Annotated in this window: 47 protein-coding genes and 1 pseudogene (1 of these 48 cut by a window edge); 22 read left to right on the top strand and 26 right to left on the bottom strand. The window is 68.8% G+C overall.

What is annotated here, in order from left to right; all coding sequences use genetic code 11:
* Positions 1–117 precede the first annotated feature (117 nt).
* Positions 118–525 (bottom strand): four-helix bundle copper-binding protein, encoded by a 408-nt coding sequence (locus GA0070560_RS18535; protein ID WP_091299113.1) that lies wholly within the window; start codon positions 523–525, stop codon positions 118–120.
* A gap of 699 nt (positions 526–1,224) precedes the next feature.
* On the opposite strand from GA0070560_RS18535, the gene GA0070560_RS18525 reads away from it, so the two are divergent.
* The gene (locus GA0070560_RS18525; protein ID WP_091299111.1) at positions 1,225–2,415 is read left to right on the top strand and encodes an IS110 family RNA-guided transposase; all 1,191 of its coding nucleotides are present in this window, start codon (positions 1,225–1,227) and stop codon (positions 2,413–2,415) included.
* 869 nt (positions 2,416–3,284) lie between these two features.
* On the opposite strand, the gene GA0070560_RS18520 is transcribed toward GA0070560_RS18525, so the two are convergent.
* Complete coding sequence (locus GA0070560_RS18520; protein ID WP_091299108.1) at positions 3,285–4,403, bottom strand: HigA family addiction module antitoxin; 1,119 nt, start codon at positions 4,401–4,403, stop codon at positions 3,285–3,287.
* Positions 4,400–4,747, bottom strand: coding sequence for a hypothetical protein (locus GA0070560_RS18515; RefSeq protein ID WP_091299105.1), 348 nt, complete (start codon positions 4,745–4,747; stop codon positions 4,400–4,402). Before GA0070560_RS18515 ends, GA0070560_RS18520 begins: the two co-directional genes overlap by 4 nt.
* 166 nt (positions 4,748–4,913) lie before the next feature.
* Here GA0070560_RS18515 and GA0070560_RS18510 point away from each other — a divergent pair, with 166 nt between their 5' ends.
* The 4 genes from GA0070560_RS18510 to GA0070560_RS18495 are packed head-to-tail and all read left to right on the top strand — an operon-like array spanning position 4,914 to position 7,826.
* Positions 4,914–5,372 (top strand): hypothetical protein, encoded by a 459-nt coding sequence (locus tag GA0070560_RS18510; RefSeq protein WP_139131531.1) that lies wholly within the window; start codon positions 4,914–4,916, stop codon positions 5,370–5,372.
* On the top strand, positions 5,369–5,860 hold the full coding sequence (locus GA0070560_RS18505) for a DUF7665 family protein (protein WP_091299099.1): 492 nt from the start codon (positions 5,369–5,371) through the stop codon (positions 5,858–5,860). The genes GA0070560_RS18510 and GA0070560_RS18505 overlap by 4 nt, the downstream gene beginning before the upstream one ends.
* The gene (locus GA0070560_RS18500; RefSeq protein WP_091299095.1) at positions 5,857–6,420 is read left to right on the top strand and encodes a hypothetical protein; all 564 of its coding nucleotides are present in this window, start codon (positions 5,857–5,859) and stop codon (positions 6,418–6,420) included. Before GA0070560_RS18505 ends, GA0070560_RS18500 begins: the two co-directional genes overlap by 4 nt.
* Positions 6,417–7,826, top strand: coding sequence for a hypothetical protein (locus GA0070560_RS18495; protein WP_091299093.1), 1,410 nt, complete (start codon positions 6,417–6,419; stop codon positions 7,824–7,826). The genes GA0070560_RS18500 and GA0070560_RS18495 overlap by 4 nt, the downstream gene beginning before the upstream one ends.
* Here the strand turns inward: GA0070560_RS18495 and GA0070560_RS18490 are convergent.
* A pseudogene (locus GA0070560_RS18490) lies at positions 7,805–8,338 on the bottom strand (FAD-dependent oxidoreductase); the annotation flags it as partial. The gene GA0070560_RS18495 and the pseudogene GA0070560_RS18490 sit on opposite strands and share 22 nt — an antisense overlap.
* Positions 8,339–9,242: 904 nt before the next feature.
* Here GA0070560_RS18490 and GA0070560_RS18485 point away from each other — a divergent pair.
* Both GA0070560_RS18485 and GA0070560_RS18480 read left to right on the top strand, forming a co-directional pair.
* Positions 9,243–10,778, top strand: a complete 1,536-nt coding sequence (locus tag GA0070560_RS18485; protein WP_091299089.1) for a hypothetical protein — start codon at positions 9,243–9,245, stop codon at positions 10,776–10,778.
* A gap of 140 nt (positions 10,779–10,918) precedes the next feature.
* Positions 10,919–11,851: a hypothetical protein gene (locus GA0070560_RS18480; RefSeq protein WP_091299087.1), complete on the top strand. Its 933-nt coding sequence runs from the start codon at positions 10,919–10,921 to the stop codon at positions 11,849–11,851.
* Positions 11,852–12,020: 169 nt separating this feature from the next.
* Here the strand turns inward: GA0070560_RS18480 and GA0070560_RS18475 are convergent, their stop codons facing one another.
* A complete protein-coding gene (locus GA0070560_RS18475; protein ID WP_091299084.1) occupies positions 12,021–12,509 on the bottom strand; it encodes a GNAT family N-acetyltransferase in 489 nt (162 codons plus the stop codon).
* Between the two features lie 255 nt (positions 12,510–12,764).
* Here GA0070560_RS18475 and GA0070560_RS18470 point away from each other — a divergent pair, with 255 nt between their 5' ends.
* The 3 genes from GA0070560_RS18470 to GA0070560_RS18465 are packed head-to-tail and all read left to right on the top strand — an operon-like array spanning position 12,765 to position 19,980.
* Entirely contained in the window at positions 12,765–13,964 is a 1,200-nt protein-coding gene (locus GA0070560_RS18470; RefSeq protein ID WP_139131530.1) for a restriction endonuclease-related protein, read from the top strand.
* The gene (locus GA0070560_RS28265; RefSeq protein WP_139131529.1) at positions 13,961–17,296 is read left to right on the top strand and encodes a pPIWI_RE_Z domain-containing protein; all 3,336 of its coding nucleotides are present in this window, start codon (positions 13,961–13,963) and stop codon (positions 17,294–17,296) included. The genes GA0070560_RS18470 and GA0070560_RS28265 overlap by 4 nt, the downstream gene beginning before the upstream one ends.
* Positions 17,293–19,980, top strand: a complete 2,688-nt coding sequence (locus GA0070560_RS18465; protein WP_139131528.1) for an RNaseH domain-containing protein — start codon at positions 17,293–17,295, stop codon at positions 19,978–19,980. The genes GA0070560_RS28265 and GA0070560_RS18465 overlap by 4 nt, the downstream gene beginning before the upstream one ends.
* Before the next feature lie 243 nt (positions 19,981–20,223).
* Here GA0070560_RS18465 and GA0070560_RS18460 read toward each other — a convergent pair whose 3' ends face one another.
* The 21 genes from GA0070560_RS18460 to GA0070560_RS28255 form a co-directional block, all read right to left on the bottom strand.
* Positions 20,224–21,630 (bottom strand): hypothetical protein, encoded by a 1,407-nt coding sequence (locus GA0070560_RS18460; protein WP_091299080.1) that lies wholly within the window; start codon positions 21,628–21,630, stop codon positions 20,224–20,226.
* A gap of 812 nt (positions 21,631–22,442) precedes the next feature.
* Positions 22,443–24,023 carry a serine/threonine-protein kinase gene (locus GA0070560_RS18455; RefSeq protein ID WP_091299078.1) on the bottom strand — a complete coding sequence of 527 codons (1,581 nt, stop codon included), beginning with the start codon at positions 24,021–24,023 and terminating at the stop codon, positions 22,443–22,445.
* Between the two features lie 2 nt (positions 24,024–24,025).
* Positions 24,026–24,640 carry a hypothetical protein gene (locus GA0070560_RS18450; RefSeq protein ID WP_139131527.1) on the bottom strand — a complete coding sequence of 205 codons (615 nt, stop codon included), beginning with the start codon at positions 24,638–24,640 and terminating at the stop codon, positions 24,026–24,028.
* Entirely contained in the window at positions 24,637–26,331 is a 1,695-nt protein-coding gene (locus GA0070560_RS18445; protein WP_091299072.1) for a helicase HerA-like domain-containing protein, read from the bottom strand. The genes GA0070560_RS18450 and GA0070560_RS18445 overlap by 4 nt, the downstream gene beginning before the upstream one ends.
* A 2-nt stretch (positions 26,332–26,333) precedes the next feature.
* Positions 26,334–27,473, bottom strand: a complete 1,140-nt coding sequence (locus tag GA0070560_RS18440; protein ID WP_091299069.1) for a hypothetical protein — start codon at positions 27,471–27,473, stop codon at positions 26,334–26,336.
* The gene (locus tag GA0070560_RS18435) at positions 27,470–28,378 is read right to left on the bottom strand and encodes a hypothetical protein (protein WP_091299067.1); all 909 of its coding nucleotides are present in this window, start codon (positions 28,376–28,378) and stop codon (positions 27,470–27,472) included. Before GA0070560_RS18435 ends, GA0070560_RS18440 begins: the two co-directional genes overlap by 4 nt.
* Positions 28,375–32,454, bottom strand: coding sequence for a hypothetical protein (locus GA0070560_RS18430; protein ID WP_091299064.1), 4,080 nt, complete (start codon positions 32,452–32,454; stop codon positions 28,375–28,377). The genes GA0070560_RS18435 and GA0070560_RS18430 overlap by 4 nt, the downstream gene beginning before the upstream one ends.
* Positions 32,451–33,626, bottom strand: a complete 1,176-nt coding sequence (locus tag GA0070560_RS18425) for a hypothetical protein (protein WP_091299061.1) — start codon at positions 33,624–33,626, stop codon at positions 32,451–32,453. The genes GA0070560_RS18430 and GA0070560_RS18425 overlap by 4 nt, the downstream gene beginning before the upstream one ends.
* A complete protein-coding gene (locus tag GA0070560_RS18420) occupies positions 33,623–35,893 on the bottom strand; it encodes an EVE domain-containing protein (RefSeq protein WP_091299056.1) in 2,271 nt (756 codons plus the stop codon). Before GA0070560_RS18420 ends, GA0070560_RS18425 begins: the two co-directional genes overlap by 4 nt.
* Complete coding sequence (locus GA0070560_RS18415) at positions 35,890–37,116, bottom strand: hypothetical protein (protein WP_091299054.1); 1,227 nt, start codon at positions 37,114–37,116, stop codon at positions 35,890–35,892. Before GA0070560_RS18415 ends, GA0070560_RS18420 begins: the two co-directional genes overlap by 4 nt.
* Positions 37,113–38,249 (bottom strand): serine/threonine-protein kinase, encoded by a 1,137-nt coding sequence (locus tag GA0070560_RS18410; RefSeq protein ID WP_091299051.1) that lies wholly within the window; start codon positions 38,247–38,249, stop codon positions 37,113–37,115. Before GA0070560_RS18410 ends, GA0070560_RS18415 begins: the two co-directional genes overlap by 4 nt.
* Positions 38,246–38,704 carry a hypothetical protein gene (locus GA0070560_RS18405; protein WP_091299048.1) on the bottom strand — a complete coding sequence of 153 codons (459 nt, stop codon included), beginning with the start codon at positions 38,702–38,704 and terminating at the stop codon, positions 38,246–38,248. Before GA0070560_RS18405 ends, GA0070560_RS18410 begins: the two co-directional genes overlap by 4 nt.
* Complete coding sequence (locus GA0070560_RS18400; protein ID WP_139131526.1) at positions 38,701–40,167, bottom strand: restriction endonuclease subunit S domain-containing protein; 1,467 nt, start codon at positions 40,165–40,167, stop codon at positions 38,701–38,703. The genes GA0070560_RS18405 and GA0070560_RS18400 overlap by 4 nt, the downstream gene beginning before the upstream one ends.
* Positions 40,164–42,155, bottom strand: coding sequence for an HsdM family class I SAM-dependent methyltransferase (locus GA0070560_RS18395; RefSeq protein ID WP_139131525.1), 1,992 nt, complete (start codon positions 42,153–42,155; stop codon positions 40,164–40,166). Before GA0070560_RS18395 ends, GA0070560_RS18400 begins: the two co-directional genes overlap by 4 nt.
* Positions 42,156–42,168: 13 nt before the next feature.
* On the bottom strand, positions 42,169–42,546 hold the full coding sequence (locus tag GA0070560_RS28260; protein WP_139131524.1) for a hypothetical protein: 378 nt from the start codon (positions 42,544–42,546) through the stop codon (positions 42,169–42,171).
* Positions 42,543–43,292, bottom strand: a complete 750-nt coding sequence (locus GA0070560_RS18390; protein WP_091299040.1) for a hypothetical protein — start codon at positions 43,290–43,292, stop codon at positions 42,543–42,545. The genes GA0070560_RS28260 and GA0070560_RS18390 overlap by 4 nt, the downstream gene beginning before the upstream one ends.
* Entirely contained in the window at positions 43,289–44,635 is a 1,347-nt protein-coding gene (locus tag GA0070560_RS18385) for a restriction endonuclease subunit S (RefSeq protein ID WP_091299037.1), read from the bottom strand. The genes GA0070560_RS18390 and GA0070560_RS18385 overlap by 4 nt, the downstream gene beginning before the upstream one ends.
* Positions 44,626–45,906 (bottom strand): N-6 DNA methylase, encoded by a 1,281-nt coding sequence (locus tag GA0070560_RS18380; RefSeq protein WP_170839469.1) that lies wholly within the window; start codon positions 45,904–45,906, stop codon positions 44,626–44,628. Before GA0070560_RS18380 ends, GA0070560_RS18385 begins: the two co-directional genes overlap by 10 nt.
* 282 nt (positions 45,907–46,188) lie before the next feature.
* A complete protein-coding gene (locus GA0070560_RS18375) occupies positions 46,189–46,905 on the bottom strand; it encodes a prepilin peptidase (RefSeq protein WP_091299032.1) in 717 nt (238 codons plus the stop codon).
* Between the two features lie 30 nt (positions 46,906–46,935).
* Positions 46,936–47,286, bottom strand: a complete 351-nt coding sequence (locus tag GA0070560_RS18370; RefSeq protein WP_091299029.1) for a winged helix-turn-helix transcriptional regulator — start codon at positions 47,284–47,286, stop codon at positions 46,936–46,938.
* 94 nt (positions 47,287–47,380) lie between these two features.
* On the bottom strand, positions 47,381–47,740 hold the full coding sequence (locus tag GA0070560_RS28255) for a hypothetical protein (protein ID WP_139131523.1): 360 nt from the start codon (positions 47,738–47,740) through the stop codon (positions 47,381–47,383).
* A 495-nt stretch (positions 47,741–48,235) separates the two neighbouring features.
* Between GA0070560_RS28255 and GA0070560_RS18360 the strand changes: the two genes are divergently transcribed.
* The 12 genes from GA0070560_RS18360 to GA0070560_RS18305 form a co-directional block, all read left to right on the top strand.
* Positions 48,236–48,619 carry a hypothetical protein gene (locus GA0070560_RS18360; protein ID WP_245675583.1) on the top strand — a complete coding sequence of 128 codons (384 nt, stop codon included), beginning with the start codon at positions 48,236–48,238 and terminating at the stop codon, positions 48,617–48,619.
* Positions 48,619–49,479 (top strand): hypothetical protein, encoded by an 861-nt coding sequence (locus GA0070560_RS18355; protein WP_245675586.1) that lies wholly within the window; start codon positions 48,619–48,621, stop codon positions 49,477–49,479. Before GA0070560_RS18360 ends, GA0070560_RS18355 begins: the two co-directional genes overlap by 1 nt.
* 101 nt (positions 49,480–49,580) lie before the next feature.
* Positions 49,581–50,156: an SAF domain-containing protein gene (locus tag GA0070560_RS18350; protein WP_170839475.1), complete on the top strand. Its 576-nt coding sequence runs from the start codon at positions 49,581–49,583 to the stop codon at positions 50,154–50,156.
* A gap of 20 nt (positions 50,157–50,176) precedes the next feature.
* Complete coding sequence (locus GA0070560_RS18345; RefSeq protein ID WP_091299263.1) at positions 50,177–50,911, top strand: MinD/ParA family ATP-binding protein; 735 nt, start codon at positions 50,177–50,179, stop codon at positions 50,909–50,911.
* On the top strand, positions 50,908–52,218 hold the full coding sequence (locus tag GA0070560_RS18340) for a TadA family conjugal transfer-associated ATPase (protein ID WP_091299012.1): 1,311 nt from the start codon (positions 50,908–50,910) through the stop codon (positions 52,216–52,218). The genes GA0070560_RS18345 and GA0070560_RS18340 overlap by 4 nt, the downstream gene beginning before the upstream one ends.
* A gap of 2 nt (positions 52,219–52,220) precedes the next feature.
* A complete protein-coding gene (locus GA0070560_RS18335; RefSeq protein ID WP_091299006.1) occupies positions 52,221–53,069 on the top strand; it encodes a type II secretion system F family protein in 849 nt (282 codons plus the stop codon).
* A complete protein-coding gene (locus GA0070560_RS18330; protein WP_091299003.1) occupies positions 53,069–53,941 on the top strand; it encodes a type II secretion system F family protein in 873 nt (290 codons plus the stop codon). Before GA0070560_RS18335 ends, GA0070560_RS18330 begins: the two co-directional genes overlap by 1 nt.
* 45 nt (positions 53,942–53,986) lie before the next feature.
* Positions 53,987–54,175 carry a hypothetical protein gene (locus GA0070560_RS18325; protein ID WP_091299259.1) on the top strand — a complete coding sequence of 63 codons (189 nt, stop codon included), beginning with the start codon at positions 53,987–53,989 and terminating at the stop codon, positions 54,173–54,175.
* A 2-nt stretch (positions 54,176–54,177) separates the two neighbouring features.
* Positions 54,178–54,630, top strand: a complete 453-nt coding sequence (locus GA0070560_RS18320) for a TadE/TadG family type IV pilus assembly protein (RefSeq protein ID WP_091298999.1) — start codon at positions 54,178–54,180, stop codon at positions 54,628–54,630.
* Between the two features lie 80 nt (positions 54,631–54,710).
* A complete protein-coding gene (locus tag GA0070560_RS18315) occupies positions 54,711–55,094 on the top strand; it encodes a TadE family protein (protein ID WP_082171467.1) in 384 nt (127 codons plus the stop codon).
* Positions 55,091–55,537: a pilus assembly protein TadG-related protein gene (locus tag GA0070560_RS18310; protein ID WP_091298995.1), complete on the top strand. Its 447-nt coding sequence runs from the start codon at positions 55,091–55,093 to the stop codon at positions 55,535–55,537. The genes GA0070560_RS18315 and GA0070560_RS18310 overlap by 4 nt, the downstream gene beginning before the upstream one ends.
* A 29-nt stretch (positions 55,538–55,566) precedes the next feature.
* Positions 55,567–57,671 carry the 5' portion of a BTAD domain-containing putative transcriptional regulator gene (locus GA0070560_RS18305; RefSeq protein WP_091298992.1) on the top strand. It continues 1,255 nt past the right edge of the window, so only the first 2,105 of its 3,360 coding nucleotides appear in the window; the start codon lies at positions 55,567–55,569; its stop codon lies beyond the right edge, outside the window.

Here is a 57,671-nt window from a genome sequence, read left to right as displayed (position 1 = left end):
CAGCTCCGTGACGCGCTGCGCAGGGTCGGCAAGGGGGAATAGCCCCGGATGGCCAAGCACGGGGCCGAGCGGTGATGCGGTGCCGGCACCCGGGAGGGTGCCGGCACCGGCCGCCGGTCAGCTGATCATGGCCAGCAGGTCCCGGCAGGCCCGCTCGCAGGCGCGGCAGGCTTCGGCGCAGATCCGGCAGTGCTCGTGCTTGTCGGCGTGACCGGCGCACTCGTCACCACAGGACCTGCACGCCGTCGCACACGCCTCCAGCATGGCGCGGCTGATGTTCGCGTCGTAGCCGGTGTGCCGGGACAGCACCCGAGCCGTGGTGGCGCAGATGTCGGCGCAGTCCAGGTTCGTCCGTACGCACTTGACCAACTCGGCGACCATGTCCTCACTCAGGCAGGCGTCCGCGCACGCGGTACACGCCTGGGCGCAGTCGTTCAGGGCGTCGATCGCCGCCGCCAGCTTCGCCCGGTCCAGGTTGATCGACTTCGGGTACGTCTCCAGCATCGGCATCGTGGTGCTCGGCATCAGGAGCTCCTCTCTCGCGGTTCTCTCCGCCGTACCCGAGGAGGCCCGACCCACACCGCGTGACACTAGAGGGCGAGCGAGTACCGGTTGCCCATGCCGAGCCGACTCGAAGCGTCCGAGCTGGCGTGAGCCGCCGGATCGGACGACGACGACCACATCCGTCGGGACTGCGAAGACCAGCCAGGCCCTTGGCCAGATAAAGGGTTCTCACCGCACTGCTTCTCACCACACCGGAGACCGCAGAAGCAACAGGCCGTCGACCGAGACGCAGCTCTTCGACCCGGTCACCTGGTTCTCGCACATCGTGTCCGGGGCTCCGGCCGGCGACGGCGGGAGGCTAGGTGTTGCCGTGCCCGCGGGGCCGGGGGTGGGGATGGCTGTGTGTGTTCCGCCGTGATCGTGGCTGAGCGTCGAGGTGCCGCCTGTTCTCGCCTCGCGGGTGGGGTTGGTTGAACGGGCGCGGCTCTGGTGGCCGTAGACCCTGATGTCCGGGAGCGGTGGGTATGGCTGCGTGTGTTTCGCTGAGATCGTTTGGCTCACGGTAGGAGATGCCACCCGCCGCTTCGTCGTCTGCGAGATTCGGTAGACCGCTGATGGAGATCCGCGACCTGCGTTCGCCTCTTGAGAAGGTGCCGGCAAACCCGAACCCACAGACGAGGGCCCGACCGAGAAAACCGATCAAGTGGAAGGAGCGCGAGGGTGGCGAAGCTGTGGATCGGCGTGGACATCGGCAAGACTCACCACCACGTCGCCGCCGTTGACGGCGACGGCCGGCTGGTCTACTCCCGCCGGGTCGCCAACGACGAGACCTCACTGCTCACGGTCATGGCCGAGGTGTCGACGTATGGCCGGCCGGTCTGCTGGGCGGTCGACGTCACCACCGGCCTGTCCGCCCTCCTGTTGACCCTGCTGTGGCGGCGCCAGGTTCAGGTCCGCTACGTCTCCGGCACCGTCGCGTTCCACATGGCCGCCGCGTTCGCCGGGGAGAACAAGACCGACGCCCGCGACGCGGTCGTCATCGCCCAGACCATCCGCATGCGCCCCGACATCCCAGTCCTGGAACCCTCCGACCGGCTCCTCGCCGAGTTGACCGTCCTGACCAGCTACCGCGCCGACCTCGTCGGGCAGCGCGTCGCGACCCTGTTCCGGTTGCAGGAGCTGCTCACCGGGATCAGTCCCGCTCTGGAGCGGGCGGTGGACCTGAACCGCAAGGCCCCGATGATGGTCCTGGCGTGCTGGCAGACACCGGCCGCGATCCGGCACGCCGGCGTCGACCGGATCACCGCCCTGCTCCGTCGTGGGCACGTGAAGAACGCCGTTCAGGTCGCCGAGGCGATGGTGGCCGCCGCCCGGCAGCAGACCGTGAACCTGCCCGGGCAACGCGCCGCCGCCGTGGTCGTCGGGCAGATGGCCACCGAGATCCTCGCCCTCGAACAACGCATCGCCGCCGTCGACGACCTCATCGCCGACCAGCTCGACCAGCACCCGCTGGCGCCGATCATCGAGAGCCTGCCCGGCATGGGACCCCTGCTCACCGCCGAACTGCTCGTCCACACCGCCGGCATGACCGAGTACGACAGCCCCGCGAAACTCGCCGCCCACGCCGGCCTGGCACCCGTCTCCCACGACTCCGGAACGGTGTGCGGGAACCATCGGCAGCCCCGCCGCTACCACCGGAGACTGCGGCACATTCTGTGGATGGCCGCCTTCACCGCCGCCAGAGAATGCCCCACCTCCCGTGCCTACTACGAGAAGAAACGCGCCGAAGGAAAGAACCACCGTCAAGCCATACTCGCCCTCGCCCGACGACGCGTCGACGTCCTCTGGGCACTCATCCGCGACCGCAAAGCCTTCGCCCGACCGGCACCCACGGTCCGCGCCGCAGCCTGAACCAGACGGCTCCCCGCCGGCGCGAGCCCATCGCGCCGGCCGATCTACCCTGCCCGTCAAGATCAACGGGAGTCACATGGAGACTCCTAAGACGACGCTCTATCTGTACCCGGAGGCTGACTACCTGCGGGTTCCTATTCTTTTTTCAGAATAGTGGGTCGCACGCGCCCGTCGCTGTGCTCGCTTGCCGAAGATCAGCAGAACAGGCGTAAGTCCTGCTCAGGCCCTACCTCGGTCGGTTCGACGCGTCCTTGTCAAGACCTCGCGAGGTTGCCGCGCCGCGTCAGTGTACGGTGCCGCAAGTGCTTGGGCCAGCAGCGTGGCGAGCTTGGCTGCGCGTGCTGGCTAGTGATGACCGACCCAGGCAACTCGTCCGATGAGGTATTGAGCGAAGTCGGGGTGGCCGGTCCGGTTCTGCGCGGCGAGGCCGGTGCGGGCGGCGTTGTTCAGGATGGCGCGGAGCCGGTCGTACTCGTCGCGTGGTGTGGCGGAGTGTCGGTTGACGACGAGTCCGGCGAGGAGTTGCCGGTCGGCGCGGCCGCGGACGCGGGTCTTGGCGGGGTGGACTCGGAAGCACTCGTCGCGGACGACGCTGGTGACAGCGGCGATCAGGTCGTGTATCCGGCGGGTGGCGAGGTCGCCGGAGAAGGCGAGGTTGTCGGCGTACCGGGTGTAGGTGATTTCGAACGCGTCGCCGAGGCCGGTGAGGCGGCGGTCGAGCTGGGTGGGCGCACAGGTTGGCCAGCGCGGGTGAGGTGGGCGCGCCCTAGGGAAGGTTGCCGCCGCGCAGCCGCCTCGGGTGGGGTACCGGTCGACCGCCCAGCCCGTCCGCGAACACGGGAGCCGACTCTGGCGGGTTGCACCTACGTCTACGGCCGATCCGGATGCTTCGCTGCAGTTTCGAGGGCTCGTATCTCGTCTTCGCTCATGGTCGGGCGCAGCCTGCCGTAGGTCTTCCAGTCTCCGGTGAGGTTGCCGTATCGCCCGGCAACGCTGGGTACGCCGACACCGAGTTCGGCAGCGATGAGGATGAGGTCTTGCTGGCTACGAGCTCGAGCGATTCGCTCACTCGCATCACCGGGAAAGAGTAGGCCCGAGGCGAAGTCGTTGGCTTCGCTCTCTGCCGGGTCGTCGGGGTCGATAGGTTCCAGGTCGAGGTAGCTTTCCCGGCGCGGATGCAGGACGACGTGTCCGACCTCGTGCATGAGGTTGAACCAGAAGTTGTCGGGGCGTTTGTGTCGTGCGGTGATGCCGATGGCTGGCCGGTCTCCGGTTATCCACCATGTGGCCGCGCAGACGCGGGTGCCCTGAATCTCGCGGACGAAGGTAAGCGCGACGCCGGCTTCTGCGAGCGCCGCCCGCGCGGCGATGAAGCCGTTCGGCACGGTCATCGTGGTGAGTTTTGGTAGCCCCATGGCGGCCTTGCGAAGGAGTCGCGGGTTGAACGGCGCAACGGGCACGGCGTCGGCGGAGAGCTCCACGAGCCTCAACCACACGGCGGTGTTCGGTTCGTCGATGGTGAACGCCTGACTGCGCCGGAACGAGACGGACGGGCGCACCCAGGTCCGTTCGTATGCGGCGGGTGTGGCGACCTGGAAGAACTTGAGGAGCTTGTCCACCACCGTGGTGTCCGAGTCGGCCAGCTTGAGGATGCCGTGCCGTTCGAGGGTCGGTCGATCGAATTTGGCCGCCCAGTCGCGGTAGGAGTCGAGCGCGGCAGCGGCCTTGTGGCGGCTCTCGTGCTCCTGGTACTTGGCTTCCGCCCGGATCCAGAAGTCGGCGGGCGTACCGAGCGCTCGCTCGAGGAGGATAGCGACGTCCGGACTGATCCCGACGGACTTCTTGATGATCTGATTGATGTGCTTGGCGGACAAGCCGGTGCGTCCAGCAAGCTCGGACTGGCGCAGGCCCCGCTCTTCGAGCACCTCGGCCAACAGCTCACCCGGGTGCATGCACCAGTCGGGCTTGAACTCGGCGATGTCGCTCATCGAGCGGCCTCCGCGAGCACGGCCACGTGAATCTGCTGGACTTCCAGGCGGACGACCTCCTGCGGGTGATCGTGCGCAGAGGGCACCTCGCTACCGTCCTCACGCAGACCTCGCGCGACGAGGCTCACCCGGCGGTACTTGAGGACCAGCGCCGACCGGGTCGCCGGAGAGGTCGCCAACGCGATCAGGCCGAGCGCAAGGACGTCGGCCAGCGTCGGCGCCGCCGTGTGCAGGACCTGCAGCAAGGTCATGACCTCGCGGGCTGCGTCACGCCAGGTCTCCACGAGCAGAGCGTGGACGCAGAGGGCCTGCGAGAGGTCAGGGTCGGCCACCGTCACGAGCACCGCCCGAATATATCCCGCAGCCGGTGACTGGCAAGCGGCGGAGGCACCCCCCGATCCTGCCAGGGATCTTTACCTTGTGCGCGACTTTTATCTCCAGTATCCTCGCCTCCAGACGAGTCGGGCTTTACCGACTCGACCATATCCGCACAGTCAGTAGGGAGTTGCGATGCGTGTTCACGTGTATGCCGCCGGTGCCGGAGCTGCCCAGACACAGGAGGTCGAGCCGGACCTCCGTCTCAGCGACCTTCTCGCTCTGGAGGAGGACGAGAAGGTCTTCCTGGTCGATGACGAGTCCGAGCTGGACGTGACGGCGACCGTCGAAGGGGCCCTGGTGGGCCGGCCGGGGCATCTGGCCAAGACGACCTGCCGCGAGATCGCGGTGACCGTCGGCTATGCCGGTGTCGACAAGGTGGTGAAGGTCCACCCCTCCACCCGGCTGCGGCGCCTCCGCAAGCGGGCCATCGAGGTGTTCGAGATCAGCGCGGCCGACGCCGCGGACCTCGTGCTGCGGGTCCCGGGCGGCACCGAGGACCTCGACCTGAACGCCCCGGTCACCACGATCGTCCCGAAGCGCACCTGCAGCGCCATGGTCGACCTGGTCCACACGGTCCGGCCGCAGGGATGACCGCAGCGCTCGAGCCCGGCGTCGACCCGGACCAGCGACGTCTGCGCCGGCACTTGCAGGCCGCCGACGTCGAGGCCGGTGTCGACGCCGGGTCCTGGCGCGTCATCGACCTCACCTGGCCGTTCCTGACGGTGGCCATCGCCGTCGGCGACGACGCGGAGCTGGGCATGCGACTCGACGTCCAGGACTACCCGCTCCAGGCGCCTGCAGGGCAGCCCTGGAACATCAACACGGACACGCCGCTGCCCGTGGCTGAGTGGCCGGTCTCCGGCCGCAACCCGGAGATCTTCCGCCCGGACTGGTCACCGGATAACAACAACGGGCCGTACCTGGCCTGCGACCGAGCCGGGATCACGAGTCATTCGAACTGGGCCAGCGAGCGCCCGGAGCGGTGCTGGAACGTGAACCGCACGATCGGCTTCTACCTGCGCGAGCTGCACCGGGAGCTGTCCTGTGCGACGATGCCCCAGAACGGAGTTGCCCGGTGACCGCCCGTCTGACGATCGCACCGGACCTGTTCGACGTCCTGCTCGCCGGTCTCGCCGAGCGGGGGCAGGGAAACCGCGAGAGCGGCGCGTTTCTGCTCACCGACCGGACCCACCCGGAGGAGGAGCTGCCCCAGCCGGTCACCGCGATCGCGTTCTACGACGACCTCGATCCGGACTGCCTGACCGGCCGGATCGACTTCCACGCCGCCGGTTACACCGCGTTGCAGGACCTCTGCCGCCGTGACGGGCTGCGCGTGGTCGGCGACATTCACACCCACCCGGCTCACCGTGTTCAGCAGAGCCGGGTCGACGCCACGCACCCCATGGTCGCCCGGGACGGCCACGTCGCGCTGATCGCCCCGCACTTCGCGGCCGGCGTCACCGACGTGTCCCAGCTCGGGGTCCACCTGCGGGTGAAAGGCACCTGGGCGTCCTTCTACCGAGAACAAGCCGCCGAGCTCCTGCTCGTGCCCGCAGGGCGCTTGGCCGCTCAACGCACACCGTGGTGGCGCCGGATGCTGTCCCGCTTCCGCCGCCGGCAGCGTCAGGAGAGACGATGACCACCTCGATCACCGACATCTTCAACCGCACCGCCCTGCTGGCGGTGCACGAGGGAACGCAGGCGACCGTCGACGCGGCGCTCGACGCGCACGTCGCGACTGGAATGGCCATCGTCGCGGACAGCGTCGCCTCGGACGTGCGCGGTCAGGCAGCGCTGTGCACGGCCGTCGCGACGGCGGTCCGCGCGTTCGGCCAGGTCATCGTGATCACCGACGGCAGCCTGCCACTGACCGCCGGACCGCACCGCGGGCACACCATCGCGCAGATGGTCGAGCAGGAAGGCGCCCGGCACGCCGATGACCTGACCGAGGTCCCGGCGGACTGGCCTGTGCTGTACCTCGGCGACGCTACGCTCCCGGCACCCGACGGCGGCGTCCGGCTTCGAGCCGGATGGAGCGGCTGGACCGCCCACGTCCACCCGGCCGACACCCGGGCCGGCCACCCCGCCGAGGGCAACGTCCTGGCCGCGATCGCCGCCGGGGCCCTCGGTGTGCACGAGGCCTTCGGCGCGATCCGCAACCGCCCAGGCAGCGACGCCGGCTGGCGCACCCTCACCGTGAACCTTTGGCACCCGGGGACCAGCGCCGAGGGGCCCGAGCTGACTCACGCACCGGCAGCCTGGTGGATCGTCGGCCTCGGTCACCTCGGCCAGGCCTACGCCTGGGTGATGTCCTGGCTCACCTACACCGACCCGCCCCGGGTCGAGATCGTCCTGCAAGACACCCAGCGCGTCGTGGACGCCAACCACAGCACCGGGCTCCTCACCCCGGTGAAGCCGGACCCGGTCCGCAAGACCCGCCTCGCCGCAGCGGTCCTCGAGCGGGCCGGTTACGACGTCGTCATCCTCGACCGGCGACTCGATCACACCAGCCGCGTCCTGACCGAAGACCACCATGTCGCGCTGCTCGGCGTGGACAGCCTCGACCCCCGCAGGCTCATCTCCGAAGTCGGCTGGAAGCTCGCCATCGACGCCGGACTCGGCGTCGGACCGGCCGACTTCAACGCCCTGCTCCTGCGCCGATTCCCCGCTCAGGTCACCAGCGACCAGGTCCCCGGTTGGAAGAGTGACGTCCCCCAGCAACGGCGTGCTCCCACAGCCGCCCTCGCCGACCTGGAGCAACGCGATCCCTGCGGATCCGTCCAACTCGCCGGAACCGCCGTCGGCGCCGCCTTCGTCGGCGTCGTCACCGCATGCCTCGCAGTCGCCCAAGGCGCCCGTGCCACCTTGTCCGGCGACGGCTTCGACGTGATCAACCTGCACCTGCAAACCAACGACGTCGATATCGCACCGGCAACCCGCGAAGTCGATGTGATCGGCGGCCGCCTCTTGCCCGAAGGTGACCAACGCCCGGCCATCTCAGAGACGGCGGCGGGAGAAGGGAGTCAGGACAGGGTGACGAGGTAGCGCTCGGCGTCCAGGGCGGCAGCGCAGCCGGTATCGGCTGCGGTGATGGCCTGGCGGTAGGTGTGGTCGACGAGGTCACCGGCGGCGAATACGCCGGGCAGTTTGGTGCGGGTGCCGGGGAGTCGACGGTGACGTAGCGGTCGTCCTCGAGGGTGACCAGGCCACGGAACAGGCCGCTGCGGGGTCGTGGCCGATGGCGACGAACACGCCTGTGACGTCCAGGACCCGGGTCCGGCCGGTGTTAGACGTCCCGTAGCCGGGCTCCGGCGACGGCACCGTCGTGGCCGAGGATCTCCTCGACGACGCTGTTCCATACCACCCGGAGGTGCTCGTTGCTCAGCGCCCGTTCGGCCACGCTGCGGCTGGCCCAGAAGGTGTCGCGGCGGTGGCTGATTGTGATGCTGCGGGCGAAGCGGGTCAGGAAGGTGGCTTCCTCCATAGCGGTGGTTGCCGCCGCCGACGACGGCGGTGCCCTGGGCGCGGAAGAAAAACCCGTCGCAGGTGGCGTAGGACCGTCATGCCGGCTGCAGCGTCAGAGAGGTCCCGCATGTCGGACAGGAAACACCGACCAGCGTGCAGTCGTTCGCGCACGGGCTCCAGTCCCGACAGCGGCGGCATTCCCTGTCTGGATCGTGCTGCATCATCGCCGAGCGCCTGCAGTTGTTGCAGATCCACCAACTGTCCGCGGGAGCCATGGGCTGCGGAACCGTCAGCAGGTGAAACGGTCCTCGGACCGTGTAGTGGCGTCCGCCCGTCAGCTCGACCGACCCTTCGTGCAGGGTACCGGTTTCGTAGTCGGCGGTCCGTTGGGCGATCTCGCTCCTCTCGCGACGAACGGCTTCGACAGCCTGCGCAACGCCTGTACTGGAGATCATCCATCGGCCGGAGACCTTGACTACCGGTACTCGCTGACCGCCCATGAACACAGTTCCGTCTCGATGCGCCTGGGCGCGGTACCAGGAGTACGCGTTTCCGCCACCGAAAATCGCTACGCCCTCGGTCAGCGGGATTAGATCAGGTAGCGCACTCATGATCCGCCCACTTCCCTTCCATGTTCCTCGAGGCCCGGCTGAGGCCACCAGCAAGGCCACGGTACGCCGGGCCACCGACAGGAGGCCGGGTCGGGACGAGAGCCTTTAGGGGCTCCCCGTCCGGGACGTCGGCTGTCGTTCGACGGCCGCGGGCAGCTCCCCGTATGACAGCGGCGCTCCGCCTTCACACGGAGATGAGCCAGGGGCCGAGGTCGACGGCAATCAGCTCGCAGCCGCCCTGAATGAGCGGTCTTGTGCTGCCCGCAGGTGTGGTGCTGCCCTCGCAGGAAGGGGTGCAGCAGGCCGGTTCGGCCGCTCGCCGGACCGGGCTGCCACGTACAGCCGTGTTCAGCTCCTTCCAGTACGTCGTGCCCCTTACTGTCGGGTGGTGCAGCGATGGGATTCGCTCAATGAGCGGCAGCTCGACCTGCTTCGCCGGATCCACGGCGGCAATGACCTCAGCGGCCCGGACGGCGTCGAGTACCGCCGGTCGGCGCGTGCGCTCCAGGACCGGAACCTGGTGACGGTGACACGCAAGGCAGGGGTGTGGAAGGCGTGCTCGACCGACGCCGGTCGCTTCTACCTTGAGCATGGCCACCATCCCGATCACCCGGACCACCGTGCTTCCCTCCCGCGGTCCGAGACACCGGCACCCGGCGGCATCGCCGGCGGCGCCTCGTCGGCGGACCTGCTGCGATCGGCTCGCGAACTGCTCGACCGCCTGCAGCGTGAGGGCGGCATGGTTCGTATCGAGAGTCCCGACAGTGGAACGCGGGCCCGGTACCGCCGGATCATTCACGCGTTCAAGCAGCAGGGACTTGTGCCCTCGGGCCACCATCTGCGCCACACTGGCCGCGACGCCGGCGACATCGTCATCCGCCTGTACACCGACGCCGGTCCGGACGAGACCGACTGGAACCGGATCCGGCTCAACACCCGACGTGTCACCACCGACCCGCATCTGGCGTTCAGCGCCCTCGAAGCCGATCCGACCAACCTCGCCGTCAGCCCGGGCTCACTGCCCCGGGCGTTGCTGCTGATCCGGCAGCTCGCTGGCGAGGCGGCCCGGCGTGGGCACCGGCTCGGGGTCAACACCAAGGCGAAACACCCGCGGGTGTTCCTCCAGGCCGGGCAGGTCCGACGCACGGTCACCCTGACCGAGGAACGCGACCAGGTCCCGCACGAACCCACCGCCGAGGAGCTGAAGGTGCTGCGACTGCGGCCGTGGATGAAACCCGCGGAGTTCGACGTCGTCGACTCTGGCAGACTCCGCTTGGAGATCGCCCGGGCCGGACACGACAACCGGGACACCTGGACCGACACCGCACGCGTACGTCTGGAACAGCGCGTCGCGCAGATCATCCAAGGGTTCGAGGCTGGCGTCACCGCCGACGAACAGCAACGGCGGGCAGCCGAAGCCGCGCGGGAGAAGGCCGAGGCCGAGCACCGGCGGCGGCAGGAGGAAGCAGCGGCCGAGCGCAGACGGCAGGAGGAGGCCACCCTCGCGCAATGGCACGCCGCGATGGCCGACGCCCGCGTCCGGGCCGCGGACAACATCCGCGCGGAAACCTTCCGCAACGCCTACCAGGCGTGGACCACCGCAGCTGACATCCGCGCGTTCTGCACCGCCCTTGAACATGCGGCCGAGGGGCGGACCGGCGCCGGCGGGTACCTCGCCAGCTGGGTCGCGTGGGGCAGGGCCGCCGCCGACCGGATCGACCCCACCCGCAGTCCCCGCGTGCTGGCTGACATCGACTACACCCCCGAACCCGGACCCGACGACCTGCGCCCGTTCCTCGGTGACTGGAGCCCCCACGGGCCACGCAAGGAGCACCGCCCTGATCACGACCGGCAAGCCCACGCCAGCACCCGCCGACAGGCGGAATCCTGGCACCACCGGCTACTCGACCGCGGCGCCTGAAGTGCGTGCACACCTCAACCGCCACCACACCCCGGCCGGATGCGCACGAGCCCGCGCCCGGACCTGCCGCCATCGCGGCGCGAACCGCCAGCATGACCCGGTACCACGCAACAAGCGACGCTTACCCGAAGGACGGCTGGATGAGAATCGACCCCTCCCGCTTCGCCGTCGGCGACGAATGGGCGTACCGGCAGTCGGACCACGGACCGTCCGAACGCGTCCGCATCCTGGCCGTCGAGCCGAAGAAGACCAGCGCCCGCCTCGAGATCAGATTCCTCGACGACCCCGACGAACGGGTGGAGAAGGTCCCCGGGTCGCGGCTGCGGGTGCCGTGGAGCGAGGTCGGGACCTTCGACTCGCTGATGGCGAACTGGCAACGCATCGACGATCTGAGCCTCGATCGCACAGAGGAAGCCTGCGTCGAGGAGATCTTCGGCCTCTTGATCAGCGACAACGTAGCGGAACTGCTCTGGTCCCCGGTGTCATGCGCCACCGACATCCGAGACAGGGCCCGACTGAGCGAGATCATCGGCGGCCCGATCGACGACATCCTCGCCTCGGCTGAATGGTTCGACCACGACGGCCGGGCCATCCTGTCGCCGGCCGGCACCCTCCAACTGGTCGAGGCCGCGTGCCGTGCCCATCCGACCCAGGTCCTCGACCTCGTCATCGAGCAGGAAGCCCGGTCTCGCCACAAATGCAAGTTCGGCGATGACTACCGCGTTGGCCGCGACAGCCGGTCGACGACACCGGAATGGGAGTACGACTGGTACCGCCGCCACGACCGGCCCCGTCACGAACTGCTACGCCAGTGGTGCGGCCACCGGGCAGTCACCCACCACGAACGGTTCCTCGCCGCCGAAGCCGAAACCCACCGCCTCGACATCCTGGTAACCGACCTCCTCAAGGCCCTGGACACCCTCGGCGAACACGAACAGGCCGCCCGGTTCGCCGAGGAACACGAACGCGACCGCATCACACCCCACACGATGCGCCCCATCGTCGAACGCCCCCTACATCCCTCCGAGATACCCGTGCGCGAGATCAAGGTCAGGAGCCGTTGGTGGTCCTGAAGGCGTTGCCCCAACTGATTCTGCTCGGATCAAGGACCTGAGGTCAGGCCCAGGGGTCCGGTCCGTCGCGATCGTCGCGACCGGCGACCGCTGGGGTGCCGAACATCTGAGCACCGCCAGAGCGATACCTCATTCGCGCCCAGCTTCCGCTCAAATTTTGGCCGCTTAGCTATCGCAGGTGGCTTAGCAACTCGGCAAGCGGCGCGCCGTGAACGTCTTCAGGGTCACCGTTGATCAGCGGTGCGAGGCCACAGGATCGAAAGAAGGCCACTCGCTTCATAACATCGTCATCGCTCTGATCAGGCGATAGGGCGACGAATGAACATCCTGCCAGGGCTGCCTGCTCGGCGAAGTAGCGCACCAGAGCTGTGCCGATGCCTTTCCGCTGCGCGTCGGGGCGGACCCCAATCAGGTAGATCCACGCGTGCGGCAAGGGGTGGTCCGGCTGCTCGATGCGCTCGTCGTACGTCGAGTCGAAGCGGCCTTCGACCAGGCCAAGAACCTCGTTCCCGTCGACCGCTACCCAGCTCGGCAGGGACGGATCAGGGCCTCCCTCGGCGGCGTACTGGTAGTCCCAGCCCTCCTGATCGTGGCCCATGCCGTAGAGGATGTCCGCCATCTGCTGGTAGTCAGCGGGCTGGGACGTGCGGAGCAGCATCAGACCAGGGTACGTACGGCACGCCACCCCTCGTCGGCGCCGGCACCCTAGCCGGTTCTGCTCGACCTGACGTCCTACTCGGCCGGTCAACGACGGCCACGAAGACGAGGCATGCGGCGATCAGTTGATGATCAATCGGAAGGCTCGCTCGCGGCCTTATCTCGCGGGCCGCGAAAGTGTCAGGGGCGCGGTGTCTACTGGAGCCGCCCCTTTGCGGGGGCAACCGCTCGGACTTAGGTGTGAGGAACGGCTTCAGTGGACGTTCATGTTCAAGTACCAATCGTTGGCGAGCATCTCGGACGGGATCGGACCCCGGATGATGACTACCTGACGGTGATGATGTTGTCCGCTGGACTGGCCGGCATCGTTCAGCGGAGGAGACAGGCGGCGGGCGGGCCGGCGAAGGAGGCGGGGTTGTTGCCGGCCCCGTGGCGGGTGGGCTTCTCGCGTCTGTGGTGGCGCTTCGCCGACCAGGCTCTGCAGCCGCTCGACAGTGACCTCGCCCTGTTGGAGCTCTGTGCGCAGCCGCTGGCGACGTGGCCTGTGCAGCTTGACCTGTCGATCACTGACCTGCAGAACAGTCTGTTGGCCGACGGTGACCTGTCCGAGTTCGCGGAGCAGGGTTCTCGGCTCGCGCGGCACGACGTGGAGGCCGAGTGGACCGAGAACCAGGTACACCTGGCGCTGCGGGAAGCCGCAGCCGCGAACGGCTCCTCGGACGAGGAGATCGGGGAGGCGTACGCGGTGCTTCGGCGCTACCTCATCGACCACGCGGTCGTCGCCGACCGTGAGGTTCGCGGCCTTGAGCGGCGCTTCCCGGCGACGGACAACAGCGGACAGACGCACGTCCACCGGCTGATCAGCCTCGCCTACCACTCGAGGCCCGCCCGGGCGCCGCAGGAGTACATCCTGTGCCCATCGTGCCGCAACGTGCTGGCCGATGCCTCGGCGTGTTGCGCGACCGCGGGTTGTCCCGGGGGTTCACCGGAGACGTGGACGGCCGTGCCGACGGCAGTGGTCTACGAGCAACACCGGGCGACGCGCAAGTACATCCACGACCCGGGCCTGGTGGAGGCGCGGATCATCGACGCGCTGTCGGTCGACTCGCTGGCGCCGACGGTCAGGGTCACTCCGTACCCGGGAGTCGACGCGCTGGACGTGTTGATCGAGTTCCTGCGCCCAGGCGTCGGCGGGGTGCCGGAGGTTGCCGAGACCTGGGGCGTGGACGCGAAGGACCAGGTCAGCGCGCGGCTGTTGGGCCGGGGATTCACCTGGCCGCAGGCACCGGTGTGCGACCGGCGGTACCTGGCGCTTCCAGCTCACCGGGCGGTGCAGGCGGGCTACATCAGCGACTTGGAGGCCGAACTCGACGGGCGGGTCGCGGGCGTGCGCGTGATCGACGAGAACCAGCTGGTGGCTCGGGCCAAGGAGCGGGCGAAGGAGTTGGCCGCGTGAGAGAGACCTCGTCGTGGCGCGACAGCTTGATGAAGCAGATGCGCCGGGAGCAGTTCCCGGAGGCGGTGATGGCTCGGGACGCGTTCTGCCGGGTCGAGCTGGGGCTGCACTTCCTGACAAAGCACTTCCCGGGCGAGCCAGTGGGGGCGCTGCAGCCGCTGCTGTCCGGGTACGTCGACCTGCCGCCCGAGTTTGTGGCGGAGTGCCGGCGGGTGCGACACCGCATGGGTGACGTGGCCCGGCGCGGCTACTGGCGCAGGCTGCTCAACCACTACCTGCGGGTGCCGCAGGAATGGCGGCGCTTCGCCCGCACGGATGCCGCGGACGGGCAGGTCAACGACAAAACCGTGTTCACCGTCGCGGGCTCGGCGTTGTGCCAGGACCGCGTGGCGACGTACGACGCGGCGCTGGCTGACCCGCTGCAGTACAGGCTGACCCCGCCCCGGCCGCCGGCACCGGCCGGGCGGCGGTACGAGTTCCGCGTCGGAGACAGCGTCGAGGTGATCCACCTGCCGTCGACGCTGCCGCCGGCCCCGCCCGTCACGCGGCTTCCCCTCATGGCCCGCCGCTCCCGGGAACCCTGGACCGTGTCGTTCGAGAAGGAATTGCTGGAGACGGCGAAGGAGATCGACCGCAGGCTCGTCGGCAAGCCCCACATCACGAACCGGAACTGGCACAAGCGCCTGACGGAGAACATGCGCTTCAGCTCCGTCGACCGCAACGGCCCCGGCCTGGTCGACAGACCCGAGACCTTCGTCCTCGACGGCGTCTCCCACATCGTCGGGCTCATGAACTCGGGCAAGACCACCCTCACCGACGTGTTGGCGGTCAACCGGGTGCTGAAGCACGGCAACCGTGTCGGGATGGTCCTGGGCTCGGTCGGTGACGTCTACGCCAAGGTGTCGTTCCTCCGGTCGATCGGCATCGACGCCGTGCCCCTGATCGGACGCAGCAACCGAGCCGAGCACGCCGCACGCTACTGGCGCTCCGCGATCGAGGAATCTCCCGTCCTCGTGCCCGACGACGGCAACCCCGCCGACCCGGCTGCCGCCTACGCCAACGCCTCCTGCCTGCTGGAACCCTTCCGGCGCTCGGCCAACCCCGACTGGAAGCCGCTGGAGCCGAACGAGTTCCCGTGCCACGGCAAGCTCCGCGACGCCGAGGCAGACGAGCCGGCCACCTACGACTGCCCGCTGCTGTCGATCTGCCCGGCGCAGAAGGCTCACCGCGAGATCGTCAACGCGCAGGTCTGGGTCACCACCGCGCAGTGCCTCATCGCCAGCCGCGCTGAACCGGCTGACGCGTCCATGCGCTGGTTCGAGGCCTTCCAGCCGCACACCGACCTACTCGTCATCGACGAGGCGGACGCGGTCCAGCAGGTGCTGGACTCCCGGTTCGTGCAGACCGAGCCCTTGGTGGCCGCGGGCAAGGGCTGGACGCACCGGATGGTCCAGCACACCAACGCCGCCCTGGACAACCAGAGCATGGCCCCGGCGGCCGACGACGAGGTCGACCGCTGGCACACGCAGCTGCAGATCCACCAGAACGCGGTCTTCGTCCTGAACCGGCTGGCCCTGTCGCCGCCCGGGCAGCGGCTGAAGGAGCTGCTCGGCGACGCGCCGTTCACGGCGCACTCGCTGTTGCGCCGCGTCGCCCGAACCCTGTTCGGGCTGCCCTCGCGAGGTGACGGGGACAAGCGCGTCGAGGACCTCGCCGACGACTTCTACCGCCAGGAGCTGCAGGAATTCGCGGAGAGCCCGCTGAGCGAGCAGCCGCACAGCCTCGACGACGTCGTCGCCCAGGTGACCCGCCAGCCGCGGACGGACGCCGCGGTGGCACTGGCCATCGACAACTGGCTCGACCGGTGGCTGGAACCGAACATCGAGGCAGGACACGTGCGCCGCGAATGGTTCGACCAGCGTCGCGGCCTGCTGCGCCTGGTCGTCGAGGCAGCCATCTGCGCCGGCCGCATCACCACGACCTTCTTCACAATGACGACGATGTACCCGTCGGTGCGGGAACACCTGCAACTGCCCGACGAGGAAACCTTCTGGGCCGACCAGCCTCCACGCGACTACCGGCCGCTCGTCCCCGAGGCCCCGATGGGCAACATCCTCGCCCTGCGGTGGGCCGACAGCCGCAACGGTGGTGCATCGCTCCAGCTGCTGTGGGTCCACGGAGTCGGCCGGTGGCTACTGCACCACGCGCACGACCTCCTCGCCTGCGAGGGCGTGCAGGGCCCCCACGTCGTTCTGACCTCCGCCACCAGCTGGGCACCCGGCTCGTCGTTCTACCACATCCCCATCGAGCCCACCGCCGTGCTGCGCCCACCCCCCGAGGACGAGACCGCCCTGCGAAAGTCACACATGGCAGTCAAGGCCCAGAGGAACGGCGCCGACCCGATCTTCGTGTCCGGCAAGACCGGCAGCCGGCGCCACGACGCCCTTCGGCTGCTGGTCACCGCGCTGTGCCAGCCCGTCGACGGCCGCCCGCGCAGCCTCGTCGACGAGCTGCGGACGAAGCTGCCCGAAGACCGACGCAAGATCCTGTTCGTGGTCCTCTCCGGCGACGAGGCACGCACCGTCGGCGACCACATCAACGCCCGAGTGCCCCAGCTCAGCGCGCGGATCGTCGTACCCGACGCCGCCGACCCCGGCGTCGGCGGCATCCAACGCCGTCTCGTCGGGCGCTTCGGCACCGGCGAGGAAGACATCCTCGTCGCCGCCGAAATGTCGATCCAGCGCGGCTACAACATCCTCAACGCCAACGACACCGCCGCCCTCGGCGCCGTCATCTACCTGACCCGCTCCCACCCGCCGCCCTTCGACCTGGCCTTCCCCCTGTCACTGGTGAGCCAACTGGCCATGGACCACCTCCAACGGCCGCCGGCCGCCGCCCCCGGCGAAGTCGGCAGCCTCGTGAAGCAGCTCCGCTCCACCGCCCGCAAGGTCTGGTTCGACGCCATCGGCCGCCCCATCCAGTTCCGCGCCCTCGACCCCCAGGACCGGCGCGTCTTCGTCGCCAACAACCTCGTCCCCATGAGCCAGACCATCGGACGCAGCATCCGGGGCAACCAGCCGACCACCGTGCTGCTGTGCGACGCGGCCTTCGCCGAACGACTCGCCGACCCCGAGGAGAAAACCGCGGACACGGCGCGTACCAGCATCGTCGTGGCCACCGACCAGTACCTTGGACAACTGCTGGCCACGCCCGCCGACGGCGCAAGCCAGCACCGCCTGCGAGAGCACGCCGTCAACACCGCCGTGTGGGGCCTGATGGGCCACCTGGTCCGCACCAACGACCCCCTGGGATCGAGGAGGACCCCCCGGTGACCGACACCGAGACCAGCGAGAACACGGCCAAACCACCCCGCAGGACTACCGGCGACCACCTGCGCCTGCTCGCGTTCGACATCGAGCCAGGCACCCGCTGGGACGTCGAGTGCGACGTCGCGGCGATGCCCGCCACCTGGTTCACCGAACTCGACAAGCAATGGCGCACCCGGCCGTTCGGCCGCCCCGGGCACTCGCTGCCCACCAGCAGCCTCAAAGAGCTCCTCTGCGGCATCGACCCGGCGATCATGTACGTCAACTGGGACCTGAGGTCGGACGACTTCATCGTCGCGTTCCCCGGCATCGACACGTACGTGGTCACCGACGCGATCGCCAGCTGGGCCACCACCGAGATCACCGACCAGGTCGACTGGTACCAGATGCTCAAACCAGCCGACCTCGTCTTCGAACGCCGCTGCTTCAATCTCCTCGAATACGCCGTCCGCGCCAACGGCACCGCCGCGGTGGCCCCGCACGTCTACCAGATGCTGCCCTCGTTCCTCGCCAAAGAGGTCGTCGACAGGAAACTCGACCTGCTCGGCAAGGCCCGGCGCGACTTCATCCTCGGGCCACCCAGAAGCGACGGCCGGCGCAGCGCCGTCCTCTGGCCGCCCCAGCGAACCGACGACGACCGCGCCGGCCCCGGACTCGTCACCGCCAAGATCGACTTTCACGTGGAGACGGCACCCAACTTGCCCGTACCGCGCATCCACGCCGACGTCAGCATCAGCCGCTTCCCCCTCATGCCCGTGGCCTACGTGCCGTCGCGTGGCAAAGGCCCCACCTCAGCCACCATCTGGCTCCACGGACCACAAGGCTTCCTCGGCCGCGACGACGAACCCCACACCCTGCTGGCCGCGCCGGCACGCCAGATGCGGATCCCCGGCGGCGGCTGGCAGTGGCAGTGGAGCCCCGGCCTGGCCCGCGCCCTCGCGAAGCTCACCCAGCTGTCGTTCCCCGACCCGCACAAGACCCTCGCCGACCCGGCGGCAGCCGCCGACCTGCTCGACGAACGGGCCATCCGCGCCTACGTGCTGTACAGCGAAGGCACCAAGAGTCAAACGGCGGACGCCGACGCCGCACCCAGCGTGGACGCCGACGGCAAGGAAACCAGACGAGCCAAGACACTTGTTCACGCCGCCAACACCGGCCTGGTGCCAGGAGACCACGTCGACGTCCACGACAGGCTGCGTGACCTCCTCGCCACCCGCGGGATCCGGCCGCTGCCCGACCTCGAGCGTGTCGGCTCCCGCGCCACCCGCAAGATCAAAGCCGCGTTCGACCCGAACACCACGTACACCATCGAACTGTGGACGCAGAGCGAGATCACTCGCGAGGCCGTACTTGCGACCCTGGAGCACCACTTCGGCCTCGCACGCGAGCCCGACCCGGCCGATAACAGCATGGTCCGCTTCCACGGTGACCTCAACATCACCGTCCGCCTGCGCAACGGCGCCGAGATCGGCGTCGGCGTCCAACCCGACCCGGACAAGAAGAAGACCGACGACGCCATGCTCCAGCTGCACACCAACCGGCTTGCAAGGGAGGTGCTCGGCGGGAGCACCGACCGCCTGGGGGCCATCGTCGAACTGCAGGACGCTGCCTTCTTCCAACGCGCCCGGCTCATCGACCCGAAACCCGGCCTGAAGAAGGCCTTCGCCCGCACCAATCGGCGCCTGCAGTGCCTGCGACCAGCCCAGCTGTTCACCGAGCCGAAGACCTGGCCCGAGAACGCCAAACGGAAGAAGCCCGAGCCCTACCCCGGCACCCGGTTCGGGGCCGGCACCATCCTGCGCGTGGCGTCCGCCATCAACGACTGCCTGCGCCAGCTCGGCCGTTTCGGTCCCTACCACATGCCCGTCGGACTGCCCGACATCGAGCAGGTCGGGATCTGGCTACACCACGACGGCCCCACCTGCATCCCGATCGTCATCCGCCAACAACCCGACGGCACCGCAACCGCCTACCTCCCCGGCGCAGATGGCAGCCCTTCTCACACCGTCCCTTACGCCGACTTACCCGCCCTTCTCGCCGATGGCAAAGGACGGATCGGCCCTGGCAGGCAACAGAAGCAGATCCTCGCCGGCTTCCTCGTCAACGTCCTGGGCATCGGCGGCACCGCCGACTCGGCAACCCACGACCGCATCATCATGGTCAGAGCCGCCGGATTCCGGAACTGGGGCTGGGACTGGATGCAGGACAAGCACCTGCGCCCCGACCAGCTGATCCTGCCCGGCGTCGACATCGAAGACGACGCCGACCTCCCCGAGACCAACGGACCGGACAAGACACCAGGCCTGCGCATCGTCCGCGTCCGAGACCGCTCCAGCACCATGGAAGTCCCCCGCGGTTTCGCCAACGACCTCGACAAGCACCACCCCAGGGTCAGCGGATTGTTCCGCGCTAGCGAACGCGTCTACTACTCCGTCAACCCCAAGTCCGACCAGATGCAAACTCCACACGGCCGCACGAAGCTCGACCCCGACATCCACACCAACTTCTCCGTGCAGGCGTCGAACCCGGTGCCCCTGGAGATCTGCGTCGCCCACCAACAGCCCAACGACGATCCGGCAGCCCTCGCCACTCTGGTGTCACTGCTGCGTAGAGCACATGCCCACACCGACCAGGCCACCAAATATCCGGGTGTTCTGCACCTCTGCTCGCTAGCGGACGAGTACCTGTGAGGCGCCCAACCGATCGGCGGATTGCTGGAGCTACGGCTCCTCCCTTCGGCACCGGGGGCGGCTCCCGAGTTAGTGCCACCGCCAGATTCCGGCTGAGGCTGAGCTACTCGGGGAGTCCGGACGGCTGCGTACTGGGCTATGCCTCAAGAGTGACTCGCGGGGCAGCCTGCGAGCCCGCGGCGACTACGACGAGCGGTCGGCCGACATGCCGGCCTGCTGCGCGAACCCGAGGCAAGAGCATCGTCAGCGGCGACGTTCATCGTAGGCGATGACCAAGTGCGCGGGAGGCATCGCACGCAGGCCCGGTAGAAACCGGTGGAGGGCAGCGCTGGCCTTGCCCGAGGTGCCGATCCAGCAGTCGCGGACCAGCCGGGAGAACGTCTCAGGGTCGATGCTGCGCTCCGGTGGGAAGCGCAGCATCTTGCCGCCGTCGCGCCCCAGATCCGGATCCGCATACATCAGCTGGACCAGCTCTGCGGGAAGATAATGCCCGTCGATCAGCTGATGATCGGTATGCAGCTTGGTCATCGGATGGGCGAACTTGACGAACGCGCTGGTACCGGCCAGCCGAAAGTCAGCGACCTTCGCGGGAGGGACGCCGTCCGGCCGGGTGCAGGCCAGCATCGCCTCGAGTTGGCCGAGCAGGCGATCGTTGCCATTGATCCGGTGGATCAGTCCTTTACTGTCACGGTCCAGCACCTTGTACTGCACAATAACGAAGGCGTCCGGCTCGCTGCGCCAGTAGACCAGGTCCGCGCCGGTCTGCGTTTCAGCCGACTTGAAGTTGATGTTCTTGACCAGCAGCCGGCGCCCCTCGGACTGAAACTCCACCCAGCCGCCCTGCGACCGATGCTGCTCCCAGCCCTCGAAGGGAATGATGTCGTCCTGGATCAGGTCGTTCTCGTCCGGCCTCAGCTCCGCGACGAAAGCCGCCACCTCGGCTGACGGCTCGTCGGATAGCGGGACCGGCTCGAGGTCACGCCAGTCCGGGGAGAACAGGCGAGCCGCGGTCATGTTGGCGTCCCGGGCTTCCTGCAGAGCGGGCCGCCCTGCGACCGCGGCGCCACCGGCCGGTGCGGGTGGGAGCAGCACGGACCGGACTATCTCGTCGAAGCCGGTGATCCGTTGCCGCAGCTGGCGAAGAGTCGCCTCGTCGGTGCTGGGCGGGATGGGCCTCGCCGACGCGTGCAGATTCCGCCGCCACCAGTGGGCCTCGTTGACCGGCAGCCCGCTGATGATGGCGTCCACCGGGATTGGTGTGGCCAGCACAGTCCAATTCCGGATCTCTAAATTGCGTACGCCGGTCGTCCCGCTGCCGAGCCTGCCGAGCGCGTGCGCCCGGGCCAGCGCCACCACCGCCCATCCGGAACCCGGCGAGCCGGGCAGGTCGACGTTGCCGATCAGCAGGGCCAGCTCGATCTTTTGGTGCTTCCAGTACTCGGCGGCGACCTCGCGGTCTAGGGAGTCAATGCGCCGGCGAGGCTCAGCCGCTTTCCGAACCGGTGCACGGCGAGCGCGCCGCGTTCCTTCTCGTGCCGACTCGAACGACTTGACCGCCGCCATCGGCATCGGCTGAAAAGTGGCATCGGACAGGACACCGTGGCGGACGAGCTCGACTTGCTCGGCCGTCAGCTGGATCAACGTCGACAACGGGTCAACCGCCCTTCGCGAGGGTACGCCGCCTTGGTAGGTACCATACGGCTGCGATGATGCGGATCATGTTCACCTTCCGGCTGCTGCGGTAGACGCGTCACTCGGCGCGGTATGCGCAGGTTCCGTCGAGATTGAACCGTTGAGCGAACTCGACGTCGTGGTGACCGCAGCCGCCGGCACCGCCCGAAGCCGAGAGGCTGAGCTGGGAGGGCGGTGGCGCTGCGCGGATCCCCGAGGGTTCACGGTGACCGATGTGGTCGTCAACGTGGTGGACTTCAGTGTCGGGATGTCTACGAGGCCATGGCACACGCGGTGTGGCCCTCGGCTAGTGCTTCGGGTTCTGGCCGAGTTGCGGTTCAAGGGCATCACCGTCGGTCGAATGCTGATCTTTCGACCCAGCCGATGCTCAAGTACCTGAAACGCGGACGCGTCGGCGTTGAAGGCGCCAAATCGCCTCTATCGCCGCCACCCCGGTGACCCGCTACCGGCAACACACGATCCCCAACCCCTTGCCCACACCCGACAACGCCTGAAGACGAGAGTCCATTGCGCGGAGACGCGCTCCGCGGTTTCGGCGAGCGGCCTGGAGAAACGCACCAGCGGCACGAGCCGTCTGACCGGATTCGACACGGGCTCACCGTCGGAACACCATGGTCGTCGTTACCCGCCCAGCCCCAGGTCGAAAGCATTTGATCTGGGAGATCCTCGCCCTCAAGTACCCCGTCGGCCGCGGCCGATCACCGATCGGACGCTGCGGCGCCTGCTCGAGAGCCTGGTCTGGGAGGACCAGCGGGCGCTGTGGGTGGAGCTTAGGCTGTCGGGCTCGTGAGCTCGCGGACGCGGTCGCTGTAGAAGCCCTGCTTGTCCGCGTCCATGACTCGCTCGCAGTACTCCCGGGCGCGTCGCCGATCACCGACCATGAAGTAGTACTTCCCGAGCTCGAAAAGGCTGAACAGGTCGAAGGCGTCGAGCGCCAGGGCCTGGTTGTAGAAGCTGAGGGCGAGGCGATCGTTCCCGTTGAGGGCGTGCGCCCACCCGAGCTTGGAGTAGACGACGACGGCATCCGGCCGCTCCGCTCGAACGATCTCGAGCAACTGGATCGCGCGCCCGTAATCGCCATCAAGTCCCGCCGCGACGGCGAGCCGGAACCGCGAGTACGGCCGGTCGACGGCGTCCACGAGGCGCTCGTAGATCGCCACCGCGTCGCCGTACCGCTGGAGGTTGGTGTACAGCTGACCGAGTCGCTCGAGCACCTCGCGTCGCTGATGACCCTCGACCGGGTAGCCACGATCGAAGGCGGCGAGCAGCTGCTCGTACGCTTCGGCCGCTTTGCGGTGGTACCCCAGGCGCATACAGATGCCGCCGAGCATCCGCAGGTACTGAGGATGGCCGTCGCTCCGATCGACAGCGGCCTCTGCCGCCTCCAGGGCACCTTGAGCGTCGCCCTCGGCGAGCCGCTGCTTGGCCAGTTCAAGGTAGTAGAGCGGACTCGACGAGGGCGGCCGGAAGCCGAGCTGGCTGGGCTCCGAGCGAGCCGGCATGGCTGCTGTCGCGGCCTCGGCACGCAACCGGTCAAGGCATGCCTGCACGGCGGCGCGCATCGACCCGCAGTTCGGAAAACGGTTCTCGGGCCTCCGCGCCATCGCGCGAAGGATCACGTCCTCGAGATCGGCACGCACATCGCGGTTGACCTCACGAGGCTTGGCGATCTGCACGCCGGTCAGCAGCTGATGCGGGCTCGAGTAGGGCAACCGTCCGGTGGCCATCTCGTAGAGGAGAACGCCGATTGAGTAGATGTCGCTTACGTCCCGGGCGCGCTTCCCCTCGAGCGCCACCTCCGGGGCCATGTACGCCTCCGTGCCGTGGCGCTTGGTCCAGACCCACACGTCCTCGAGTCGGCGGCTCGACCCGAAGTCGGTGATCTTCGCTGCCCCGGACGCCTTGTCGACGAGGATGTTCTGCGGCTTCAGGTCGTTGTGCGAGATGTTCGCGGCGTGGACGGCAGCAAGACCGTGGAGGATCTGCAGCGTCCACTCCAGGATCTGTTCGAAGGTGAGCGGCGCCCGCGTACTAGCGCTGTCGAGGACCTTCGCCAGGTCGTAGCCATCGACAAACTCCATCTCGATCACGAAGAGCTCGCTGATGTTGTGGAAGCCGTGGACGCGAACGATGTTCGGGTGATGGATGTCCCTGATGATGTCGGGCTCCTTGCGAAGCACCTCCTCGCCCTTCTCCTGGTCTTTCGGAATCTTGATCGCGACCGTGGCACCATCCTTCAGTCTCCGCGCCTGCCACACCTCGCCGAAGCTCCCTTTGCCGAGCTCGGCTAGCAAGCGAAACCGATCGCCCAGCTCCTCGCCGGGTTTGCCGCGGAACACGATCAGCGCCATTACTACGCCCTCCCCAGGGCGAGCCGCTCATTGCGCTCGTCGCGCAGGAACTCGCCGAACACGAGACGTTCGGAATCGGGAGCTGGGCGCATCACGCACTTGATAATCATCAACGGTGTCCGTGCCGGGGCCACGTCACTGCCACGACGCCTAAACCCTTCGCGGTAAGTTGCGATGATGGCGTCCATGCTGCGTGGAGCCGAGCCGCTGCGCACCCAGTAGATCAGGACACACAGCTTCAAGCTCGGGGTCGCAGTCGACGCGATCGCAAGGTTCTCGACCTTGCCCCGCAGCTTCCCCTCGTCACCGCGCTCGAACCTCTCGAATTCGAACGCGAGCGAGGCTTCGCCCGAGTGCTTCTCGAACCACACGGAGTCCCCGCGCACGTCCCCGAGGCCGTTGTCGCGAGCCCACCAGATCGGGCACTCCGCCACGGCGGAGTAGCCCTGCGACTGCCCCGCGGTGGCCAGGACCGTGAGGAAGTGCGAGTGCACCGTGAGCCCGATGTCCGGGATCCCCGACGACAGCAGCATCGGGAAGTGCTCGACCATCAGTTCGCGGTTGGTGAGCCCGTCAAACACCAGGTCCGCCGGTGATGTCGAGCGGTCACCCATCATCCTCCCGACCTCCCCCAGCGCTCGCACACGCGCGGTGACTCACCGCCGTGGATGAGCGCCTTGGTGCCGACCTTGACGACGAGCGGCGCGATGATCGCCCGTCCGCAGATCAGCGCCTCACCGGTCGACAGCGTCGGGAGCTCCGCCAGGTCCGCTGCAGAGAAGTAGTCGGAGGTCTTCTGGATGAACCGCTGGTCGTCCGGGTTCTTGATGCGCATCGCGACGATAGTGTTGCACTGACTCGTCACGTCGGAGTCGAGCTTGCTCGGGCGCTGGCTGACGATGGCGAAGCCCACGCCGAACTTCCGGCCCTCGGCCGCGATGCGCTTGATGATGTTCTTCGAGATCGCAGCCTCGCCGGCGGGTGCGAAGTTGTGCCCCTCCTCGTAGACAATGAACACCGGTCGGGTCGGGCGCTGCTTGTCGGCCGCCGCCTTCATCAGCTCGCTCGAGATGAGCGCGACGATGACCTGCCGCGCCGTGTTCGAGAGCCCTTGGAGGTCGATGATGCAGAGCCGTCCGGCCTCGGCATTGTCGTCGCCGACCATGTCGTAGACGTCGAACGGCTCACCGGCCGCGCGCGAGTAGAAGCTCTGGGCCTCGTTGATCATGCGCCGAAGGCGGATGGCGGCGATGTTGGCGCTCCCTCCGCGGAGCGCGTTGGCCTCGCCCTGGCTGCCGGACTCCGTCACCCACTCCTTCAGGCGGTCGAGATCATCGAGGACCGCGAAGAGCTCCTGGATGTCGCGAGGCTCGTCGATGTTCTCCTTCCAGTAGCGGAGCGCGACGTCGAGCACGCGCTGCTGCGGCTCCGTCAGTCCAGGGAGCACACCGGAGAACTCGTCCACGTCGAAGTGGTCGAGCTGAAGAGCGAGGCGCGTGTTCTTCCCCGCGTACTTCTCGTCGAAGCTCCGCAGCTGCGGCGTGTAGACCTTGATGCCGCCCCCGCGGTCCTGCAGCTGCTGGAGGGCATCTTGGATCTCCGCGAGCTTCTGCCGGTCCCTAGGATCCTCGACCTTGTCGAGCCGGTCGTTGAAGTTGAGCTTGCCGGCTCGGAAGGCCTTGCCGTACTCGCCGTGCGGGTCGAAGACCACGACCGACGCGTTGAGCTGCGAGACCAGCCGTTCGATGACGCGCCCGACGGTGTAGCTCTTCCCCGAGCCGGTCATCGCAAGCACGGCGAGGTGCTCGGTCACCAAGGTGTTCGCGTCGAGGAAGACCGGGACGATGTTCTCGCCCTTCTCGTAGCCGACGAGGTTGCCGAGATGGATGCTGGTGTCCTCCGAGAACTCGTAGAAGCTCGTGAGGAACGCGTAGTCGACTCCGTAGACCTTCGTCCCCGGCGTCAGGGGACGTCGGGGTATCCGGATCTCGCCGGTGAACGGATCCTTGTAGCCGACCAGCTCGAGCGTCGCGTACACGGTCTCGCCCGAGAGCCGCGACTGCGGCAGCAGCTCGACTTCACTGATCCCCTCGCCGAGCGCTGGGCTGAACAGGATGTTCGACCGCGAGAGCCCCACGATGCGGCCCAGCACGTCGAGCTGCGATTCTGACTCGCGCTCCTGGTGCGCGACCCGCACGAACTCCCCACGCCGCGCCGAGAAGCTCGTACGCAGCGCGATCGTCAGCTTGTTGGGCTCCCCGGTGTTGCCGACCAGCTTGCCAATGTAGTTGTCGTCGTCTCGGAACATGCTCACTCCTCATCCATGGTGTCGACGCCCTCGAGCCAGGCTCGATCAACGGCACGGTCCTTGAGCATGCCCAGGGTCGAACGAAGGTAGTTGGACAGGACCTCGCGCGGCATCATCACGAGCTGCTCGGCGTACCAGAGCGGCAGCGGCTTCATCCGCGGGTTGTCGTTCAGCGTCAGGAAGGCGGTGATGCTGGCCAGCCTGTCGAGGGCCTCGGAGTTCCACTGCCCCGGAGCACCGACGGTCTCGATCTTCCAGATCGGCGTTCGGAGGCCAACCTGGATGTGGAAGCCGATGAGCCCGTGGTTCGCGACCGTCCGAGGCTCGAAGCGCTTCATCTGGCGCCCCAGCGCTTCGTAGTAGTAGGCGGCCGTCCGATGCCCTGCGCGCAGGGCACCACGGAGGAAGCGGAGAACACCGACCCGCCGCAGCTGCACCCACTCGCTTTGCACGAGGTCCAGCGTTTCGCTGCTGATCGCCTCGGGGGAACCCGCCGGTCCCTTCTCACGGAGCGCGTTCAAGACGGCGGCGTTGAGGTCGCGGCGCGACTGAAGCGAGACGAGGAACGGACCGTTCGGGTCGTTCGGGTAGATGGACGGCAGGAACCGCTGCCAGAACGCCTCCATCACCTCGATCAGCTCGCGCCACTCCTCCTCGACGTCGGGCTCGGCGAGGCTGAGACTCTGCTCGGCACGCGGGACAAGGAGCGGGATGTCGACGAAGATGACATCCGGTTTCGTGTCCGAATCCAGCAGGTCCGTCAGGAGCTGGTAGACGAGGATGTACTCCTTCCATGCAAGTCGCTCGGACGCGTCCAGGAAGTTCATGTCGTTGATGTCGACGCGGCTGTCCTGGAAGCCCTCCGTCACCTGGTTGCCAGACACGACGATGTCGTGGCGGAGGGCCGCGGCTCCATAGAGGATGCCGCCCAGGGCGGGCATGCTCCGGCTCTTGGAGGAAACTCCGACGGCGTAGACACGATCGAACCGGCGCGACTCGATGCTGCGGATGATGCCGCCACGCACGAAGAGCGGGGCCTTCGCGTCGATGTACCGCATCTTGTTGGCGATCTTCCCGGCAGTGCCGGGAAGCCGCAGGCTCATCGCCGCGGCGAGCGCGCGAGCCAGCTCGATGCTCTTCATGTGATCGTCTCCTCTGAGGCGAGCAAGGCCCCAAGCTCACGCAGGTACGGGTGCATCCCGCGCTGCTCGAGAAACCGGACGAGAGCCCCGCGATCGCTCACTGCCGACGCGTCGGAGGCCGAGAGCCCCTGACGCGTGAGCTCCTCGAGGGCTCGACCGACGTCGTTCGCGCTCAGGTCCACGCCAAGGAGCGCCCCGGCTCGAGATCGCAGAAGCTCTGCTGTCTGCGGGCCGCCGGCCGCAAGGAGCAGCACAATGGGGACGAGCACCCCTTCGCCGACTGCCTCGGCCGTCGGCGGGCTCGGCGGCTGCCGTGCGATCTCCCTGGCCTCCGCCGTGACCGTCGGAGTCCACGACAAGAGGTGCCAAAGCAGGCTCTGGCGATGCGCCTCGTCGGTCAGCGCCGTGTAGGTAAGCAGCTGGAGCGTGGAGAAGAACACCGGACCCGCGGTGTTGGTCGCCTGGTACCGGAGGAGCACGGGCTTGCTCTGGGCATCCACGGCAAGCACGCCTGCGCCGAGCGCCGTGTCGAAGAAGTGGTCCGACCGGACCTTCACCTCTCCGCCGAGGATCTCCTCGAGCGCACCGTCGGTGATGCGAGCAGCCGAATACGCGGCGCGGCGTCGGACTCCCAGCTGGACCGGCGTCTCGAAGTAGCGGCCGAGGTCTAGACCTGTGAACGGCGGCACGACGATGACGGCGACCCGCGCCCGCGCGAGTGCGGACGACAGTTTGCGCATCTCGACGAGGCGCTCGGCATCCAGCAGCCCACCAATGACGACGAGCGGAGGTCCCGACGGATCAGCCAGGAGCCGATCCATGGGAACGCTCTCGACCTCTGCCGTCTGCGAGAGGACGCCGACCTCGAACAGGTCCGCCTGTGCTTCGACGATGCGCGCTTTCATCGGAGCTCCAGCCTCGAGCGGATCAGCTTCATCTCCTTGAGCTCGCGAATCGCGTCGGCGTGGTCCGGGTGCTGGTCTTCGTCGTAGGAGCCGGCCTCCAGGTCGCCGGAGATGTCGACCCACAGACCGAAGTGGACGTCCGTGCCAGCGCCCTCGAAGAAGCCTGCGCCCTCCTGGGAGACCTGGCCGTTAAACGCCTCGTAGCGCGCCTTCGTGGTCCCGAAGGTCGCAGCTGGTGTTGGCTCCGCCTTGGCCGGCTTCCCGTTCGACTTCAGGACCCGGTTGAGCGCGCGCAGTTCCTTCTGCCGGATCACCTGCCGGAGTCCCGCCTTGAGCTCGTCGAGCTTCTCGGTGACCTGCTGCGGGAGCCCCTGGACCGCTTGCGCGGTCGCGACAACCTCGGTCTCCAGGCTCTTCAAGAGCTCGGTCTCCGCCACTTCGTCGATCAGCGATTGCACCTGCTGCTTCAGGCCTCCCTCCACGAGGCCGCGGAACTTCTGGACCTCGAGCTTGAGCGGGTTGAGCGAGGCCTGCACCGATTGCGGAGCGTCGGCCGCGAAGTCGCCCAGCGACTGCCACGCGGAGGCGGCGGCCTTGTAGTCCTTGACCGCCTTCGCCCACTGCTCATGGAGCTTCTTAAACCGCGCGAAGAAGCTACCGGGCCGCTCCTGGCTGATCAGGTCCTTCAGCGCGTCCATGCGCTTCCACGCATGCTCGTACTGCGAGTTGACCAGGTACTGGTCGATCATCAGCGTGTACGACGCGACCGGGATCGTCGCCATCCGCGTCTGCGTGCCTGCCGCGGCGGGCCCTTTCACCGCGTTCTCGAGCTCGGACTTGATGGCCTTGAGTGGCAGCGTGACCGGGGCGACGGGGAACGGGTGGCCCTCGGCCTCATCGAGCGTGGCCGCCTCGCCCAGCAGATGGTCAATCTCCTCAATCATCTCGTCCCGAGTCTCCAGGAACGTCTTCTTCAGCCACGCCAGGAAGGCGACGCGCTCCCACAGCGAGAGCGTCGAATACCGGGTCTCGTAAGACAGAATTCGCGCCGGCGAGCAGTCGAAGTCGAGCGTCGTCTCGCCGATCTCAAGCGGGCACACCCCGAGGATGCGCTCCTCGATGTCGCGGACCTGAGCGACGACCGTCTTGAGCGATCCCTCGGTCAGGCTGTCGATATCGGCGGTCAGGTGGTCCGAGCTCACCTGCTGGATCTGCTTTTCCGCCGTCACCAGCTGCTGCTTGGCCGTGGGGTAGTTGTTGCTCAGCAGAATGCTGGCCTGGGTGGGGAACAGGTCAATGAGCTTCTTGATCGAGTCCTTGCACTCCCCCTCGAGCCAGGTCGACGCCGACTGGCGGCGGCTCTCGAGCATCGTCCGGTCGACGGCCTTGTAGAGGTCGTTCTTCTTGCGGACGAGCCCGATGCCGATGAGCACCTCGAGGATCTGCTCGAGCTGCTGCGGCGCCTTCATCTCGCTGTCGGGTACCGCGAAGAAGAAGCGGTTGGCGAGCTTGCTCACGGCCGACTGCGTCTTGAGCTCCTGGAGGAGCGCGAAGAAGCACCGGGGCACCTTCGGAAGCAGGCTGCCGTCGGTCGTCAGCACGCCGAGGAGGTCGCCGTACTTCCACGCGGCAGGTGCATCGATGTTCTTCTTCGCCGCCTGCCGGCAGTTCTCGAACTCCACGTTGTTCAGGGGTCCGCCGGCCGTGTCTACGGCTGCATCGAGCGAGCAGTCCTTCGCCAACATGTAACGGTAGCCCTTCGCGAAATCGGCCGTGTTGCTGCCGGTCTTGCGGCTCCAAATGGGAGCGAGGAGGTAGCCGGTCTTGCGGAGACCGTTCGCCCACTCCCGGCTCTTCGCTTGCCACTCGTCGCGGTAGGAACCCTCGAGCCCCTTCGCGACTTTGCTCAGGCGTGCCTCGTGGGCGTTGTAGGCGGAGCCCCGGCCCGAGTACTTGAGAAGGAACTCCTCCTCCTGCGACACGAGGCGCCGCGTCAAGACGCAGCGGCGGAGGGCCGGCGACGCATCGAGCTGCTGCTCGAACGAGGCCACGTCCGCGCTTGCCGGGAACAGGACGAGGATCGGGTGGACCCGCTCGAGACCGATGTAGGCGCGTACCTTGTCGAGGGTCTCCTGCGCGTCCAGGCAGTACACGATCGTGCACCGACCATCCGGCGTGACCCGAAGTCCGTCGATCGACGGCGAGCCGAACGCGGAGTTGAGCGCCTTGTGCGGAACGTCTTTGAGCCCCGAGACCTGCTTGGTGTCGTCGTCCTTGAGGTGGTCGTCGAGGAGCTTCGCGAGGCCGAGGCAGATCGCCGCCCCGCGCTTCGCCTTCGTCTGGCTGACGCCGCGAACGTACTGGTCGAGGGGAGCCTCGTGCTTGCCGTCCTTGAAGAAGCGAACGCTCTCGGCCGCCGAGACCAGGAGCTTGTTGAACTCGCGCCACAGCCGGAACGACATCCCGATGAACCGGGCACCGTCGACCCGGTACCCGGGCTTCGAGAAGATGCGGTGGAGCGATTCGGCCGCGAACTCGATGCCCTCGCGCGGGTAGAGCGCCGCGAGCTGCTCGCCCCACTGCTCGAGGTCGGTGTAGACGACGAAGTCACCAGCCGCGCCCGGGGCTCCCCCGACCGCAACGGAGAAGGCGCGCAAGGCCTCGAGCAGTCCGACGACGGACACCTCGCAGTTCGGGGTGAAGTACGTGTCGGTCTTCCCTTCCTTCGCCTTGAAGCCGAACTCGGGGCGGGTCAGCTCGTTCGCCAGCGCGCGCTCGTCGATGTGAACCTGGAAGAGCTCCGCGAAGGCGTGCCCCCGGCCCGCGACCTCGTGGGCGAGCAGCGCATCGGCCATCTCCTCGGTCAACGCCGCCTTCGCCGCTCCGCCGACCGGCGCCGGCAGCTGGCCATACACGAGCCGCTCCACGTCCTGCTTGGGGACCCCGGTCACCTTGCCGAGCAGGGGCAGGACGGCGTCGTCGTTGAATATGTGCGTGGCCCGGGCATCGGTCTTGGCGAAGTCCTTCAGGAGCTCCCACGCACTCGAGCCGTCGCCGCGCTCCCTGTGCCGGACGTGCGTCTCGTGGATGGACGCCATGATCACGTTCAGCCAGCCGAAGTTCCGATTGGCCGAAAGGAACGCGCCCTCAAGCGTGCCCACCGGATACTCGACGGCGTGCGGGTCGACCAGGCTGCCCTTGATGTGATCAACGTAGCTCTGCACGTCGGTCAGCTGGTTCGGCTCGATCGTAACCGAGCTCGCTCGCCGCAGGTTCGGACCAATGTGGATCTGGTCGCGCATGCCCACGCTGCACAGCAGCAGGAAGTTCACGTCCGGATGCTGGTTTCGCCAGTTCTCGTGCTTGATGACCTCCGAGACCATCAGGAGGTACTCGTCGTCGACCTTGGTCTGCGTGTCCTCACGCAGGCCCCGCTTCAGGTCACCGGGCGTCTCGACCTCGTCGACGACGATCCAGAGGTGGTTCAGGCCAGCATCACGCAAGACCTTCTTCGCATCGTGAAGCCGGTCCTCGAACGATCGGGTGTCGTCGTCGACAAGCGAGAGCGCCTTCAGATTTACGCCCTTAGCCTGCATCGCCGCTTTGAGGTCCTCGTAGAGATCCCGCGGACCGCCAGCCGCAGGGTCCGCGTGCAACGTGTGCCGCAGGGCTTCGACCGCCAGGCGAGCCACCCACGTCGCAGCGTCGAGCGCGTCGTCGCACACGGTGCTGTAGCGGATGTAGAGCGGCAGGACCCCATCCTGCAGCGCCGGCTCGAGCACACGCGGCTTCTTGTCTGCCTGATGGAAGGGCGGGATGACGTACTCGTTCTTGTTGAGCAGCCACCAGTCGACACGACCCGTCGCTTCCGCAACGAGCTCGTATCCAAGCCGCGTCTTGCCCAGACCCCAGTCGCCGAACGCGATGAAGAAGCCGGCAATGTCGTTCGCCGCACCGTCCCAGAAGGACCGACGGAACTGGTGGAGTGCGTTGAACACCTGGTTCTGGCCCACCATGCAGAAGGAAGGCGGATAGAGCGCCACCCCCTTGGCGGCCCACGGCTTGGTAATGTTCATCGGTCTTCTCCCTGCTTCTCGCTGGATGAACCCGCGGGGGTCTGCTCCTCGGTCTCGACGTTCGTGGTCTTGTGGATGGGCGTGAACTCGAACCGGACGCGACGTGCACCGGGCTCGCCGAACAGCCCTCGTCCCATGCGGGGCTGTCCTGGGTGGCGGTCGAGCACCCGCAGCTGGTCGTGGTACATCACCGTCCGGATGTAGCTGTCGAGGACGGCGGCTCGATCCTCGTCCGGCACCTGAAGGAGCTCGCCGAAGCGCTCGCCGAGCTGACTCACGATGAGAAAGCCCTCGGCGTCCGTGCAATCGCGAAGCGCCCGCGCGAACGCCTCGTCGTCGGTCAGCCGCACAGGCGCTGCTCCCTCGAATCCGAGCTCGACGAGGTTCTCCACCGCCAGCGCACCAGCGAGTCCACCGGCGTTCAGGCCCCAGGTCGAGGGACCACCATCGAAGGCTCGGATGTGGAAGAACACGGCCAGGGCCTTCTTGAGCGCGGTCGGGAGGTCGTTCGTCGAGGGTGTTCCACCCTGGACGCCCTCCCACACGACCGCCGCGGTTTCGCCCAGAGCCAAAAGGTCAGCGCGCCAACACGGCCCGAGGGCGTGCTCTGCGTTGTCGCGCAGCAGCGTGTTGAAGCCGTCGCAGTTGCGCTGTGCGATCTCGAGGACATCGCCCTCGGGCGACGTGAGCGACAACGCGCCCGTGGGGATACCGCCCGGCGCCTCGACTCCCAGCTGCCAGCCCGCAAGGCAAAGCCCGATCACCAAGCGCGTGCGAGGGTCACGTCGAAGCAGCTGCTTCGCGAGGGCGCGAGCCCAGTCGACGTCAGCGTCCGCCTCGCGAAACGCCTTCCCCAGCGCGACGCCTTCCGCGGTGGCCCGAAGGCCCTTGTCGACCCGCTCGAAGAGGCTGATCCCGTTGATGCGGTAGCGGGCGCCGCTGCGCTCCATCCCGTACGTGTTGATGACGCCGTCGGTCCCCTTGCCGCGCGGCGCCCCGCCCTTGAACTCCATAGTAGGAGCGATGTCGAAGACCACGCGCTCGAGGTCGGCCCGTGAATAGACGCGGCCCGGCTCGGCACGGGACGCCGCCTCCGGGTACTCCTGGATGCGAGCCGCCTCGCTCCATAGGAACAGCTTGGGGAGCGCGATGCGCACCAACGGCGTGTTCATACCTGTCCTCCGTGGAGTTCCGCCAGGAACTGCGACAGGCGAACGCGGTAGGGCTTTTCGCCCCGGTTCTGCATGTGTCCCGGATGAGCCTTGATCTTGGATTGGTAGTCGTCGGTCAGATGCAGTACGTCGCCGTCGCGCTCGAACACATCGAGCAGCTCGAGGTTCTTCAGCATCACGTGGACGGCGCTCGCCCAGAGCGAATCCTGGGTGCTGGCCCCCACCGGCCTGTAGCCGACCTGCTCGAGCATCGAGCAGACGTGGCGCCACAGAGGGCCTCGCCCGGTGCCATCGAGCTCGAGCTGCGCCAGACCCCCACCGACGTGGATCAGCGCCACCACGTCGCCCGACAGGCCGGCGAAGAGGCGGTGAACCTCGAACTGCAGGAGCACCGCCGCGACCGGGTGCTGGATGAGTCGCTCTGCGGCAGCCTCGCGTTCGAGCGTGGCGGCACGCTCCCACTCGCCGTGGCGACAGAGCGGTAGGCCGGCGACGATGTAGCTCCGCTCCATCACGTCGGTGCGCTCCATCTTGCCGATCAGCACCTGGCCGTCGTCGGCCACGAGCAGTTCTACGGTGCTGAGAAGCAACGGACGCTTCCAGCTTCGACGGAGCTGTGTGCTGAGCGGACCCTCCGACGATTTCGACGCCGCGTCGGCGCTCCAGGACTGCTGCTCCGAGAGGAACTCGGGCTCTCGAATCAGGTCCCCGATCACCTTCGGCGGAAGCTGAGCGAACAGGTCGAGTCGCTCCGAGGCCGCCACGTCGCGCGGCTCGCGGATGGGCACGCTCAGGTAAGCGTGCGTCTTCTCATCGCCGCCATGGGGCTGCGTCAGGTGCCAGCGTCCGAACCGAGCCCAGACGTGCTCCTCGAGCCCCGGGATCGGCTCCGGGGCTTGTCGCCGCAGGTGCTCGCCCATGAAGCGTGCCGCGAGCCGGGTGGTGAACGCGGACGGGCCCGCGTCTCCATCGACGAGGTGAAGGAAGAGCGGGGTGACCACGTGCGCCTCGGGGCGACGTGCCAGCATCGAGTCGAGCCAGTCGCTCAGGTGCGCCTCCTCCAGCCCGAGGTCTTCGAGATCCCCCGGCGTCAGCTCGCCAAGGGTGGCGAGATGCGCGAGCAGCCGCCGATTGCGATCGAGGGGCGAGACTTGCTTCGCCTTCGTCGACGTCTTGGCCTTCGAGCCCTTCGGCGCGTCGGGCTTGTCGTGGATCGGCGCGGGATCGTCGCCGGGTCGGTAGAGGCGAAGCCGCGCCCAGTCGTCGTCGACGCGGAAGAGGAGGTCGTGCTCTGGCGTCGCGTTGTAGTGGACGCGACTGCGGAAGTTGGTCGTGTACTTCTCGATGTGGCACTGGACGGTGATCGGCTTGAAGAGCGGGTAGTTCGCTGCGAACCAGCTCGTGATCTCGTCTCGGGAGTGCTCCTCCCCATCGGCGAACGTCTCGGCGACGAAGCGCTCGAGCAGCTCGTTGCAGCTCTCGTCGTAGATCTTGCCGCCCCTGGCCCGCTTCATCGCCCACGTGAGGACCCCTCGCGCAGGCTCGCGAGCCTCCTCGGTGGGCAGGAGCGGTTGCAGCACCTCCCACGCGTCAGCGTCGACGGGGAAGTTGGTGCCGTTCGGCTGCCGGAGGATCATCAGGTTGCCCAGCCCCTCTGTGGCCGCGATGGTGGTCTTGAGGAGCGGGTTGCCGAGGAACCGCTTCTCGATCGCGAGCACGACGCGGGGCTTGGTCGTGGCTCCGCTGCTCGGGTCCGCCCAGAATGTCGCATCGTCGCCATCGGACTTCCGATCCGCAACGCCCTCCACGACACGAGCCTGGGCGTAGATGCCCGCGTGGTTGCCGGACATCCAGAGCAGGACGATGTCGCCGACCTGGATGCGGTCCTTGTATCGGTTGGTCAGGAACTGCATCCGGTCGAGATGCTGGAGCGCCTCAAGGATCCGGTACAACTTGGGGTTGGCCTGGAAGATCCAGACCCGTGGTTCCTTCGCGTCGGGCATGGCAACGACCTCGGCCGGGAGGGAATCATCGAGGGCGGCGCCGTCGACGAGCTCGAACATCCCCTTGTCACCACGAAGGAAACGGGCGTCCTGCGTCATGTCTCGGTGCAGCGAGAACCACGGCGTCTTGCGGTCGTCGCTCACGGCGAACTCGTCCGGATGGAGCTCCGCCAGCGCCGCCCACACCTCGTCGCGGTAGTGGAAGGCCCGCCGCGGCTGGCTGCGCATCCAGTCGAATGCCAGGTCGACCTTGCGGGGCCTCATGCGGCACCTCCCTCGGACGCCCGCAGCGCAAGCTCTTCGACCATCCGCTTCTGCAGCTCCTTGCCCGGCCGGAACACGGTGCGCAGGCGCGCCGCCATCAGCGACGACTGGTAGTCGTCGTCGAGCACTAGGAGCTCGTCCTGGCGGCGCAGGATTCGAAGCTCGAGGAGGTTGCGGAGTAAGTTGCCCATGAGCTCGTCGGGGACTCGACCGTCGACGAGGCCGAAGGGCGCGTACCCCTGAGCGCGAACGAGGTCGCCGAGCAGTTCGGCAACGCGGCCCACGCCGCGGGAGCCCACGAGCACCGAGACATCGTGCAGGCCGCCCGACGTGGGCACGTAGAGCTCCACGGTGGGCATCGTCGACGCCGGCGAACGCCAGGCGCAGATGCCCAGGTGGATCACCGCGGCGTAGAACGGGTGCTCCACCACGGCGTCGCGCAGATGTTCGACGAGCACTTCGTTGAGCGGCGCGTCCTCGTCGAACATGCGCTGGCCACGGGCATCGACGATCGGGGCGCCGCTCAGCACGCCGAAGCGCTGCATGTTCCAAGGCCGGGGCACAGAGGCGCTGCCAAGGCCGAAGCCGTCCTCTCGATTGAGCGGCAGCGGGCGCAGCACCGCAGCGGTCTCGACGGCGACGGGCAGCGCCACGCAGGCGGGTCCGAAGCGCCGCAGCGCGAACTCGAAGAGCCCCTTCGGACGCGCGGAGTGCCCGAGTGCGTAGCTGTCCCAAGCAGCGAACGGCCGCGAGCGCTCGGGGAGGCCGGCCATGCGAGCCTCGAGCTCCGCCGGCGCGAAATCGACTAGACGCTTGCCGTCCTCCAGAGGCCCAAAGAAGGCGTTGAGCTCGGCCAGCAGCGGCGCGAGCTCGCCCTTCGTCCACTCCTCGAGCTCCACGGTCATGCCCGCGCGGCCGGCATCGACCAGCCCCTCGACGACAATGCTGAGCAGGTAGGCGCGGTACTCGGGCACCGCGAAGCACAAACGACGGCCGGCCTGCTGCGCGTCGCACTCGACCAGGTGCACGAAGGGCGGCGTCAGGTGCCAGGCCACCGGACGACCGTGCTCGTCGTGAACCGCCTCGAGGGCGCCTGCGTTCTCGAACACCAAGACCCACGGCCCAGCGCCGAGGTCCTCGGCCTCGTAGGCCGACACCTCGCCCCACTGGGCAAGATGCTCGAAGAGCGCGACCGCGTCGCTCGGGCGGGCGGGGAGACTCACGCCGCAGCCTCCATGACGAGTCGACAGGCCGCTCGCGCGCTCTCGGCCGCGGCCCACCGGCGGAAGTTCGTCGCCGCCTGACGGGAACGCAGAACGACCCACTGCTCCGGCTTCTTCGGATCCTTCCCGATGCTCCAGTCCCAGCCCGACCATCCGTTGGCGGCGTACTGCTCACCGCAGGGAGCCAGCCTCCAGTCGGGTAGCCGGAGCGCCTCGAGATCGCCGATCATCTCGGACGGCGTCTGGTAGCGGGCAGCGGGGTGGGGCGAGACCGCCTTGTTGATGATGCGCGCCAGGCTCTTGGGCACGTACGGCTGCATCCGCCCGAAGGAGATCACGCCCTTTCCGGACGCGGCCCGGGCCAGAGCACGGTCGACCACCTTCTGCGTGTCGAAATCGTCGACACTGCCGCCCGATGCCCTCGCCAGCTCGCGAAGCTCCTTCCTTGCCTCGCTGTCCAGGTAGGCGTCATCGTTGTACGGCAGAGCGCCGTGCACCATCTCGAAGAGCACCAGGCCCACCTGGTAGAGGTCCGACCGCACGTCGTAGCGGCTCGGCGTCGCCCATCCCTCGGCCGGCACGTAGAGCGCGCTGTGGCGCGAGGCGGTCACGCTCGCGCTCGCATCAGCGAGTCGGGCGACCGAGCCGAAGTCCGTAATCTTCGGCCAGATGCGCCCGTGTCGCTGCGAGATCAGCACGTTCGCGGGCTTGATGTCCCGGTGAACGAGGAGTGCCTGGTGAAGCTGCGCGAGCCCGTGGAGGATGCCGATCGCCGCGCAAACGGCCTCCATCATCGGGAGCGGCCCGCCGCTCAGCCGCGAGAGGATGCTGCCGCCGTCGACATACTCCATGGCGACGAGGACGAAGTCGTCGCCGAGGCGCTGCGCGTCGTGGACCCGCACGAGGTTGCTCTCGTTGCCCTCGGTCCTGGTCGCCTCCACCAGGAGACGCGGCTCCGCGAAGAGGTCGCCGCTCGGATCGGGGTAGAGGACCTTCAGGAACACCGGCAGATCGAGGGGTACGTGATGCGCACGGAAGGCGTACGCGTTCGCGCCCTCGGTGTTCTCCGCCTCGAGCCTGTACTTCCCGGTCGTAGCGATGAGCTGCTGGATGTCCTGAAGGGTCGTGCTCATTCGTCGAGCCCCCACCACGCGACGAGCACCGCGTCTCGCCAGGTCTTCGGCTTGAAGTCCGCGCTGCCGTTCAACACGTTCTCGGGAGAGCCGGACGCGATGGAGGCGAAGCGCTTCTCCTGCGCGCGGAGCGACTGCGGCGTGACGAGTTCGACGGCCAGCTCAAGCTCGGCGCCCACCAGCTGGACGATTCCTTCCGCCTTGACGCGACTGGCCGACGGCCCGCCGTGCTGCGACCGACCAGCCTGCAGCACGCAAATGCGCTCAACTCCGCGCTCGGCCAGGAAGGTCGAGAGCAGGCGCCGAAGGCTCAGCAGCGCGTGCCCCTCGCACGCGTCCGCGGGCAGCTTCTGCGACGTGGACGAGAGCGGCAGAACCCGGGGCTGGGCCCGGGTGCCATCGAGGAACGCCCACTTGAAGTCGGTCGAGCTGGGAGCAATGCCGAGGACCTTCATGCGCCGTCCTCCGCCAGCTCCGGGATATCATTCGCCGTCGGCGCCTTGAGCGTTCCGGCGAGGATCGCCTGCTCGTCGAGGGTGCCGTCGATCAGCGCTTCGACGTCGGCCTTCGCTTCGTTGATCAGGCGGACAGAAGCGGCCGAGAGGACATGGCCCCGGCGTACGGTCTTGGCGATCGCTGAGGCGCACTCCACGGTCGGCACCAGTACATCGAGAAGCTCGCTTTCATCGACACGTCGCCTAGAACTCGAAGTGCCGCGTCCAAGGTGCAGAAGTTGCGTCCGGCAGAGCTCCGTCCGCAGCGCGAACGCTACGTAGTTCGGATCGACGCCGTTGCGGGCCCGCAAGATGGAGAACTCCGGAGAACAACCGCCGGCTTCACTTCCGAAGTCACACACACCGATTCGATTTGCCGCGGGATTAATGCAGGAGACGAGCACATCCATGGATCGTGCCTCACGCCCTCCGCTTTCCGGCCGGTAGGCGCGAGCGGCATCTTCGTCCAAGAAGCCACGATCGTTCAGGTGCAGCACACTGACGAAGAACGAGCAGTTCTTCCCTACGCGGCTGCGCTTCGACGTTTCGGCGGTAACCAATTTCCTCAAAGGGGTGAACAGATCCTTCTTGGTGGACGCCCACGCCTGCAACGCGATCAGGGTTGGGTGGTAGCCGCTCGGATCGAGACGATTTCGAAGAAGATCGGCGTCCACCCTGGTCGTAAAGGCACCCGTGGGCAGGATTCCATCTGCCGGAAGGGTCGTTAGGATGTCGTCGGTGCTCTGGCCGAGACCGTCGCGCAGAAGGTCGCTTGACTTCGACTCACACTGCATGGCGACAGCTCGGCAGCGCTCCGCCAACTCGACCTTCGCGCCGATGTAGTCCTGAATGCGACGGTCGGGGAGCGGAAGAGCAAACGCGCGAAGGTCGCCGAGGCTGATTCCGGCCTGGACCGTGCCAGTGACGGTACGCTGCAGAAGCAGCGTGCCGGTCTGCGACCAGAGGTAGGCCAGTACGTAGTAGTCGTTGGCCCGTCTTGGATCGATGTCTGCTTTTGCTACGTGTTGATTGATGTTGGCGATGGGGCCGTCATTTGGATACTTCGCTGCGACCCCAACATAGCCGCCAATTGCGATAAGCACCTCGCCGCCAGACAGAGATGAACGCGAAAAGCCCTGGTGCTGTTCAGCAGAGATTCGAACGGCGCCATCCGCATCCGCGAAGCCAGATTGCAGGTTCTGGATGCGAAGCATCGGAACACCACTTTCAATCTGCACCGACTTGATTACGCCGTAGGTGATCACCGTACCGGCCTTCACCAGGCTTGATAGCGGAGCAGAGGGAAGTCTGGCCGCACGCTGAGCTGCTTGGCGGTAGGTCGCTCGGTAGAAGTTCGCGTCGAGACGCTTGAGTGTTACTTCCTCCGGCGCGATGAACGCGGCTTCGAAGCTCGCCTGTGTCATAGCAAGCCCCCGAGGTAGGCGGACGCGATCGGGACCAGGTCGTTGCCGCTCGGGTCCGGAACCTCGGCCTTGCCCTTCTTCAGGTACCCGACGTGCTCGGCCACGGCCATGAAGACCGGGCCCTGCTTCTCCGCCGGGTGTCGCTTCTTCTGAAGGTACAGGAAGCTGGTCTTCGCGCCCGTGCCAGCAATGGAGAAGGTCTCGGTAGGCAGGCTCACGACCGCGCGCACGATCGCCTTGCCGCCGAGGAACTCGCCGGTCTCCTCATCCTGAGTCCCCATGAAGTACTCGCGGATGTAGGCGTCCCCCGAGTTGCAGAGGATGCCGTCAGGCACGACGATCAAGAGCCGCCCGCCCGGCTTCAGAAGCTGAAGGTTGCGGTCGATGAACAGCGAGGCCGGGTCGGCCTTGGCGAGATCCTTCCGCTTCGCCCGGTTCCCGGGGGTCCATGACCAGCCGAGCTCGAGGCCGCGCTCCTCGTCGCGCATGCGCGCCAGACCGCGGGGATCGTCGTACTTACCGGAGCCGAACGGCGGGTTGGTCAGGATGACGTCGAACTTCCCGATGAGCCGATCGAGATGCGGGTCGACCAGCGAGTCGTCGACCTTCAGCAGCTGGCTGTGGTCCTCCCCGTACAGCAGCATGTTGATGCGAGCCTTCTGGATCGATCCTGCGGCCTGGTCGGCACCGAAGAAGCTGTGCCGCTTCATTTGCGAGAGCCAGCGCAGCTTGTCGTCGTCGGAGTGGCCGACGTGGCGGTCGTCGAGCACGCGCCGCTTCACCTCGCGCAGCGCACCGATCGGGAAGCGCCCGGTACCGCAACAGATGTCGCCGCACAGAAAGGCGGGGAGCGATGCCTCCTCGTCGGTCTGGGGGTTCCAGCGCTCGCGCTGCCCGTCGTCACCCCGTCGGGCCCAGAGGTCTGCGTCGGGGATGTCGTGGAAGACCATGCGGGCCATGCACTCCACGACCTGGCTAGGCGTCAGGTAGGTGGCGAGCCCCTCGTCGCTCGCGTACTTGCCGCGAAGGAACACGTCGAAGGCCCAGCCCAGCAAGTCCTCGTGGATGAGGTGCGCCCGCATCTCGCGGGCCTTCTCGCCGTTGCCGAGGAGCTCGCGGTCCGGCACCGAGAGCCGGATGGGCTTGCCCTCACGATCGCGGAGCTCGAGGGCCTCGATGGCGAGGGCGAGGACCTCCGGGTTCTCGAGACGCAGCGGCTCGTCGTACGAGAAGATCGTGTGCACTTCGCCTGTGATGTCGGTCGCCTTGTACTGCGGGAGGTTGTTGATCTCGCGGAAGGCGTCCTTGAGCTGGATGACGGCGTCCTTCTTGTGCTCCCGCACGTGGTCGGCCGAGTAGATGTCGGCGAACCGCTTGCCCTTCGCGGCGCCGTTCGTGAGCACGTAGCCGGGCGCCTTTTCGAGATGAACCTTGAGGAAGAGCAGCTTGCCGAGCTCGTCGATGGCGGCGTTGGTGGGCTTGACGCCGCCGCGCGAGTAGATGGCCTCGTGCAGCTGATCGAACTTGCGCTGGATTGCCCGGAAGTCGCCACGGTGGTACTCGGCCGAGACCTCCTGCACGAGCCGGGTGCGGGTCTCGGAGATCGGCCGGGCGACGGTCTTCCACTCATCTCGGGCCGGCAGCGCCGAGACCTGCGCGTCCTTCTCGACGTCGAAGATGAAGTCGTTCTCGCCGTCCCACACCCAGACGAAGCGAAACGGCTTACCGGCGGCGGCGCCGAGGCCGGCCTTGAACTTCGCGTCGTCCTGCACGGGGGGCCGCGAGGCATCGCCGGGCTCGCCGCTGGCGAAGAGGATGACGGGCTCGTCCTCGTCGAGCGCGACGAGCTCGGCGGTCGCCGACATGGATCCGTCGCCGAGCGGATCGAAGAGCGCGAAGTCGTCCTTGATCTGCTGGTAGCCGAGCTGCGAGAGCTTCTCCCGCGCGCTATCGCGCAGTGCGTCTGTAGTGCTCTTCTTCTTGGCCATCGTGGTCCTCTCGCTACCGTCGCCGGTTGAAAATGTTGGTGCCCGCCACGACGAACTGCGCGGTGAGGAGCTCACGCGCCTGGTGCTCGGGCAGACCGGTCTCGCTTGCCACCGCGCGCACGACGCTCGCCAACGGAGCGCCCCGGCGTCCATCGAAGAACGCCTCGGCCGCCTTCCGAACGCGGCGGTCGTCGGTGATGGCGGTCCCTCGCGCCGCCCACATCTCGCTTGCGGTGCGCTCCAGGGTCGGGTCGAGACGCATCAGCAAGAGGGCCCGCTCGGCACCACCCGCTTCCGGGAGCTCGAGGACGGCCTCCGCAACGCGCTCGGGCGTCGCGGGACCGTGGCCGACCAGGAAGTCTCGGATCTTCGAGGTGATGAGGCCCGTCATGCGTCCTCCTCGAGCGGGAGGCGCAGCTGGGCGTCGGTCGCCTCGTCCCGCGAAGTATTCCTCGAACGCCGGATGCCCTTGACCGGCGTGAGCGACAGGGCCGGCCAGATCGCCGCGACGCCGTCGACGGCCAGGAGATCCTGCGGCTCCACCCACGCTGAATGAACCATGAGCTGGCGCTCTTTCGGACTCGCGGCCTCGTCGGTGATGCGGCCGAAGAGCCTGCAGAAGTCGCGGGCGCGTCGCGTGACCGTACCCTTGCTGTAACGGAAGCTCCGACGCCGCAGGACGCTGGCGACGACGTCGGGAGTCGGCACGTCGCCGCCAGTCATACGCATGACCTCCTCAAAGCGCGCGCGGCCGCGAACCCCTTCGAGGATCACGCGAGGCTCGAGGCGAGAGCTGACGTAGCGGCGCCCGAGGCTGGTCGGGCGGATTGCATCCTCCTCGATCAGCCGGGTCCGGCGCGGGGCCGCGAGGTAGTGGTCGACGTTGCGGAGGTTCTTGAATCCGATCTTGTGCTGGAGCCACGTCGGGCCGTCTTCGCCGAGCACGACCATCTCGACCATGCGGTTCAGCAGGGGCAGTTGCGTGGCTTGCGGTACGACCCGATCGAGTGAGGACATGTTGCCCCCCGGCACGACGGCAAAGCAGGGCGCCGATCCCAGTGCCCGCATGAGCACATCACGGCGGACAAGGCGACCCCAGTCCCCGGGAGACCTCAAGCTGGTCGCCACGGCGTTCACGGCGCCTCCCGGAGATAGTCGTCGGCAGCTTCGATGAGCGCGGTCCGCGCCAGCAACGCCTCGCGGCGACGCTGCATCGCTCGGGTGAGCCGGGTCTCGAAGTCCTCTCGCCAGACTTGACCCAGCACCGGGACGAGCAACTCGTCGAGGTCGCGCTTGTTGACGAAGCGCTGCACGGACCCGGACGAGAGCAGCCGGAGCTGCGTGCGAACGAGGGGATGGGCGAGCGCGACGGCGAAGACGCGGGGCGTCTCGTGGAAGCGGAGGGCGGTGAAGGTGGCGCTCCCGAGGAGCGGCTGCTCCTCGCGTCCGAGCTCCTCGTCGAGGTAGGCGACCTGGTCGCCCGAGCCCGTCGTGCACAACAGGACATCGCCCACCTCGAGCTGCTGCCGCATGCGTGAGGACAGGTCGGAGAGGGGCCGAACCTCACCGCCCTCGACGAGGAAGGTGCTCTCGTTCACGTCGTCGGCTCGAACGGCGAAGACCTCCTCATCATCGGTGAGGCCCCGAAGGCTGGTGCTGGCAGGCTTCGCCAACTGGAGCAGCGACCGCATGGCCGACGCTGCTGACAAAGAATGGCGGAACACGCGCCCGCGGTTGAACGGGACATCCCACCGGCCTGCCAGCTGCGATCGGAGAACTTTGATGGCGTTGCTGGGGGGCTTGACCCCGTGGACGCGGTGGTCGATCTCGGTGTGGATCGCCGTCACCACCGCGTTGAACTCGGCGCGGGCGCTCGCGGTCAGGTCGACGGCCTGCTGGTACTGCAGCCCGAGCGACTCCTGCAGGCTGCGCGGGGGCAGCGGGATCGGGAGGCGCGCAATGTCCGATAGGCGAAGTCGCGGCAGCGCCGACGAGCCACCGCGATACGCGAGGTCACGCAGGATTCGGTTCAGCGTGGGCGTGCAGAACACGGCGGCCAGGTACTCGGGTAAGACCGCCGGCCGGGGCCGGATGACGGTTAGCTCCGACGACACGGCGAGCTCTGCGGGCATCCCCGACTGGACCGCGGCCGCACGAAACGGCTGGGCTGCTCGCGTGAACAGGACGTCGTTCTCCTGGACATTGATCCACTTGGCGGCAGTGCCGTCGACGTGGGCCATGCCGCTCACGTCCAGCTCGCAGGGCCGCACGTTGTTCAAGCGGAGCATCGGGATCCCCGATGCAGCCGAAGGCAGTCGAGCCCCGTCGTGGATGGACTCGACGATGTCCTCGAGGCTGACGTGTCGACTGCCCTCCGAGCTCATCGTCGATCGCACCAGCTCGCGCCCGAGGTAGTAGGCCGGGTCGAGGCGAACATGCCGCCTGCCGAGGTCGTTGCGGGAGAGCGTGGCTACGCGCATGCGGCCACCTCCCGTTCGAGGAAGTCCTCGAGCTCTGACCGCGCCGCCTCGATGTCGCCGCTGAGGTCGTGTGCTTCCACGTCGACCATGAGGATCGGGTAGCCGTCGGCGGGCGCCGGCTTGCGGAGCATCACGACGGAGCACTTCACCTCCGTGCCGCGGAAGCACGTTCCGGCAGGCAGGCTGACGACCGCCAGCAGACGTGCGTGTTCGAGCAACCACTCGCGGAAGTCCGCATGCCCGACGCTCGAGAGCAGGCCTTCGGGCAAGACGGTGACGAGGAGAGCGCCATCGGCCATTGCCGCGAGCGCGTGCTCGATGAACAGCAGCTCTGCAGGTACGCGGCTGCGCGCCTTGCCCCCGCGCTTCGACAGCTCGAACCGGCCCAGCTGGGTTCCGCTCAGCTGGAGGCCGAACGGCGGAACGACGATCACGCCGTCGTAGGACCCGTTGAGGTTCGACTGCAGGAAGTCAGCGAACACGCGCTCGACGCTCGGAAGCAGACGCTCCAGCAGCGGCTCGAGCAGGCGGAGCTCGGCCGGAAGAAAGATCGTTCCCTCCGCGCCGAGGAGTGCGGCGATCTCCGCCCCGGCTCCGCTCGAGACCAGGAGACGACGAGCGCCGAGCTGATGTGCGCGCACCAAGGGCGCCACGCTCTCGGTCAGCCCGGAGAACTGGCTCTTGTCGGGAAGCAGTGAGGACAGCGCGACGACGAGACGGACCAACTCATCGCGCGCGTTCGGGCGGAGTCGAAAGCCGGCCAGGAGCGCAGCCGCCGTGCGGAGCGGTTCAACTGCGACCGACTCGTCACCACCGAGACGCGAGACGGGCACGTCGCCCGTGGGGCGGACGAGGTCCGGCCCGAACACCTCATCGCCATCCAGGCGAGCGACCAGCTGCGCGACGCCCAGCTTCGCCGCATCACCGTGACGGGCGGCCGCGCGAATCAACTGCCCCCAGGCTCCGAGGACTCCTGCCGACGGGAAGTGGCTGCGGTCGGCGACGGGCAGTGCCCGCACGGGGACGAGCCCCTCCTGCTCGCGAGCGTAGAACGACGGATAGTTGCCGCCGTCGACGATCACGAATGCGTAGCCCTTGCCCGCGAGGAGCTCGAGGTAGCGGTCGGACACATCGCCGCGCTTGGGGCGAAGTAGCACACCGCGCTCACCGCCGAGCACGAACTCCCCAGCGAGAGCCAGCCGCCCAATGGCCGGCTGCGCGGCGTCGGTGACGTCGATCCCGAGGCTGCTGAGGTAGGTGTTCGCGTCCAAGACCATCTCTCCGTCACGCGCTCACGCGCCCATTGACGCTCCGAGATTAATCAGGACGGAAGGTTCCGTCAAGAAGCGTCACGCGCTCACGTTCCCAATGGCTCCAGAGAGCCTCGTCGAGCGTGATGTCGTCTGCGTGCTTCACCGCCCGTAGGTTCCCCATCCGGCGCCGCCCGTTACCTGCCGTCATCCGAGCGGCAACTGGCCGTTCATGCACGGCCAGCTAGCGGCCTGCCGCCTACGCGCGGAGCATGTGCCGTACACGCAGTTGTCAGCATGTGATTAGCCGTCGACCACGGCCGCTATCAGCGCCCCGGCGACCAGGTACGGACCGAAGGCGATGCTGTGCGCACGACGCAGTGCCAGGCGTGCCAGCGCTTCGGGGGCGGCGAGCACGAAGGGCAGTAGGCCGCCGAGGAGCACCGCAGGCCAGCTGGTGGCGCCCAGTGCCGCGCCGAGCAGCGCGGCCAGCCGCACGTCACCCAGGCCCATTTCGCTGCCCGCTATGATGACCAATGCCAGGTATAGGCCGCCGAGCGCTGCCGCGGCGAGCGCGGCGGCGACCAGCGTTCGGGCCTGACCCGTGGTCGCTGCCTGGCCGGCCAGCACGACGCTGATGGCCAGGGTGGCGGCGCTGATCACGGGCGTGGGCAGTCTGCGGACCGCGACGTCGACGGCGGCGAGCAGCACGCCGGTGTGCATCACCACCAGCCAGACCGCCAGCAGCGGCAGGCCGCCGGGAGCGTCGCGCAGAAGCCAGGCGAGGCCTGCTGAGGCGACAGACAGCCCGATGCCACACAGCTCCGATACGGCCACCAGCGTGCGCGCGCTCCTAGCTGATACCCGGCGGGATGCCGAGGTATCGCCTTCGGCCACTTCGGACGTTCGCATGCCTGCGATCGCTGACGGGTAAGTCGTCAGCCAGGTGTAGGCGTGTGGCAGCGCCAAGCCGGCAAGGGCGCCGCCGGAAAGCGCCAGCCCCAGTGCTGCGGGATTCATCGGCTGCGGTTCTCGTGGCGCGCGATGGGCCTATGCCGGTCCGGTATCGGCGGCGGTCGGCTGGGCGCAGCCGTCGCGGTAGGTGTCCGACCAGCGCCGCATCTCGCGCATGAACGACGAGAGCAGCGGCAGCAGGTGGGTGCCGGCGGCGGTCAGGGAGTAGGTGCCAGCGCCCGCGTCGTCGGTGTGGTGCACCAGGCCGCGGTCGCGCAGGCGGCGCAGGGCGTCGTTGAGCGATTTCGAGCTCGGTGCCGGTCGGATCTCGCGCAGCAGCTCCGAGAATCGCATCGGCCGTTGACCGAGTACCGTGAGGATCTCCAGGGTCCACCGCTGGGCGCACAGCCTGATCGCTTCGTGCACGACGTGAAGGTCGTCGTCCATCCGCCTCCCCTCCCCGTCAAGGTCGGCCAGAGGACGAGTCTAGGGGATCGACTGCTCTACGTGAACAACGAATTCACGTTGAGTCAAGCAGAGATCATCGAGGCATCGAGTCCGGTCGCTGATGAGCTGGTGCACCTGCAAGGTGGCGGCAGCCCTCCGCGAGCGCATTCAGGGCGTCCGCCAGAGCTCTTCCCATAGTGGAGAGGCGATAGGCGCCCGTGGTGGCGAACACGTCCCAGGTGCCGTGCGGTTCGCGCCGCAGAAGTCCGGTCGCCGCGAGCCAGCACAGGTCGGCCCGCAGCGCCTCGCGGGAGGCTTCGTCCACGCCACCGAGGTCACCGACAGTGGCAGCAGCGCGGTCACGCAACGTCACGAGAGCCGCGATGGCTGCGGGCCGACTGGCGAGCTCCGCAGCGAGGTCGGCGGGCTGAGGACCCTCGGCGGTGCGGCTCATAGTGCGCGCTCCCTTGGGATTTTCTAGGGATTCTAAGGCCTTCGATCCCTGCGGGCATAGTGTCGCGAACCCGACACCGGTTGGTCGGATTGTGGCGAAAGACTTGCATTATCGGTGACCTCGAGGTGAGCACCTGACGGTAATCACCGGAAGGTAAGCACGTTGCGGTAACCGTGGGGGCCGGGTGTAGAGGTGGGTTCAGGCATCCGTGCGTGCAACTTCCACGACAGCGGGGCGGTCCGCGTCGCTGTCGGCAGGAACCGTCAGGAGGCAGGGCGGCAGATGACGAGCCGTAACAGACAGCGAACTTTCACCGTTCGAGCGCGAGGCCGCCGCTTGCGCCTGGCGGGCCCGGCGACAGCCCTGTGCCTGGTGGCCGGCGCGGGAGCGTGCGACGCCGGAAACACTAGGCAAGAACCTTCTCCTACTACCTCGGTCGCTGTTTCCACGCCCAGCCAGGATCCGCGTGGCGCGGCTGAGGACGCCGCGCTGGACGTGTACCGCGGTATGTGGGCCTCGTACGCGAAGGCCGGCCTTACCGCCAACCCCGACGAGCCCGACCTCAACAGGTTCGCCAGCGACGGCGCGCTGAAAACGTTGCGGAACGGCCTGGCCAACTACCGGAGCAAGAAGCAGGTGCTCAAGGGCAAGTACGTCCTGAACCCGCAGGCGGCCGAGGTTGCGCTCAACGCCTCGCCCGCGACGGTGACCGTCACCGACTGCATCGACGACAGCAACTTCCTGGTCTACAACCTGTCGGGTGAGCCGATCAACGACGTGCCCGGGGGCCGGCGGAGTGCGCGGGCCACGGTCACGAACCTCGCGGCCGGCGGCTGGAAGGTCACCAGCTTCGGCGTCCAGGACGTGGGGTCGTGCTGATGCGTCGCGCCGTCCAATCCCTGATCGCTGCGGGCGCGGCAGCGATCGTGCTGGCATCCGGAAGCCCGGCACGTTCCGACGGCGGCATCGGCGGGGTCAGCTGCACGCAGAACCCGGCGGCTCCTGAATGCGAGATCAACGCCGGCACCCCCGGCGGCCCTGGCGGCTCCACCGGCGGCAGCCAGGGCGGCGGCGGGTCCGGTGACGGCTCGGGCGGTGGCGGTGGCGGTGGCTGCTACTGGGCGCCGGTCGACGTGGGTCTCCCGCCTCCGCCGGGCAAGGGCCCAGAGGGCGGTTGGTATTCCCGGACCTGCGTAGCCAACGGGCTCGGGTCGCAGGAGGTGCCGGTGTGGCTGGACCAGGCGCCGTCGGTGAACCTGGCGGCGCTGGGGCAGACGGCGCGTTCTCGGCTGCACCTGCCCTCGCCGCAGATTCGCACGAATCCCACCGCCGCGCCGTTCGTGCTGGTTCAGGTGCCGGTGTGGCTGTGGGTGGACCCGGCGACGTGGGGCGCGCGGTCGGCGACCGCGTCGGTGCCTGGGGTGTCGGTTACCGCGACTGCGACGCCGACTCGGGTGGTGTGGTCCTTTGGCGACGGCAGCGACGACCTGACGTGCGCCGGTCCGGGCAAGCCGTGGAAGCCGGGCACGGACCCGCGGGCGTCGTCACCGTGCGGGCACACCTACACATCCTCGTCCGCTGTCGCGGCGGGGGCGGCGTTCCGGCTGCGGGCGACGGTGACGTGGTCGGTCACCTGGTCTGGTGCCGGCGGCGGGGGCACTCTCGCCCCGCTCACGACGACCTCGACGGTGTCCGTGCGGGTGGCGGAGTCCCAGGCGATCGTCGGAGGTGCCCGGTGAGCGTCACCACGGACCGTCCCCGGGTGGTGAACACCGCCGCTGCGGACCTGCCGCCGGTGCCCGCCGGTACGCGGCGGGTGGGGCGGCGCAGCGGGCGGCGTGTGGTCGCCGGGCTGCTGCTGGTCCTGGCGACGGTGGTGACGTTTTGGCAGGTGGACCTGCGCCGGCACGCCGACGAGCAGTTCCTCGCCGTCGCGCGGGACGTACCGGCGGGTCAGGTCATCACCGACGCCGATGTGCGGGTGGTGCGGGTGGCGAACCCGTCCGGCCTGGACCTGGTCCCGGCCGAGCGGCGCGGCGGGGTCGTCGGCCGTTCGGCGGCGGTGCCGCTGGCGGCAGGGAGCCTGCTGGTATCGGCGCAGGTCGGGCCGGCGGCGTGGCCCGCGGCGGGGCAGGCGGTGATCGCGGTTCCGGTCAAGCCGGGCCGGGCCCCGACGAGCCTGACCCCCGGGTCGCGGGTGGTGGTGCTGGTCGCCCCGCCGACCGGAGGCGGGGAGCAGGCGCCGCAGCAGAACAACGGTGTACGCCGGGCGGTGGCCACGGTCGTGTCCGTGGCGGCGGGCGCCGACCAGGTGGGCACGCAGTTGGTGACGGTGCTGCTCGCTGCGGATGCGGCGGAAGCGGTCGCGGCGGCCCCGGGGGACGTGTCGCTGGTGCAGCTCGGCCCGTCCCAGTGAGACGTGAGGAGGTGCGGGAGATGTTGGTGGTGGTGGCGTCGGTGTCCGGCGCGCCGGGCGCGTCGACGGCCGCGTTGGGAATAGCGGCGTTGTGGCCGGACCGTCCGGCGTTGCTGGTGGAGGCCGACCCCGGTGGCGGGGTGGTCGCGGCGCGGTTCGGGCTGGCGCAGGAGCCGGGCCTGGCGTCCCTGGCGGCGGCGGCCCGGCACGGCGGGCACACCGGCGGGGCGGCACCGTACGTGCAGCAGGTGCCGTTGGGTTTGCACGTCCTCGTCGGGCCGGGTGCGGCCGAGACCGCTGCGGGGGCGGTGTCGGTCCTCGCCGGCCAGGCCGAGGCGGTCGCGCGGTTGGCGCCGGTAGTGGTCGCCGATGCGGGTCGCCTCTACGCCAACAGCCCCGCGTGGGGCCTGTTGCGCTCCGCTGACGCGGTCGTGCTGGTCACCTCGGGGTCGACGGAGTACCTGGATCACCTGGACACCCGCTTGCCGGCGCTGCGTGCCGCGGCGCGGCCGGGTGGTGTCGGGATGGCGGTCTGCGGCAGGTCCGCCTACACCCCGGCGGAGATCAGCGGGCGCCTCGGTGTTCCGGTGTGGGCGCAGTTGCCCGCCGACCGGTGGGGCGCGGGCGTCCTCGCCGGGCGGATAACGGGGCGGGCGTGGACACGTACCCGCCTCGCCCAGGCTTTGCGCGCCCTCGCCGTGTCCGTCGCGGCCGGCGGGCAACCCGTCGGTGCGGTGCTGGAGGTTGTGCGGTGACCGCCCCAACGCTGAACGGCGGCACGACCGCGGCCCCGCCGGAGGTGGTGGCGCGGCTGCGGGCCCGGGTCAGCGACCGCCTGGCCACGCACGGCACGCAGCTTCCCGACGGCGAGCGCCACGCGGTGATCGCGGGATACATCGCGGAGGAACTCGTCGTCCACGCCCGCGAGGACATCTCCGCCGGCCGTGCCCCGCTCACCCCGCAGGCCGAGGCGGCCCTGGCGCGGGCATTGCGGGACAGCTTCACCGGCCTGGGCGGCTTGCAGAGGTTGATCGACGACCCGCGGGTGGAGGACATCTTCGCCAACGGCTGCGACAACGTGTGGATCCGCACCACCGACGGGCGGGTGCAGCGAGTGCCGCCGGTCGCCGCCTCCGACGACGACCTGGTCGACCTGGTGCGGATAGCGGCGGCGCGCAGCGGGCAGGAGGAGCGCCGCTTCGACCGCGGTTCGCCCGGCCTGTCGCTGCGGCTGCCCGGCGGGCAACGCCTGTTCGCCGTGATGGCGGTAGCGAAACGGCCCTCGCTGTCGATCCGCCGCAACACCCTGCACCGGGTGACCCTGGACGACCTGCTGCACCGCGGGGAGATCACGGTGGGGCTGCGGGAACTCATCCGGGCGCTGGTGCGGGCGCGCAAGAACATCGTGATCTGCGGAGGCGTCGGCGTCGGCAAGACCACCATGCTGCGCGCCGCCGCCGGCGCGATCAGCCCCCACGAGCGGATCGTCACCGTCGAGGACGCCTACGAACTCGGCCTTGACGAGGACAGCGACGCCCACCCGAACACCACCGCCCTGCAGCAGCGGGAACCGAACCTCGAAGGCGTCGGCGGCATCGACATGTCCACCATGGTGCGCTGGGGCCTGCGGATGCGCCCGGACCGGGTCATCGTCGGCGAGACCCGCGGCGCCGAAGCCGTACCCATGCTCCTGGCCATGTCGCAGGGCAACGACGGCAGCATGTGCACCCTGCACGCCTCCTCCAGCAAGCAGGCCCTGACCCGGCTGGCCATGTACGTCATGCAGGCGCCGGAGAAGCTAACCTTCGACGCGGCGAACGTGCTCATCGGCCAGGCCGTCGACTTCGTCGTCCACCTGGACGTCGCCACCGACGGCACCCGAGTGGTGTCCTCTATCCGTCAGGTCCTGGAGACCGACGGCACCCAGGTCCCCTCCAACGAGATCTACCGCCCTGGCCCCGACCGGCGCGCCATCCCCGCCGCGCCGATCCGCGCCGACACCCTCGACGAGCTCACCGCCGCCGGCCTCAAACCCGACCTCCTCGTCCGGGACCGGTGGTGAGCATGGACCTGCTGCCGATCCTGCTCGGCCTGGGCTGCGCCGTCGGCCTGATCCTCGTCGCCGACGGGCTACGCCGCCGCCCACCCGGCACCCCGACCACCCGGACACGGCAACGGTGGACGTCGGCCGACCGTACCCGGCTCCTCGCGGCCATCGTCGCTGGATTCGCCGCTGCGGCGGCGACCCGTTGGCCGGTCGCGGCGCTGCTGACCGCCGCCGCGGTGTGGGCGCTGCCCCGCGTCCTCGGACCCGACCGGGAGCACACCCGCGCGATCGCCCGGATCGAGGCGATCGCCACCTGGGCCGAGCTGCTGCGCGACACCCTGTCCTCGGCCGCCGGCCTGGAGCAGGCCATCACCGCCACCGCCCCTGTCACCCCCCAGCCCATCCGCCCCCAGGTGCAGGCCCTCGCGGGGGCGGTGCGCGGCGGAGCACGGCTGCCCGACGCGCTGCGCGCGTTCGCCGCCGACCTCGCCGACCCCACCGCTGACCTCGTCGTGCGCGCCCTGACTCAGGCCGCCGGCTACCACGGCGGGCAACTGTCCCAGTGCCTGACCAGCCTCGCCGCCACCGCCCGCGAGCTCGCCGGCATCCGGATGCGGGTGGCCACCAAACGAGCCGCGACCCGCACGGCCGCCCGGGTCATCACCGGCACCTCGGTGGCGATGGTCGCCGGGCTGATCCTGCTCAACCGCGGGTTCCTCGCCCCGTACCGCAGCGTTACTGGGCAGCTCGTGCTCCTTGTCGTCGGAGCGGTGTTCGCCGGCGGGTTCTGGTGGCTGGCCCGCGCCTCCCGCGTCCCGCAACCACCACGGGTGCTCTCGGCCGACCAGCCCGGGCAGGTGGCGTGATGGCCGCCTTCGTGGTGGCGTGCGGCGTCATCGCCGGGCTCGGCCTGGTCATGGCCGGCAGCGGCCTGCATCCCGCCCGGCCCAGCCTCGCCCAGGCCCTCGACGCCCTGCGCCGCACCCCGACTGCCCTGGAAGAACCAGTGGGGGCCAGGACCCGGCTGCTCGCCGCGCCCCTGCGTGCCCTCGGCCTGCCCCGGCAGCGGATGCGCGCCGACCTCGCCGTACTCGGACGGCCGACCGCCACCCACCTGGCCGACCAGGCCCTCGCAGTCCTCGCCGGCCTGCTGCTGCCCCCGGTCGCGATGGCCGTCCTCGCCTCCGGCGGGGTCAGCTTCGCCGCCGGCATGCCGCTGTGGGCGTCGCTCGCAGGCGCGGCCGGCGGCTGGTGGCTGGCCGAGACCACCGTGCACGCCGAGGCGCAGCGGCGCCGCGACGAGCTGCGCTACGCCCTGTCCGCCGTGCTCGACCTCGTCGTCATCTCCCTCGCCGGCGGCGCCGGACTCGAACAAGCCCTCGACGACGCCTGCGCCGACACCCACGGCTGGGCCGCCGGACGCCTGAACCGTGCCGTGGCCACCGCCCGGCTGCTACGCATCCCGCCCTGGCAGGCCCTCGGCCAGCTCGGCGAGGACACCGGCGTCGTCGAACTGCAGGAACTCGCCGCGACGATGAGTCTCGCCGGCACCGAAGGCGCCCGCATCCGCGACTCCCTCACCATCCGCGCCGCCACCCTGCGCGCCCACCAGGCCGCCGCCCTGGAGGCCCGGGCCAACTCCGCCACCGAACGCATGTCTATGCCGGTCATGCTCCTGGCCGCCGCCTACATGCTGTTCCTCCTCTACCCGGCTGTCACCGCCGTCGACAGCTTCTGACCCCGACACACCAGAAGGAGAAACGCCGTGCACCCCAGCAAGCTGATGGCCCTGCTGACCCTGGCACACCTCACCCTCGTCGACCGGGCTCGCCGGCTGCGCGACTCCGGCGACCGGGGCAGCGAGACCACCGAGAAGGTCATGTGGATCGCCCTGCTCGTCACCCTCGTCCTGGCCGTCTACGCCATCTTCCAAGGCAAGATCATCACCAAGATCACCGGAATCAACCTCTAGCCATGAACCGCACGCGACGAGGCAGGCGACGCCGGCTCGGTGGTGACCGCGGGTCGGTCACCACCGAGGTGGTCCTCTACGCGCCCCTGCTGTTCCTGCTTGTCCTCGTCGGCGTGCAGTTCGCCCTGTGGGCCCTAGCCCAACTCGGCGTCCAGCACGCCGCGAACCACGCCCTGCAGACCACCAGGGTGTCCGGCGGCACCGCCGCCGCCGGCCGCGCCGACGCCGCAACCGTCCTCGACCAGGTCGCCGGGCAGGTCGTCGTCGACCCGAGCGTGTCGGTCACCCGCACCGCCGACACCGCCACGGTGGCCGTGGCCGGCCGGGTGCCCGCCGTCGTGCCGTTCCTGCGCCTGCAGGTCAGCACCCAGGCCAGCGCCCCGGTCGAGCGTTTCCGCCCCTCGACCCTGTCGCTGGCCCCCTCCCCGCCTGGAGTGGAAGGAGACTCGACGTGACCCGCGAGCAGCGCCGCAGCCGACATCCACGCCGCCGCGCGCCTCGGCTGCGGGGAGACCGGGGTTCGGTCAGCGTCGAGATGGCGCTGAGCTACGTACCGCTGATGGTCCTGGCCGCCCTCGCGGTGGTGGCGTGCCTGCGCCTGGCCTCGGCCGCCATCGACGTCAACTCCGCTGCCGCCGCCGCGGCCCGCCAGGCGTCCCTCGCCCGCACCCCCGGCGAGGCCCGCGCCGCAGGCGCCGACGGCGCCTCCGCCACCCTCGCCGGGCGGGCCTTCACCTGCCAGCCGTCCACCGTCACCGTCGACCCCGGCGCGTTCGTCCCCGGTGGGCAGGTCAGCGCCACCGTGGCGTGCACCGTCCGCCTCGAAGACCTCTACGGCCTCGGCCTGCCCGGCACGATCACCATCCGCGGCACCTCACACCAGCCCCTCGACACCTACCGCGGGACAACGGCGCCATGAACCGGCTGCGTACCCGCCTGCGGCAGGCCCGCCACGACGACCGAGGCCAGATCACCCCGTGGACGATCTTCGGCGTCGTTCTCGTCCTCATCCTCGCCGGCCTGGTGCTCGACCTGGGACTGGGCATGTCGGACAAGGTGCGGCTGCTCGACGTCGCGCAGGGCGCCGCCCGGGCCGGCGCCCGCGAGATCGACCTCGCCACCTATAGGGCCACCGGCGCCGTCCAGCTCCAGCCCGCCCAGGCTGCCGCAGCCGCGCGGAGCTTCGCCCAGCAAGCCGGCGTCGACGGGCAGGTCACCGCGTCCGCCACCCCCACCGCCGTCACCGTCACCATCAGCGGCACCCGGCCCACGCAGTTGCTGCACCTCGTCGGGATCAGCGCCCTGCCGGTGTCCGCGACCGCGACCGCCAGTCCCCTGACCGGCGTCACCGCCCCGTCCTGACCAGGCATCTCGCACGACCGGGAGCTCCAGTGTTCGCATTCCTCGCCGCCACGGCCCGCCGGCTGGCCGGACTCGGGATCCTGGTGCTGCTCACCGCCGGCGTGCCGTACGCGCTCATCCGATACGTCGGCTGGCCACTACCTCGCCAGGTTCCTACCTGGCAGGACATCGCCACGGCCCTCACCTCACCGCTGACCGACACCATGCTCGGCAATGCCATCGTGTGCCTGCTCTGGGTGGCGTGGGCGGCGTTCATCTGGTCGCTGATCGCCGAGGTCGCCGAAACCGTCACGGGCATCCGCCTGCCGCAACCCCGCGCGATCGCCCCGGCCCGCGGGCTCGCCGCCATCCTGGTCGCCGCCATCACCGGCGGCGTCCTCGCCACCGCCGCCCAGGCCGCACCGACCCTCACCCAGCCAGCACAAGCGACAACGGCCCACACCAGCGCCACCGCTACGGCCCCGGCAACCACCGTGCCCAGCAGCACCGTGCGGCTGGTGAGCACGGATGGGCACCACACGCAGACCTGGCAGACAGCCGCATCGACGTCCGCCCTAGTGGACATGGGGGATCCGGTGCCGGCCCGGCTGGTAGCTGGCCACGTGACGCTCGTGTCATCCGGGCAGACCTACACCTGTGAAGTGCGGCGCGGGGACACCCTGTCGAAGATCGCCCAGCAGTGGCTCGGCGACGCCAACCGGTGGCCGGAGATCTTCGCCCTCAACCGGGGCACCCACTTCCGCGACATCGGCGGCACCCTCACCAACCCGAACCTGATCTATCCCGGCTGGACCCTGGAACTGCCCGACGACGCCACACCACCCGTCGGCACACCCCGGACCCCGCCACCCGCCGACCCCCCAGCGGCAGGCCCCGAACAGCCGACACCCGGCACCGCCGCGCCCGCGCCGACACCACCGAGCCAACCCACCCAGCCGCCACCCGACGCGCCGTCCGTGAGCCCGTCGCCAGGCTCCACCACCCGGGCACCGCATGACGGTGACGACGGCGTAGTGCACGTCCCCTCGCCACCGGTCTCCGCCTCGCCCGCTGCGCGGCCGTCGGCCTTCGGAGCCTCGACGACGCCCAGCCCCTCGGTCGACGGGCAGCAAACACCCGGGCCGCGAACGAAGGCGTCACCCGGTGTCTCACTCGGCACCGGCAGCTGGCTCGACGCCGGGCTCGTCGCCGCGATCCTCGCGGCCGTCGCCCTCGTCTGGGCCCACCGCCACCGCCGCTACACCCGCCGGCCCGTGTCGGCCGACCTGCGCCTGGACGACCCCGACGTGGCGCCCATGCCGCCCGTGGTGAACCAGATCCGCCGCCGCTTGCGCCACGCCACCACGGCCCCCACCGATCCGGCCGGCTACGAAGGTCCGGACGACGACCTCGGGCTGTTCACCGACCCCGACGGCACCGAAGCGGACGACAACGCCTCCGTACCGGACAGCCCTGACACCTCCGATCAGGACGCCGGCCTGCTCGACGACGACCGTCCGGAGATCGCCGGGCAGCACAACCAGAACGGCGCCCTCGACGACGCCGGTCTCGACGACGAGGACCACCACGAAAAGCCGGCGCCTGCCGCGGACCCGCGCGCAGGAGACGACACTGCGCTCCGCCCGGTGGTGCCGTCGCTGGCGCACCCGCTCGCCGCGGTCTGGCCGCCTGCCGGCCTGGGGCTCACCGGTCCCGGCGCGGAGGCCGCCGCCCGCGGGTTCATGGCCGCCGCCCTGGCCGCCGGGGGCCTCGACGCACCAGAAGACCGCACCTGGCTGGTCATGCCATCAGCGACCGCGGCGACGCTGCTCGGCGCCGGTGCCGTCGCGCTGCCCCACACCCCGCGGCTGACCGTCACCGGTGGCCTGGACGAGGCACTCGACCTGCTCGAGGCGCAGACCCTGCACCGCAGCCGCATCGCCTACGCCCACGAGGTCGACACCGCCGCCGAGGCCCGCGCGGCGGACCCGACCGGGGAGCCGATGCCGCCAGTCCTGCTGCTGGCCGACGCCGACACCCGCCACCAGCGCACCCGTATCGCCGCGCTCCTCGCCCAGGGCCAGCGCCTTGACATCCACGGCGTGCTGCTGGGCGCATGGCCCGACGGCGACACCGTCGTCGTCGCCGAAGACGG

This window comes from Micromonospora halophytica, from assembly GCF_900090245.1.
Taxonomy (GTDB): domain Bacteria; phylum Actinomycetota; class Actinomycetes; order Mycobacteriales; family Micromonosporaceae; genus Micromonospora; species Micromonospora halophytica.
Note: the sequence above shows the minus strand (reverse complement) of the source record. Positions and strands in the feature narration are given on the sequence as shown.

Excerpts from the sequence above, each read along its gene's own strand:
- GA0070560_RS18435 (WP_091299067.1), bottom strand. The coding sequence starts at position 28,378 with ATGAAAGCGCGCATCGTCGAAGCACAGGCGGACCTGTTCGAGGTCGGC.
- GA0070560_RS18370 (WP_091299029.1), bottom strand. The coding sequence starts at position 47,286 with ATGGACGACGACCTTCACGTCGTGCACGAAGCGATCAGGCTGTGCGCC.
- GA0070560_RS18505 (WP_091299099.1), top strand. The coding sequence starts at position 5,369 with ATGACCGCAGCGCTCGAGCCCGGCGTCGACCCGGACCAGCGACGTCTG.
- GA0070560_RS18495 (WP_091299093.1), top strand. The coding sequence starts at position 6,417 with ATGACCACCTCGATCACCGACATCTTCAACCGCACCGCCCTGCTGGCG.
- GA0070560_RS18520 (WP_091299108.1), bottom strand. The coding sequence starts at position 4,403 with ATGAGCGACATCGCCGAGTTCAAGCCCGACTGGTGCATGCACCCGGGT.
- GA0070560_RS18440 (WP_091299069.1), bottom strand. The coding sequence starts at position 27,473 with ATGAAGAGCATCGAGCTGGCTCGCGCGCTCGCCGCGGCGATGAGCCTG.
- GA0070560_RS28260 (WP_139131524.1), bottom strand. The coding sequence starts at position 42,546 with ATGACGGGCCTCATCACCTCGAAGATCCGAGACTTCCTGGTCGGCCAC.
- GA0070560_RS18480 (WP_091299087.1), top strand. The coding sequence starts at position 10,919 with ATGAGAATCGACCCCTCCCGCTTCGCCGTCGGCGACGAATGGGCGTAC.
- GA0070560_RS18425 (WP_091299061.1), bottom strand. The coding sequence starts at position 33,626 with ATGAACACGCCGTTGGTGCGCATCGCGCTCCCCAAGCTGTTCCTATGG.
- GA0070560_RS18430 (WP_091299064.1), bottom strand. The coding sequence starts at position 32,454 with ATGAACATTACCAAGCCGTGGGCCGCCAAGGGGGTGGCGCTCTATCCG.
- GA0070560_RS18400 (WP_139131526.1), bottom strand. The coding sequence starts at position 40,167 with ATGACACAGGCGAGCTTCGAAGCCGCGTTCATCGCGCCGGAGGAAGTA.
- GA0070560_RS18310 (WP_091298995.1), top strand. The coding sequence starts at position 55,091 with ATGAACCGGCTGCGTACCCGCCTGCGGCAGGCCCGCCACGACGACCGA.
- GA0070560_RS18395 (WP_139131525.1), bottom strand. The coding sequence starts at position 42,155 with ATGGCCAAGAAGAAGAGCACTACAGACGCACTGCGCGATAGCGCGCGG.
- GA0070560_RS18420 (WP_091299056.1), bottom strand. The coding sequence starts at position 35,893 with ATGAGGCCCCGCAAGGTCGACCTGGCATTCGACTGGATGCGCAGCCAG.
- GA0070560_RS18375 (WP_091299032.1), bottom strand. The coding sequence starts at position 46,905 with ATGAATCCCGCAGCACTGGGGCTGGCGCTTTCCGGCGGCGCCCTTGCC.
- GA0070560_RS18320 (WP_091298999.1), top strand. The coding sequence starts at position 54,178 with ATGAACCGCACGCGACGAGGCAGGCGACGCCGGCTCGGTGGTGACCGC.
- GA0070560_RS18445 (WP_091299072.1), bottom strand. The coding sequence starts at position 26,331 with ATGTTCCGAGACGACGACAACTACATTGGCAAGCTGGTCGGCAACACC.
- GA0070560_RS18510 (WP_139131531.1), top strand. The coding sequence starts at position 4,914 with ATGCGTGTTCACGTGTATGCCGCCGGTGCCGGAGCTGCCCAGACACAG.
- GA0070560_RS18405 (WP_091299048.1), bottom strand. The coding sequence starts at position 38,704 with ATGAAGGTCCTCGGCATTGCTCCCAGCTCGACCGACTTCAAGTGGGCG.
- GA0070560_RS18475 (WP_091299084.1), bottom strand. The coding sequence starts at position 12,509 with ATGCTGCTCCGCACGTCCCAGCCCGCTGACTACCAGCAGATGGCGGAC.
- GA0070560_RS18325 (WP_091299259.1), top strand. The coding sequence starts at position 53,987 with ATGGCCCTGCTGACCCTGGCACACCTCACCCTCGTCGACCGGGCTCGC.
- GA0070560_RS28255 (WP_139131523.1), bottom strand. The coding sequence starts at position 47,740 with ATGAGCCGCACCGCCGAGGGTCCTCAGCCCGCCGACCTCGCTGCGGAG.
- GA0070560_RS18385 (WP_091299037.1), bottom strand. The coding sequence starts at position 44,635 with ATGCGCGTAGCCACGCTCTCCCGCAACGACCTCGGCAGGCGGCATGTT.
- GA0070560_RS18355 (WP_245675586.1), top strand. The coding sequence starts at position 48,619 with ATGCGTCGCGCCGTCCAATCCCTGATCGCTGCGGGCGCGGCAGCGATC.
- GA0070560_RS18335 (WP_091299006.1), top strand. The coding sequence starts at position 52,221 with ATGGACCTGCTGCCGATCCTGCTCGGCCTGGGCTGCGCCGTCGGCCTG.
- GA0070560_RS18330 (WP_091299003.1), top strand. The coding sequence starts at position 53,069 with ATGGCCGCCTTCGTGGTGGCGTGCGGCGTCATCGCCGGGCTCGGCCTG.
- GA0070560_RS18455 (WP_091299078.1), bottom strand. The coding sequence starts at position 24,023 with ATGGCGCTGATCGTGTTCCGCGGCAAACCCGGCGAGGAGCTGGGCGAT.
- GA0070560_RS18345 (WP_091299263.1), top strand. The coding sequence starts at position 50,177 with ATGTTGGTGGTGGTGGCGTCGGTGTCCGGCGCGCCGGGCGCGTCGACG.
- GA0070560_RS18535 (WP_091299113.1), bottom strand. The coding sequence starts at position 525 with ATGCCGAGCACCACGATGCCGATGCTGGAGACGTACCCGAAGTCGATC.
- GA0070560_RS18450 (WP_139131527.1), bottom strand. The coding sequence starts at position 24,640 with ATGATGGGTGACCGCTCGACATCACCGGCGGACCTGGTGTTTGACGGG.
- GA0070560_RS18315 (WP_082171467.1), top strand. The coding sequence starts at position 54,711 with ATGGCGCTGAGCTACGTACCGCTGATGGTCCTGGCCGCCCTCGCGGTG.
- GA0070560_RS18410 (WP_091299051.1), bottom strand. The coding sequence starts at position 38,249 with ATGAGCACGACCCTTCAGGACATCCAGCAGCTCATCGCTACGACCGGG.